This window comes from Nostoc sp. DedQUE04 (assembly GCF_034530995.1).
In the GTDB taxonomy this organism is placed as follows: domain Bacteria; phylum Cyanobacteriota; class Cyanobacteriia; order Cyanobacteriales; family Nostocaceae; genus Nostoc.
In genome coordinates this window covers 1-40,489 of sequence record NZ_JAVRCA010000079.1, presented here as the reverse complement: position 1 = coordinate 40,489, position 40,489 = coordinate 1, and the positions used below count along the sequence as shown (strand labels likewise).

General features: G+C 41.9%; 39 protein-coding genes. 25 read left to right on the top strand and 14 right to left on the bottom strand.

Going from position 1 to position 40,489, the window contains the following annotated elements:
- The 10 genes from RM049_RS34235 to RM049_RS34190 form a co-directional block, all read left to right on the top strand.
- On the top strand, positions 1 to 239 hold a 239-nt coding region (locus tag RM049_RS34235; RefSeq protein WP_322707365.1), incomplete at its 5' end, for a hypothetical protein.
- Positions 240 to 826: 587 nt separating this feature from the next.
- Positions 827 to 1,567, top strand: a complete 741-nt coding sequence (gene cysE / locus RM049_RS34230) for a serine O-acetyltransferase (RefSeq protein WP_322707364.1) — start codon at positions 827 to 829, stop codon at positions 1,565 to 1,567.
- Positions 1,568 to 1,696: 129 nt separating this feature from the next.
- Entirely contained in the window at positions 1,697 to 1,927 is a 231-nt protein-coding gene (locus RM049_RS34225) for an Asr1405/Asl0597 family protein (RefSeq protein ID WP_322673844.1), read from the top strand.
- Between the two features lie 302 nt (positions 1,928 to 2,229).
- Positions 2,230 to 2,427 (top strand): DUF2949 domain-containing protein, encoded by a 198-nt coding sequence (locus RM049_RS34220; protein WP_094349915.1) that lies wholly within the window; start codon positions 2,230 to 2,232, stop codon positions 2,425 to 2,427.
- Between the two features lie 371 nt (positions 2,428 to 2,798).
- Positions 2,799 to 3,929 (top strand): homocitrate synthase, encoded by a 1,131-nt coding sequence (gene nifV / locus RM049_RS34215; RefSeq protein ID WP_322673845.1) that lies wholly within the window; start codon positions 2,799 to 2,801, stop codon positions 3,927 to 3,929.
- On the top strand, positions 3,919 to 4,206 hold the full coding sequence (locus RM049_RS34210) for a nitrogen fixation protein NifZ (protein ID WP_069070441.1): 288 nt from the start codon (positions 3,919 to 3,921) through the stop codon (positions 4,204 to 4,206). Before nifV ends, RM049_RS34210 begins: the two co-directional genes overlap by 11 nt.
- Positions 4,181 to 4,384: a putative nitrogen fixation protein NifT gene (gene nifT, locus RM049_RS34205; RefSeq protein ID WP_069070440.1), complete on the top strand. Its 204-nt coding sequence runs from the start codon at positions 4,181 to 4,183 to the stop codon at positions 4,382 to 4,384. The genes RM049_RS34210 and nifT overlap by 26 nt, the downstream gene beginning before the upstream one ends.
- Positions 4,385 to 4,542: 158 nt before the next feature.
- Positions 4,543 to 5,085, top strand: coding sequence for a (2Fe-2S) ferredoxin domain-containing protein (locus tag RM049_RS34200; protein ID WP_322707363.1), 543 nt, complete (start codon positions 4,543 to 4,545; stop codon positions 5,083 to 5,085).
- 253 nt (positions 5,086 to 5,338) lie between these two features.
- Positions 5,339 to 6,529 (top strand): PD-(D/E)XK nuclease family protein, encoded by a 1,191-nt coding sequence (locus RM049_RS34195; protein ID WP_322707362.1) that lies wholly within the window; start codon positions 5,339 to 5,341, stop codon positions 6,527 to 6,529.
- Between the two features lie 57 nt (positions 6,530 to 6,586).
- Positions 6,587 to 7,162, top strand: coding sequence for a Uma2 family endonuclease (locus RM049_RS34190; protein ID WP_322707361.1), 576 nt, complete (start codon positions 6,587 to 6,589; stop codon positions 7,160 to 7,162).
- Positions 7,163 to 7,500: 338 nt separating this feature from the next.
- Here the strand turns inward: RM049_RS34190 and RM049_RS34185 are convergent, their stop codons facing one another.
- The 3 genes from RM049_RS34185 to RM049_RS34175 form a co-directional block, all read right to left on the bottom strand.
- Positions 7,501 to 8,427 carry an XDD3 family exosortase-dependent surface protein gene (locus RM049_RS34185; RefSeq protein WP_322707360.1) on the bottom strand — a complete coding sequence of 309 codons (927 nt, stop codon included), beginning with the start codon at positions 8,425 to 8,427 and terminating at the stop codon, positions 7,501 to 7,503.
- A gap of 498 nt (positions 8,428 to 8,925) precedes the next feature.
- A complete protein-coding gene (locus RM049_RS34180) occupies positions 8,926 to 10,308 on the bottom strand; it encodes a 1-acyl-sn-glycerol-3-phosphate acyltransferase (RefSeq protein WP_322707359.1) in 1,383 nt (460 codons plus the stop codon).
- Between the two features lie 273 nt (positions 10,309 to 10,581).
- Complete coding sequence (locus RM049_RS34175) at positions 10,582 to 11,163, bottom strand: Uma2 family endonuclease (protein ID WP_322707358.1); 582 nt, start codon at positions 11,161 to 11,163, stop codon at positions 10,582 to 10,584.
- A 200-nt stretch (positions 11,164 to 11,363) separates the two neighbouring features.
- On the opposite strand from RM049_RS34175, the gene RM049_RS34170 reads away from it, so the two are divergent.
- The gene (locus RM049_RS34170) at positions 11,364 to 13,169 is read left to right on the top strand and encodes a proline--tRNA ligase (protein ID WP_322707357.1); all 1,806 of its coding nucleotides are present in this window, start codon (positions 11,364 to 11,366) and stop codon (positions 13,167 to 13,169) included.
- Between the two features lie 391 nt (positions 13,170 to 13,560).
- Positions 13,561 to 14,172 (top strand): GerMN domain-containing protein, encoded by a 612-nt coding sequence (locus tag RM049_RS34165; RefSeq protein ID WP_322690802.1) that lies wholly within the window; start codon positions 13,561 to 13,563, stop codon positions 14,170 to 14,172.
- 106 nt (positions 14,173 to 14,278) lie between these two features.
- Here the strand turns inward: RM049_RS34165 and RM049_RS34160 are convergent, their stop codons facing one another.
- The 3 genes from RM049_RS34160 to efp form a co-directional block, all read right to left on the bottom strand.
- Positions 14,279 to 14,626 (bottom strand): ArsR/SmtB family transcription factor, encoded by a 348-nt coding sequence (locus RM049_RS34160; RefSeq protein WP_094349905.1) that lies wholly within the window; start codon positions 14,624 to 14,626, stop codon positions 14,279 to 14,281.
- Positions 14,627 to 14,688: 62 nt separating this feature from the next.
- The gene (accB, locus tag RM049_RS34155) at positions 14,689 to 15,246 is read right to left on the bottom strand and encodes an acetyl-CoA carboxylase biotin carboxyl carrier protein (protein WP_322673854.1); all 558 of its coding nucleotides are present in this window, start codon (positions 15,244 to 15,246) and stop codon (positions 14,689 to 14,691) included.
- Between the two features lie 109 nt (positions 15,247 to 15,355).
- Positions 15,356 to 15,913, bottom strand: a complete 558-nt coding sequence (gene efp / locus RM049_RS34150) for an elongation factor P (RefSeq protein ID WP_109012189.1) — start codon at positions 15,911 to 15,913, stop codon at positions 15,356 to 15,358.
- 351 nt (positions 15,914 to 16,264) lie between these two features.
- On the opposite strand from efp, the gene RM049_RS34145 reads away from it, so the two are divergent.
- On the top strand, positions 16,265 to 17,371 hold the full coding sequence (locus RM049_RS34145) for a peptidylprolyl isomerase (RefSeq protein ID WP_322707356.1): 1,107 nt from the start codon (positions 16,265 to 16,267) through the stop codon (positions 17,369 to 17,371).
- Between the two features lie 45 nt (positions 17,372 to 17,416).
- On the opposite strand, the gene RM049_RS34140 is transcribed toward RM049_RS34145, so the two are convergent.
- Entirely contained in the window at positions 17,417 to 18,004 is a 588-nt protein-coding gene (locus tag RM049_RS34140) for a Uma2 family endonuclease (RefSeq protein ID WP_322700997.1), read from the bottom strand.
- Positions 18,005 to 18,093: 89 nt separating this feature from the next.
- On the opposite strand from RM049_RS34140, the gene thiL reads away from it, so the two are divergent.
- A complete protein-coding gene (gene thiL / locus RM049_RS34135; RefSeq protein WP_322707355.1) occupies positions 18,094 to 19,116 on the top strand; it encodes a thiamine-phosphate kinase in 1,023 nt (340 codons plus the stop codon).
- Between the two features lie 79 nt (positions 19,117 to 19,195).
- Here the strand turns inward: thiL and RM049_RS34130 are convergent, their stop codons facing one another.
- Entirely contained in the window at positions 19,196 to 20,209 is a 1,014-nt protein-coding gene (locus tag RM049_RS34130) for a type I glyceraldehyde-3-phosphate dehydrogenase (RefSeq protein ID WP_322673858.1), read from the bottom strand.
- 117 nt (positions 20,210 to 20,326) lie between these two features.
- Positions 20,327 to 20,953: a nicotinate (nicotinamide) nucleotide adenylyltransferase gene (nadD, locus tag RM049_RS34125; RefSeq protein WP_322707354.1), complete on the bottom strand. Its 627-nt coding sequence runs from the start codon at positions 20,951 to 20,953 to the stop codon at positions 20,327 to 20,329.
- Positions 20,954 to 21,356: 403 nt separating this feature from the next.
- Here nadD and murC point away from each other — a divergent pair, with 403 nt between their 5' ends.
- The 4 genes from murC (at position 21,357) to RM049_RS34105 (ending at position 25,042) form a co-directional block, all read left to right on the top strand.
- Positions 21,357 to 22,820: a UDP-N-acetylmuramate--L-alanine ligase gene (gene murC, locus RM049_RS34120; RefSeq protein WP_322707353.1), complete on the top strand. Its 1,464-nt coding sequence runs from the start codon at positions 21,357 to 21,359 to the stop codon at positions 22,818 to 22,820.
- 124 nt (positions 22,821 to 22,944) lie between these two features.
- The gene (gene murB / locus RM049_RS34115; protein WP_322707352.1) at positions 22,945 to 23,946 is read left to right on the top strand and encodes a UDP-N-acetylmuramate dehydrogenase; all 1,002 of its coding nucleotides are present in this window, start codon (positions 22,945 to 22,947) and stop codon (positions 23,944 to 23,946) included.
- Positions 23,947 to 24,131: 185 nt separating this feature from the next.
- Positions 24,132 to 24,479 carry a YbaB/EbfC family nucleoid-associated protein gene (locus RM049_RS34110; protein ID WP_322673862.1) on the top strand — a complete coding sequence of 116 codons (348 nt, stop codon included), beginning with the start codon at positions 24,132 to 24,134 and terminating at the stop codon, positions 24,477 to 24,479.
- Positions 24,480 to 24,562: 83 nt separating this feature from the next.
- Positions 24,563 to 25,042 carry a low molecular weight protein-tyrosine-phosphatase gene (locus RM049_RS34105; protein ID WP_322707351.1) on the top strand — a complete coding sequence of 160 codons (480 nt, stop codon included), beginning with the start codon at positions 24,563 to 24,565 and terminating at the stop codon, positions 25,040 to 25,042.
- Positions 25,043 to 25,201: 159 nt separating this feature from the next.
- On the opposite strand, the gene RM049_RS34100 is transcribed toward RM049_RS34105, so the two are convergent.
- Positions 25,202 to 25,885 (bottom strand): response regulator transcription factor, encoded by a 684-nt coding sequence (locus RM049_RS34100; RefSeq protein ID WP_322673863.1) that lies wholly within the window; start codon positions 25,883 to 25,885, stop codon positions 25,202 to 25,204.
- Between the two features lie 652 nt (positions 25,886 to 26,537).
- Between RM049_RS34100 and smpB the strand changes: the two genes are divergently transcribed.
- Together smpB and RM049_RS34090 are read left to right on the top strand one after the other, a co-directional pair.
- Positions 26,538 to 27,005, top strand: a complete 468-nt coding sequence (gene smpB, locus RM049_RS34095) for an SsrA-binding protein SmpB (protein WP_094349892.1) — start codon at positions 26,538 to 26,540, stop codon at positions 27,003 to 27,005.
- Positions 27,006 to 27,187: 182 nt separating this feature from the next.
- Entirely contained in the window at positions 27,188 to 27,478 is a 291-nt protein-coding gene (locus RM049_RS34090) for a WGxxGxxG family protein (protein ID WP_322673864.1), read from the top strand.
- Between the two features lie 55 nt (positions 27,479 to 27,533).
- On the opposite strand, the gene RM049_RS34085 is transcribed toward RM049_RS34090, so the two are convergent.
- The gene (locus RM049_RS34085; protein ID WP_322707350.1) at positions 27,534 to 28,955 is read right to left on the bottom strand and encodes an IctB family putative bicarbonate transporter; all 1,422 of its coding nucleotides are present in this window, start codon (positions 28,953 to 28,955) and stop codon (positions 27,534 to 27,536) included.
- 329 nt (positions 28,956 to 29,284) lie between these two features.
- Positions 29,285 to 30,838: a GAF domain-containing sensor histidine kinase gene (locus RM049_RS34080; protein WP_322707349.1), complete on the bottom strand. Its 1,554-nt coding sequence runs from the start codon at positions 30,836 to 30,838 to the stop codon at positions 29,285 to 29,287.
- Between the two features lie 726 nt (positions 30,839 to 31,564).
- Here RM049_RS34080 and RM049_RS34075 point away from each other — a divergent pair.
- From RM049_RS34075 to RM049_RS34055, 5 genes are all read left to right on the top strand, one after another.
- Positions 31,565 to 32,749 carry a DegT/DnrJ/EryC1/StrS aminotransferase family protein gene (locus RM049_RS34075; RefSeq protein WP_322707348.1) on the top strand — a complete coding sequence of 395 codons (1,185 nt, stop codon included), beginning with the start codon at positions 31,565 to 31,567 and terminating at the stop codon, positions 32,747 to 32,749.
- A 134-nt stretch (positions 32,750 to 32,883) separates the two neighbouring features.
- The gene (gene crtB, locus RM049_RS34070) at positions 32,884 to 33,777 is read left to right on the top strand and encodes a cyanoexosortase B (protein WP_322690795.1); all 894 of its coding nucleotides are present in this window, start codon (positions 32,884 to 32,886) and stop codon (positions 33,775 to 33,777) included.
- Positions 33,778 to 33,986: 209 nt separating this feature from the next.
- Positions 33,987 to 34,709 (top strand): cyanoexosortase B system-associated protein, encoded by a 723-nt coding sequence (locus RM049_RS34065; RefSeq protein WP_322690794.1) that lies wholly within the window; start codon positions 33,987 to 33,989, stop codon positions 34,707 to 34,709.
- Positions 34,710 to 34,941: 232 nt separating this feature from the next.
- Entirely contained in the window at positions 34,942 to 36,300 is a 1,359-nt protein-coding gene (locus tag RM049_RS34060) for a polysaccharide biosynthesis/export family protein (protein WP_322707347.1), read from the top strand.
- Positions 36,301 to 36,519: 219 nt separating this feature from the next.
- Positions 36,520 to 38,694, top strand: coding sequence for a polysaccharide biosynthesis tyrosine autokinase (locus RM049_RS34055; RefSeq protein ID WP_322690792.1), 2,175 nt, complete (start codon positions 36,520 to 36,522; stop codon positions 38,692 to 38,694).
- A gap of 138 nt (positions 38,695 to 38,832) precedes the next feature.
- Here RM049_RS34055 and RM049_RS34050 read toward each other — a convergent pair whose 3' ends face one another.
- Together RM049_RS34050 and RM049_RS34045 are read right to left on the bottom strand one after the other, a co-directional pair.
- Positions 38,833 to 39,504, bottom strand: coding sequence for a rhomboid family intramembrane serine protease (locus tag RM049_RS34050; RefSeq protein ID WP_322707346.1), 672 nt, complete (start codon positions 39,502 to 39,504; stop codon positions 38,833 to 38,835).
- Between the two features lie 126 nt (positions 39,505 to 39,630).
- The gene (locus RM049_RS34045; protein ID WP_322673872.1) at positions 39,631 to 40,350 is read right to left on the bottom strand and encodes a rhomboid family intramembrane serine protease; all 720 of its coding nucleotides are present in this window, start codon (positions 40,348 to 40,350) and stop codon (positions 39,631 to 39,633) included.
- Positions 40,351 to 40,489 lie beyond the last annotated feature (139 nt).

The window sequence follows — 40,489 nt, the reverse complement described above, 5'->3', positions numbered from 1 at the left end:
TGAATCCACCTTTGATCTCCGTTAACGAGTATTTGAACCGGATGAATCCACCTTTGATCTCCGTTAACGAGTATTTGAACCGGATGAATCCACCTTTTATCTCCGTTAACGAGTATTTGAACTGGATGAATCCACTTTTGATCTCCGTTAACGAGTATTTGAACTGGATGAATCCACCTTTGATCTCCGTTAACGAGTATTTGAACTGGATGAATCCACCTCTACAGGTTTCGTGGTGAGAGTAGCATAGCTGTGCTGCTCTACAACAATGAGAACATTTACTTATTCTGCTGTTCTAAGATTTTGTGTTGGCTATTCCCACACATCTATATAATAAGAAAACAGTCGCGATGAGCGATAACTATATTTTGAAACGTATATGTGCATACAGACAGCAAATCCTAAAAGAAAATAAAGAAACCTGTTTTTCGCCTATCCAACTAATAAGATACTAATAGTAATAGGATATACAGAAAATAGATTTGTAGCCTTATTAAATTCTTGCTTGAGTACATCTGAGTACAGCTTAATATATTGCAAAATATCTTGATAAAATCTTAGCAAAGACTTACGGGTAAAGTTTCTTGTAGCGCGAACATAAATTCTTAACCCCCGCCCCAAAAATACTAGTACCCCCATCATTAAATACTAGCGCCCCTAACCCCAGACAAATTTTAACGTTATGTTAAGTCGGGGTTTCGGCGTTTGAGTACAACTTTAATCAATCCAATAAATCCAATCAGCATTGGGTTTGGTATCGAGTTGGATGTTACCTGATATAAGCATAAAAATAGCAGATGACTCAATTACCAGATAGACATTACCGATGCAACAGTCTTTAGACAGTATTAGCGATCGCCCAAGTACCAAAACGCAGGATTCTGCCCGTACATCCATGTTGAAAAATTTACTCTCTGGCGTTTTTTTAGAGCCATTATTGAGTGATTTTCGCATTATCTTTGAGCGCGATCCAGCAGCACGGAATTGGCTAGAGGTGGTGTTTTGCTACCCCGGATTGCACGCACTCTGTTTGCATCGTCTTGCTCACTGGTTACATGGTCGAGGAGTGAGTTTTATCCCCCGTTTAATTTCTCATTTGGGGCGATTTTTGACCGGAATTGAAATTCACCCAGGTGCAGAGATTGGCGAGGGCGTGTTTATCGACCACGGAATGGGTGTAGTCATTGGCGAAACTGCGATCGTCGGCGACTATACACTGATTTACCAGGGCGTAACCCTTGGCGGAACTGGTAAAGAAACTGGTAAGCGTCATCCCACAGTCGGCAAAAATGCAGTGATTGGGGCGGGTGCGAAAGTTTTAGGTAATCTGCAAATTGGCGATCGCGTCCGTATTGGCGCAGGTTCCGTTGTCTTGCAGAATGTCCCTAGCGATCGCACTGTTGTCGGAATTCCTGGCAGAATTATTTCTCGCAACGAAAACGCCAGCCTTTCTCCTTTAGAACATGGAAAGCTACCCGATGTGGAAGCAACTGTGATTCGTTCTTTGCTCTCGCGCATTGAAGAACTCGAAAAACAACTGCAAACTTTACAAGTCAAGAGTCATTAGTCATTGGGCATTGGGCATTGGGCATTGGGCATTGGGCATTGGTCATTGGTCATTGGTCATTGGTCATTAGCAAAGGACAAAGGACAACTGACAAATGACAACTGACAACTGACAAAGGACAAAGGACAAATGACAAATCACGTTTTGCAGATTCCTTTGAGCGATCGCTGGCGAATCTATTACCGTTTGCAAGAGTTAAAAATTAATTGCTCTTGTCCCCCTGATGGTTCTTTACGAGTGCAAGTGAACAATTTGCTTGAAGTAATTCTAATTCGTAGTACAGTTATGCAACTTCTCGCTTCTCGTCACGAATTATTAGAATGGCTAGAGCGTTGCTGGCATTACAGTGATGAGTCATGATTATTTCAAAAAGACCTAATTTAGGCACGATTAATCTTGAATTCATGACGCAAGTACTGGACTTCATCCTTTTTGTTCATAGATGCACAAAGCTCAAATAGGTTTAGAGTTTGAAGCTACTGTCCGCTAGCAGAATTTGTTGCAGACTGAGATGGATTAGATGAGGTTTAGATTTTGTTGGGTCTACTTAATCTAAAATTCCCCTGACATATAGCAACAATTAAAAAGGTGAAATTCCCAAATATAAATTGGAATTCCTAATTTTTAACCTTTTCCCAAATTAAGAAATTGAAAGTTCAATTATGGCGACTCGGAACAGAGATATAAAACTCCTCAATTTTTTGCACAATGAACTTGAACTTTCAAATGCCGATATTGCTGTAGCTCTGCGACACCGTGAATTAGAAAATGGCCCGTTACCGATGCTCCTCTGGCAGTATGGTTTCGTTGACTTGGAGCAGCTAGGAAAAATTTTTGATTGGCTAGCAGACCAAAGTTAGCGAATTTGCACCTCTTAACGTTGAGTACCATTACCTGCCTAAATTACACCAAAATGCACTAGAAAAGATGAGGTTACGAAGATGATTACATCCTTAATTGCTGGATTCTGTGTATTACTTTGTTCGGGATTTGCTAATAGTTATATTAGTTCATTGCTACTCGAAGACATTTCAACTGACATCGGTGAAAACGATTAGTAATTTATACATTGTTTTAGTTCCCTGTCATACAGATGTGATGCTAATAATGGGGCAATAATTAAGGATCATGTATCCTACATTATGAATTGTGATATTTTTAGCATTTACCATCACGAGGGATTGTAGAGGGAAAGGATATTAAGAATACTTCCAAGAGAGGGATATTTGCAATGAATCAAATCATAATTAATGACACTACATTACGTGATGGCGAACAAGCAGCAGGTGTTGCCTTTACTCTACAAGAAAAAGTAGCGATCGCGAAGTTTCTCGATGCTATTGGTATACCGGAATTAGAAGTGGGTATACCGGCAATGGGTGACGAAGAAACGCGTGCGATCGTCGCAATTTCTAACTTGGGTTTACAAGCAAAACTCTTGGGCTGGAACCGTGCTGTCATCTCAGATATCAAGGCTTCCATCGCCTGTGGTTTGAACCGGGTGCATATTGCCATTCCCGTCTCTGGTATCCAAATTGCCACTAAATTTCATGGTCAGTGGCGAGTAAGTTTGCAAAAACTCAAAGACTCAATCCACTTCGCCCTCGACCAAGGTCTTTGGGTAGCAGTCGGCGGAGAAGATTCTTCCAGGGCTGATGAAAACTTCCTCTTAGATGTAGCACTTTATGCCCAAGAATGGGGTGCATCACGCTTCCGCTTCTGCGACACTGTAGGAGTTCTCGACCCCTTCACCACCTATACTAAAGTCCAAAGGCTGGTTTCAGCGTTGACGATTCCCCTAGAAATCCACACGCATAATGATTTTGGTCTGGCAACTGCCAACGCTCTTGCAGGTATCAAAGCCGGAGCATCATCAGTAAATACCACAGTTAACGGATTGGGTGAACGGGCAGGAAATGCAGCATTAGAAGAAGTTGTCATGGCGATTAAACGCATCTACGGCGTTAATTTGGGCATTGATACACCCAGTTTGCTGGAACTTTCTCAACTAGTCGCAGCCGCATCAGGTGCTAGCGTACCACCTTGGAAAGCGATCGTTGGCGAAAATACCTTTGCTCACGAATCTGGCATCCATGCTCACGGGGTACTACAAAATCCCATCACCTACGAACCATTTGCACCCGAAGAGGTGGGTTGGGAACGGCGTTTAGTAGTAGGAAAACATTCTGGACGGCATTTAGTTGCTAACTTACTAGAACAGCATGGAATTTTCTTAAACCCCCAAGAAACCCAATCTGTTTTAGACGCAGTGCGCCATCAATCGGTACAGAAAAAACGCAGTTTGACGACAGAAGAATTGTTGAATTTGGTCAGAGAACAGAGGTACTCTCATGCAACGTGATGAATTAGAACTGAACTTGCCACCCGCTTTTGAAATTGGTGAAAAAGTCAGAGTTCGGAAACTGCTAAAAAACGATGGTACCTTTCCCGGTAAGGAAGTCGGCCAAGTTTTAGTTAATAAGGGAGATATCGGTTACATAGCGAGTATAGGCACATATTTGCAGACTTCCTATATATATGCTGTGCATTTCTTAGAAACAGGGTTTGTCGTCGGCTGCAAGAAAAAAGAACTAGAATCGGTTGAGGAGTCTCATGAAAGTAATGCTACGGATGAATGATGCCGGCACTTTAGTAGTTTACGTTGCTAAAAAAGACCTTGAAGAAGAAGTCGTCAAACAAACCGATGGAAATGATGGCAAGATTCTCACCCTAGCAAATGGTTGGGAATTAGAATTTCGTGAATTGCCAGACACAGCAAATTTACCTCAAACAGTAGAAGCTAAACGCCTCGCTTAAAAACAGTTAGGAGTTAAGAGTTATGAGTTGGAAGTTAAGAGTTATCAGTTAAGAGTTATGAATTATTAACTCTTAGCTCCTCATTTTTAACTCCTCACTCCTAACTCCTCACTCCTAACTCTTCGCTTTAACTCCCCACTCCTAACTTTTTATCAATCATGGGTAACAAATATTTGACGTTATCAGAATTGAACCTTGAGGGACAGTTACTAGGTTTTGTTGGTGGTGAACCAGGAAAATATAAATACTTGCAATTGGCAGTTCCATCTGGAAATGTAGACATTAAACTGCCTAAAGAGTTGCGCTGTTTACTAAGTTCATCCTTAGTTCCTGGTCAGCAACTTCGGATTTGTGGTCATAGTAAGATAGACTCGCGCACAAGTAAAATTAAAATTAAAGCCTATAAGGTGACACCAATTGATGCGTGTCCAAAACAAGATTTACCACCTCAAACCAAAGCGAGGATTATGGTATGTCAAAAGGGCGGTTGCTTGAAACGTGGTGGTAAAGGGTTATTATCAGAATTAGAAAAAACTTTGTGCGATCGCGGTTTATTAGACAAAGTTACCATTGAACATACTAGTTGCCAAAAATGCTGTGGCAGCGCTCCCAACTGTGTTTTACAGCTTGGTAAAAAGAAATACAAGAATATTCATCCTGAAGCGATCGCAACTTTGCTAGAAAGTCACTTAACAGAGTAATAATCTTTTTTAGCTATTCTTCAAATAATACGCAAGTTTGTAGGGGTAAAATATTTACCCCTATTTGTTGTAAGTATCGTCTATATAGCACCCTTGTCAAACTGCGATCGGCTAAGTTATAACTGCTGCACTGCTAGTAGTACCCAATACAAACAGAACTTATAAAAATTTTCAGTAGTCATGTTCCATCAGGACTACAAGCTTAATTATTGTGTGTAACTTTTTTGGAATTACCTTAAATACTTAAAAATAAATGTCTTTGTTCACGAATTTACTCAATCTGCATTCAGGAAACAAACCGCGTGAAGATTTTTTTACTGAGATTGTTGCTTATTTTTTATCCTTGAATAAGGATATTTTAATTGATTGGCTAAAACATCACTCAATCATTAGTGATGATAATTATTTCAGCATCAAGATTTCAACCCAACAAGAACATCAAGCACTGGCGAACCATACTGAGGATAGTAGACTTGATATTGTGGTTGAGCTTTCAACTGGTTTAAATACAGATGTAATATTTATTGAATCAAAAATTGGCTCTACAGAAATACCAGGACAATTAAAAAAATATGCTGAAATTTTGAGTAAATTACCAAATGTCAGACATCGAATTTTAATTTACATCACCCGTGATTATGATCCAAAAGAAGAAATAAAACAATATGATTGTGATCCAAAATCAGCAATTAAAGAGTATTGCCTTGAGTTATCACCCAATATTAATTTCTTCCAACTGAGGTGGTATCAGTTTTATAGATTCTTGAAAGAACGCACGTCTGATATCTTAGCTCAAGAAATACTAATTTTTATGAGGAATAACAGAATGTCTCACACTAATCAATTTTCATCCGTTGACTTATTGACAATGGTGAATTTTAACAAAACTCTCAATCTTATGGAATCAACTCTCAGTGATGAAATACAGCAGGAATTCAAGCTAGCTTTTGGAGGTGTTATCAAAGGTGCGGCAAGTAGGACTCAATGGAAATGGGACGAGAGATATATTATCTACACTCACTTTTCTCCCTCGACATGGGACTTATGGTGTGGTCTTGGATACTTCGGTTTAAATCCAAGTAATTTAACTGATTATCCATATTTAGGTATATTTTTGCAGGTTTCTCCTAAGTTTGGACAACGCCCAAAAATTATTGAATCTATGCAAAAAATAATTAACGATAAACCCAATATATGGACTCCTAATAATTTAAAAGTTTTGCCAGCATGGTCAGGTATATTTTATCGAAAAAGCTTACAAGATTTTTTATCTGAAGAAAACCACGTATCTGCTATTAAATTATTTTTCCAAGAGTCAATAAAGGAATTAAAAACGGTTCAGGAACAATATTTTGATTTTCCTTGGAAGGGTGTAAGTATAGAAGCAACTATAGAAGGTGATAAAGAAGAATACCCAGACACCTCATTATCTTCTATCGCATAACTTTAATCAGCTATAGCTATATTAAGATAAAAATAACTCTGCATTCTCGTAGTTGTTATGAGCCTTACCACTGCTAAACGCTTTACTATAGCTGAATATCACCGTCTAGCTGAACTCGGCTTCTTTGAGGAGAACGACCGAGTTGAGCTAATTAAGGGTGAAATAATCCAGATAGCAGCAAAAGGTACATCGCACTCTGTTTGTGAAACACGCCTAGAGCAAGAATTATATAAACTAGTAGGCGATCGCGCAACGCTGCGAGGACAACAACCAATTACTTTGTCTAACAACAGTGAGCCTGAACCAGATAGAGTAATTGCAAAAAATAGAGATGATGACTATCTAGCGAATCATCCCAGCCCATCTGATATTTTACTCTTAATTGAGATTGCCGATTCCTCCTTAAAATATGACCAAGAGGAAAAGCTACCTATTTATGCAGAAGCAGGTATTTATGATTATTGGATATTTAATTTAGTAGATAATTATTTAGAGTGCTACAGCGAACCTTATCAAACTTTGCAAAGTAAATTTGGTTATCGTCGCAAATTTATTTATCTGCCAAATGAATCAGTTAATCTGCCCTGTTTTTCTGATTTAGTTGTGGATTTATCTAAGGTGTTTCCAGGTTAAGGTGTAAGGAGCGATGTCAGACAACAAGCAGCTGCAAGCCTTATAGCGAGTATAGGTGTCATGAGCATTACCGAGATTCTTTAGAGCATTGCCTAAGTAGTTTTGTATTTGATAACTATATTAGAAAAAAATGCCCTTGCTAGAAAGTAAGGGCATTAAAATTTACCTATTTAATATTTAACGATTAAATCTATACGGTTTGGGATACTTTTCGCTTAAGCTTCATCCAAAATTCCATTACTCCAGCGATCATTTACATGAGAGAAAATAGTCTTTTATCTTGTCTATAATCACTGAAGAGAAATCAAGCCGTGTTGCGAATAGTCCTTACCCAATTGTTATGCTAATTTCTTGCGTAGCTTGCTACCAGCCAAAGCCAGACCGATAATTCCTAAACCAGCGAGACTAGCAGGCTCAGGAGTCGATTGGACAATACCAGATTTCTTGAATTCAAATGCAATGGTTTGTGTGCCATTAAATTTGCTGGCATCATAACCAGTGGTTAGCAACTGCTGGGTTATATTACCCTGTGCTAAAAACGAGATTCCACTCAGATAATTTCCAGAGTTGATGACATTGAGATTAAATGTATTGTCCTTGCCATTATTGGTAAAGTAACTATTGGTCAAATCACCATAACCGACAATACCACCACCTTGTTTTACCTGACTTTCGTAAGAATTCCCTCCTCCTGCTAAACCACCATATGTAGCAACGCTGTAGCCTTCTTTGATATTAGTAACTGTTTTTGCCTGGACATTACTATAAACGCCTAGTTGTTGTACCCCTGAAGCATTCGCTGAAGCGAAATGAATCCCAAACAAATCCCCGTTGCTCATAGCATTGTCAAAGGTCTTACCCGCCATATTGAAGAACAAATCACCATATCCAATTTGACCGCCGGCAGCACCCTGTTCAGCCTCTCCTGTTAACTTCATATTGCCATTGATTGCCACAATGATGCTGGTAGCAGTTTCTTTGATAGCCATACCGGAGATATCGTAGGGGTTTACTTTTCCTGGCGCGGCACCAACCCAGTAATTCCCGTTCATCCCATCTTTGTTTGAATCAAATGCATACTGCCACCCGTTAGCAGTGGAATTTTGACCCACCAAAAGACCGGTAGTGTCGTTCAGACACTCCAAAGAGATGCTAAATGCTGTTCCCTTTAAGTCTGAGGCATAGGCTCCTTGACCAGCCACAAAGAAGATTCCAAAAGTAGCAATACCAACCTTCAGTAAATTGAATAAGTTTTGAGTTTTCATTATTTATAAATTGATTGATTTAGAGAATCACAATTTTTTGGACTCCTCTATTTGTAATTGGAATTACAAAAATATAAAAGCGTGATTTTTCGGAAAATATAATTTGGATAACTTAACGTTAATTTTATAAAACTCAAATAAAGAATGACATATTTAGTTACAATTGCCTTTATTTAACCCAATTGTATTAAAGTGAAATAGCAGCAAAACCAAGTAGATGTAGTAGCCTACGATTATCTGCACCCATTTAATTAGATAATTTTAAAAAACTTTTGGGTTTGTGTAAGCTTAATAAATCATATCCTGCCAGCATCCCCGTACAGGGTATCTAAACCCGCGATCTACTTTAGAAAGTAATATCCGATTTGGATGAACACTTGGGCATTTACATTGCACCTTGCTATTTAAGGGAGTCAGGAGGCAGGGGTCGAAATCAATAAGCCTCCTGACGACTGACACCTTTATTCTGGTTCCTAGCAAAAAATGCAACCTTTCTAATCAAATCAAACCTTCCAATGCGTGTTGTAAATCGTTCGTTACATCAGCAACAGCCTGTCTAGCACCCAACCGATTTTCCTTATATACCGGGTAACGCTCAGAGATGGATATAGGTTCACCCACAGTTATTTTTACTTTTTGCTTACCCAATTGCGGACGCTGTACAGTTTTATTGCCTTTGATTTTAGCAATCATCTGCCATAAAATTAAAGTCGTCTCAGCAAATCTTTCTGCTGTTGGATTTTCCCGAATATAATTACCAGAAACAGCCACAAAACTTTCTACTAAACGCATATGCCACATCCGTGCATTCGCTTCTTCTGCAATGCGATCGCCTAAAGCTCTTTCAACCGCAGATACTCCTTTGACATCCTTAAATTCTTCTCTAAATATATAATTCCAACCCGCTTGCTCGACTCGCCGACAACGATCGCTCAAACTACCTTTTGACTGCAAATTAAAATACTGTTCTGAGATTAGCAGCGCTGCATTCAACAACGCTTGTAAACGAACTGCTAATGCTTCATTTCTATCGGAAATTTGCCCGTTGACAATCTTGGGATCTGGCAGTTTTTGATGATAAAACCGGGTGTAAAATTCCTCCATAAGCAAAAGTAAATGTTCTGCCAAAGCCAACAACCGGGGATAAAGTGACTCTATAGAAGCGTTTTCTGCTGGATTCACAGGTAAACCACTAGCCGCTTCCAATTCACTTAAAAGATTTGCGATCGCATCCCAAGGAGCATCAACGTAACTATATTTAATCCCAACTGGTACAATTAAAACCTGTTCGGGGCGTTCAGCTTTGTGCAAATCTTCAGCACACCAAAAGCCTAATTGGGCAATACCAGGTTCCAAGGGGCTAATATTCTCCGATAAACCATTGGTAGCACCCTCTGGTGCAGCCGCCATCGGGAATTTCCCATTGGCGAACAAGTCACGCGCCGAACGTAACCCCGTCCAGTCAGCCTTACCTCGCTGAATCGGAGTACCACCTAAATGAGAAGCAATCCAGCCAACGTGGGAACCTGCCCAGAGAGGAATACCGCGATCGTAGATAAAATGAGCGTGAATGGGATGTTGTAGTTTTGTACCTTGCGATCGCGCTGTCTTTGGTACGAGTTGAGACAGCAAGTAACCCAAACAAAACGGATCGTCTGTTTTGGGATGGCGAAATGCCAGCATAAAACGGATTTTACCCTCCTGAAACTGGCGATAAAGATCCACTAGAACCTCTACGTTATCTGCTTCAATTTGGCTAATAGGTATTTGCCAGTTTATCCAACTGGGTAGTAATAGATGGACAACTCGTAGTAATAAAGGGTTAAACGCGGGAGGAATAAATTCTAAGGGTGCCTGTGCTTGATAAATTACATCTGCCAAAGTAGTTTCTCCTAAAGATTCCCTGATTCTAATCGCCTGATGGTTATTTCTTTTAAGATATCCTAACGGCTGTAATATGCCCTGAGTAATGAAGTCAAAGTAAAACTGGCCTATTGTGCTGTGCTTGGCACATTACTCAGGTTAGAAAACTAGGATACCTTCTTAGTCTACGCAGATTATTTTAATGAAGCGTACTTATGCAGATTTATAAAGTATTTTCTGCTGCAATGAAAAGTCTTGGCAGATAGTGGAGTTTAGCAGCACTTGCAAATCTTAATAACAAGAAAGACTCAAGCTAAATCCTGGCAATACATCTTCACCCGATAATTGTGTGGGTAGATTTCGCACTTCTACATCTTGTTTTTGACGATAAATTTCTACTTGCTGCTGTTGGGGGTGCTGTTGGGGGTTAATTAACCATGCTAACTGCACCCCTGCATCCATATAGTCTTGCATTTTGGAACGCAACATTTCCAAATCATCTGTTGCTGACCTTAATTCAATGACAAAATCGGGTGCAATGGGGGGAAATTTGCGTCTTTGTTCAGGTGTAAGTGCTTGCCAACGTTCTCCTTGAATCCAAGCGGCATCTGGAGAACGGTCAGCACCATTGGGTAATTTGAATATAGTAGAAGAACTGAAAGTGTAACCAAGGCCAGTTTGCCGATTCCAGATTCCCAGATCGATAATTAAATCTGCTTCTCGATTGCCGCTTTCACCTCCAACGGGGGACAGAATGATTAATTCGCCCTTGGCAGTGCGTTCAAATTTCAATTCGCGGTTATTTTGACATAAGTGATAAAATTGTTCGTCACTCAAGTGAACGGTGTCTAGTTTTAATGTCAAAGGACTCATAACCTAGACCTAGATTAAATAGTTGCAAAGATTATATCATGCCATATCTTAAGGGCTGTAAGATGCCGATCGCACACCACGCAGATTCAAACTAGGATGCCTTCTTAATTCGCTCAAGCGGACAAGAATTTGTGTAGCCGCGATTTCTAATCGCCAGTTGGTTTATAAACAAATTAGAGATTCTGGAAAGGGATTAAACGATGCGACTTTCACAAATGTTATTTGTTACACTGCGGGACGATCCGGCTGATGCTGAGATTCCTAGCCATAAATTATTACTCCGTGCAGGTTACATTCGTCGCATCGGTAGTGGTATCTATGCTTATTTGCCGCTAATGTGGCGGGTACTGCAAAAAGTTTCCCAAATTGTGCGGGAAGAAATGAACGCTACAGGCGCACAAGAATGTCTTTTACCACAATTACAACCGGCTGATTTATGGAAAGAATCGGGACGCTGGGACACTTACACCAAAGCTGAGGGGATTATGTTTTCCCTAATTGACCGCCGCGAGCAACAATTAGGATTAGGCCCAACTCATGAAGAAGTAATTACAGCGATCGCTCGTGATATGATTCGCTCTTATCGCCAGCTACCACTAAATCTCTACCAAATTCAAACCAAATTCCGCGATGAAATTCGTCCCCGCTTTGGTTTAATGCGCGGACGGGAGTTTATCATGAAGGACGCTTATTCCTTCCATACGGATGAAGCCAGCCTCAAAGAAACTTACCAGGATATGTATCAAGCCTACAGTAATATTCTGCGACGTTCTGGTTTAGCTTTTCGGGCAGTGGAAGCCGATTCTGGTGCAATTGGTGGTTCTGGTTCTACAGAATTTATGATTTTGGCGGAAGCTGGCGAAGACGAAGTTCTTTACACTGAGGATGGTAAATATGCCGCTAACGTAGAAAAGGCTGTTTCTTTACCAATTGACGCTGAAACCTCACGGTTTACAACCTATGAGAAACGCGATACACCTGGAACAGAAACGATTGAAAAGGTGTGTCAACTCCTCAACTGTTCTCCTACTCAATTGGTGAAAAATGTCCTTTATCAGACAGTTTATGATAATGGCACAACAGTGTTAGTTCTGGTAAGCATTCGAGGCGATCAGGAAGTTAATGAGGTCAAATTGCAAAATGAACTGACTAAATTAGCTTCTGAATATGGCGCTAAAACTATTATTAGTTTGAATGTACCAAATGTAGAAGCCCAGCAAGCATGGACAACTAAATCTCTGCCTTTAGGCTACATTGCACCAGATATTGCAGATGAGTATATTACTGCTAATAAACAGATCCATTCCAAGTTTTTACGCTTGGTGGATCGAACAGCCGTTGATTTAAAAAACTTTGTTACAGGCGCGAATGAAGCAGGTTATCACGTAGTTGGTGCTAATTGGGGTGAGCAATTTAAGTTACCAGAACGAGTAGTAGATATTCGTAAGTCAAGACCAGGCGATCGCGCCACCCACAATCCAGAACAAATCCTACAAAGCGCCCGTGGAGTTGAAGCAGGTCATATCTTCCAATTAGGTACGAAATACTCTCAAGCGATGGGTGCAACTTATACCAACGAACAGGGTGAAGAGAAGCCGCTAGTTATGGGTTGTTTTGGTGTAGGCGTGTCACGATTAGCACAAGCTGCCGTCGAGCAATCTTACGATAAAGATGGGATTATTTGGCCAGTTGCGATCGCACCTTATCACGCGATCGTCACAATTCCCAACATTAAGGATGCTCAACAAATCGAAATCGCCCAAAAACTTTACACAGAACTCAATCAAGCAGGAATTGAAACTTTACTAGATGACCGCGACGAACGCGCAGGAGTCAAATTTAAAGATGCTGACTTGATAGGCATACCTTATAGAATTGTAACCGGACGCGCGATCGCTAATGGCAAAGTTGAAGTTGTAGAAAGAGCCACCCGTAAATCTCAAGAAATTGCCATTGATGAAGTGACAACCACGCTCAAACAGTGGATTACACAAGCAATAGAGTGAAGTAGAGAGTAGACAATTTTCCATTCAACCTAACTTTTCACTTGATCTGGAAAGACCTACGAAAAACCTAATCCCCTTCCCACGAGTGTAAAACGGAAAATTCAAAGTCTCTCTCCTCGAAGGAGAGAGATTTAGAGAGAGGTTTTTCAGAACCGATAAAAAGTCAGATTCCCCAGAGACGCAATTAATTGCGTCTCTCCAAAATTTACATAATTTGGTAGGTGACGGATTAGAAATAAAAATTCTAAAATTGAATTAGGGGCTTACAGAATTAAGAAGCATTTAAGTCTCCTCTAGATTGTGGGAAACTCTCTACTTATAAGTATCGTCTTTAACCAGGCTGCTCCTCACATAACTACCATATCAGCCCTCAGTTAGGAAGGTTTTGAACATGAAAGACCAACAAGGATCTAATCGTATTTCTTCAGGCGTAATTGCAGCGGTGTCAGCAGCGGTTGTAGCGGTGGGTGGCGGTGTAGCTTGGTTTACCACACAATCTGGCAATACTCCCACACCGTCAAACCCTTCTGGCCGCATTGAACAGCCAGCACAGCCATCAACTAGGCAGCCAGCTAATGAGCAAACTCCCAACGTTTATTGGCTAAGACCAAAAGACAAAAATGTTGCTTTGGTTCCCCAGCCTGTTAAAGTAGCTTCTGTACTACCCAACCAGGCTTTAGAAGCAGCTTTCCAAAGTTTGTTAGCAGGCCCAACAGAAGGAACAGATTCTACAACCATCCCCAAAGGAACCAAACTGTTGGGGCTGAAGGCGGAAAAAGATGAAGTTCGTGTTAATTTATCTGAAGATTTTACTAGCGGTGGTGGTAGCACTTCAATGATGGGCCGCATTGGACAAGTTGTTTACACTGCAACAACTTTAAATCCCAAAGCCAAAGTTTACATTGACGTAAACGGCAAACCGTTAGATATTTTAGGCGGTGAGGGTCTAGAGTTACAACAACCGCTAACTCGCGAACAGTTTCAGAAAGATTATCCGCTTTAGTCATTGGTCATTAGTCATTAGTCATTAGTCATTGGTCGTTGGTAATTAGTTTTTCACAAATGACAAAGGACAAATGACGAAGGACAAAGGACAAAGGACAACTGACCTAACGTTTGCTATTTAATACGCGAAAATTACGGGCTTGCTGCTCCAACCTTGTGGCGAGGCGATCGCAAACCCGATTACACAACTCAAAAATCATTTGATCTTCCACCCGGTAATAGGCGCAAGTTCCTTCACTGCGGCGGCTAAGGATACCTGCTTGCCACATTACCTTCAGGTGTTTTGACACATTTGCCTGAGAAGTCTGTGTTGCCTCTACCAACTCTTGCACGCATTTTTCTTCATCCCGTAATAAGTGTAGCAGCCGTAGGCGCATTGGCTCACTTAATAGGCTGAAGTATTCAGCTACTTGTTGCACCACTTCAGGTGGTAAAGGCAACGTTTGTTTCATCAGGGTTGACCCGCAAGGACTGAAAGTTTTAACAATGACTCACATCATATATACATTAATACTTAATCAGGGTTAATTCGCATCAAAGGTTGACCATATTCTACAGCGTCGCCATTTTGGAGGAGAATTTCCATCACCTGTCCAGAGACTTCGGCTTCGATTTCATTCATCAGCTTCATGGCTTCAATGATACAGACTGTTTGACCCTTGCGGACGCGATCGCCCACTTCCACAAATGCCGCTTCCCCAGGCGCAGGAGCGCGATAAAACGTTCCTACCATTGGGGAAGGCACTTCTACTAATCTCTGGTCAATGGTTGAGGGAGAATTTACAGATAACTGCATTTGTGTGCTAGTTCCAGTATTCTCAAATACACGAGATGTGGACACCTCCGTTACCTGACTTCCGCTCATCTGGTTTCCCCCAGATGAACCTGATGTCAAGCCTGAACCTACCACACCGCCTAAAGTCCCTTGACCTACCGACAACATCTGATTGCTAATGCTCACAGCCTTACGGACTGTTAGCTCAAAATCATCGCTTTTGAGCGTGACTTCTGCAATATCTGTTTGTGCGATAGTTGCCAGAAGTTGGCGGATTTCATTAAAGTCCAATGGCACAGTTTTTATTACCTCGACCTATCCGTAAATGAGCATCTTAAGTGTGGCAGGGAATTAATCCCTATGTAGGGATTTAAATCGAGACTTGCATCTTTAGTAGAGATGAAAGTTATTCCCTGCTGATATATTTATCTTCCTGAGTATCAACCTTGATGCGTTCTCCTTGAGAAATAAACAAAGGAACCATCACAACTGCACCAGTTTCTAAAGTTGCTGGTTTTGAGCCACCTGTGGCAGTGTCACCTTTTAAACCTGGATCTGTTTGGACAATTTCCAGAACCACAGACTTAGGCAATTCGACTCCTAGCACCTGGTCGCCCCACTTAATAACTTCAGCTTCCATACCTTCCTTCAGGTACTTGACGCGATCGCCAATTTGTTCGCGGGTCAATCTGCCTTCTTCGTAGGTTTCCATATCCATAAAGACAAACTCATCGCCTTCTTTATAGGTATGTTGCATCGTACTTTTTTCTAGAGTAGCTTGCGGCACTGTTTCCCCTGCGCGGAACGTTTTTTCCATCACGCTCCCACTCTGGACATTTTTTAGCTTAGTTCGTACAAAGGCAGAACCTTTACCTGGCTTGACGTGTAAGAATTCAAGCACTCGCCATACAGACCCATCCAATACAATTGAAACACCGGGTCGAAAGTCGTTACTGGAGATCATGAAACTTTCAAATTTTGGAAGACAATCGGCATTTATTGTACCCTTCTAGGGTCGTCATTGGGCATTTGTCATTAGTCATTAATCATTTGTCATTAGTCATTAGTCATTTATCCTCCGCCCTTAACGTGGGAAGATTATTGATGGGTTACGTCCCAATACCGTTTGGTTAAGGAATATTCTTGGTTGAGGCAGGCAGGGGGGCAGAGGGAGAACAGAAGCAAGGGGAGAGAAGAATTACTAAAAACCCTCTTTCCTCAAGAGCCTCCCCTGCTTCCCCTGCCTCCCCTGCTTATCCGAACCGTATTGGGTTACGTCCAGTCAACATATTCAATGCTGCATTTGAGTTATCCCATGCTTAACTTATTAAAATCCTGGCTGAAGAACAGCCTAATGGCAATACTGCTGGTAACAATATTTTTAGGCATAACTACAGCTGGGTGGACTCCCTCCAGTAGCGCCGCACTGCCAGCCGGCAATGCAATTACCGACGGAAAGGCTTTGTTGCGGTATGCACTCCCGATAGATAACAAACCTGTGCAGCAACTACAAGGCAGCTTAGAGGACATCTCTGCCCAACTGCGGGCGAATCGGCGTTGGGGTGCTATTTCCAAAGACATCAGCCAAGCATCCCGCATTCTCGATAAACCTTCCCAAATCTTAACAAGCGTTCCCGCAGAACGCCAACCCCAAGCCGAAGCTTGGATTACCGAGTTGAAATCTGGGGTGGGTAAATTGCAAGAATTGGCGAACAGCAAAGATAAAGAACAAATACTGCAAGAGAGAAGCAAACTTTTGAATCTCGTGACTCAGCTAGAAGAGTCAATGGTGAAACAATTCCCCTTTGAAGTGCCTGCCCAGTACAGTAATCTGCCGCAACTTAAAGGTCGTGCCACTGTAGAAATTAAAACTAACAAAGGCGATTTGGCCCTTGTTGTAGACGGTTACAGCGCTCCTGTGACTGCTGGGAATTTTGTAGATTTGGTACAGAGGGGTTTTTATAATGGCTTAGAATTTACCCGTTCTGAAGAGTCTTACTTTCTGCAAACTGGAGATCCTGCTGGAAAAGATGTAGGTTTTATTGACCCAAAAACGGGCAAATATCGCGCTATTCCTTTAGAAATCTTAGTTAAAGGCGATAAAGCACCTACTTATGGCATTACTTTAGAAGAAGCTGGACGTTACGTTGATATGCCAGTTCTACCTTTTTCTGCCTTTGGTGCAGTAGTGATGGCTCGTCCCGAAAGTGAAGTAAATGGTGGTTCATCACAATTTTTCTTCTTTTTGTTTGAACCAGAACTCACCCCCGCCGGACGCAACCTATTGGATGGTCGTTATGCCGTTTTTGGCTATCTTACCGAAGGTAAAGAAGTTTTGGATAAACTGAAGGCTGGTGACAAAATTGAATCGGCAAAAGTGGTGCAGGGGATAGAAAATCTGGTTGAACCGCAAGCTGCATAAGAAGACACAGGGGGCAGGAGAAGAATAATTCTTGTACAGACGCGATTAATCGCGTCTCTCCTGATTCAGATTTGCGGCGGTGAATATCTGCTCAACTACGATCCTTAATTCTGGAAAAGTCCGCGATCCAATTTGCTGAGTAGCAGTAAAAACTGTTTCTTCGTAAAATCCATCTTCCAGTAGTAACACTGAAACTTTTGTTGCCAGTGGGTCTACAATCCAATATTCAGGAACCTCTAAGGCCGCATATTCAGATCGCTTATGGCGATAGTCCCGTTTAACCGATTCTGGACTAACCAGCTCAACAATTAATAACGGGGGTGACTCAAATACTGCTGAAGCATTCAACAATTCTCTAGCTTGCTCCAGTGTCACTACACACAGATCGGTCAACCTAGATTTATTTCTACCCGTTCTCACCCCACTTTCCCGAAAACACAGCCAAGTATAGTTACAACGTTTGATTTCTGCTTTCAAGGCAGTATCCAAAAAATCGACAATCAGAAAATGTTCAATAGTAGGTGGGTTCATTAGCTCTAGCTTGCCATCCACCAGTTCATAATGGAAACCGTTGCCATCATCATAGGTTAAGTACTCCTCAAATGTGATGCTGGTTACTGGTGTTGTTACCATTCCAACTGACTCCTAGACGATACCTTTATCTTAAACAGTAAAGTAAATCATCAGTTTTCTTCGTAATTTTGCAACACGGAAAACCGATTGTGAACAGTGAGTTATCTTCTCAACAAGTAAAAGACATTGGTGAACAAGGTCTTTTAGAAAGATTACAGCGTTTTTGTCCTCCAGAAATTATCGGCGATGATGCAGCAGTACTTGAGACTGCATCAGGGCAATCTTTGGTAGTGACTACAGATGTACTGGTTGATGGCGTGCATTTTAGCAACCTCACCACTTCCCCAGAAGATGCTGGTTGGCGAGCTGCTGCTGCAAATTTATCAGATTTAGCAGCAATGGGTGCTTCTCCATTGGGAATCACTATTGGGTTGGGACTACCCGGTGAACTTAGGGTGAGTTGGGTAGAACGCTTGTACCAGGGAATGACAGAATGCCTGCAAAAATACAATACCCCAATTGTTGGGGGTGATGTGGTGCGATCGCCTGTTACTACTCTGGCAATCACCGCTTTTGGTCAAGTTAACCCTAGTCAAATTATTCGCCGTTCTGCTGCTGTTGCCGGAGATGCGATCGTCGTTACAGGCGTTCATGGAGCCTCCCACGCTGGCTTAGAACTCCTCTTACATCCCGAATTAGGACAAAACCTCAAAGATGTAGAACGCACGGCTCTAATCCGCGCACATCAACGTCCACAACCACGATTAGATGTCTTACCAATCCTCTGGAAAATCTTAACTCCTAACTCCCAACTCTCCATTGCTGGTATGGATAGCAGCGATGGTTTGGCAGATGCGATTATCCAAATTTGCCGCGCGAGTGGCGTTGGCGCTGTTTTAGAACACAGACAAATTCCCCTAGCAAAAACTTTTAACCATTGGCTGACACCAGACCAAGCGCTAAGATATGCTCTATATGGTGGCGAAGACTTTGAATTAGTACTGTGCTTACCACAAGAATTAGCATCAGCCTTAGTGCAACATCTTGGAGAAGGTGCTGCGATCGCAGGCAGGATTACAGCCGGATCGACAGTAATATTGCACGACGAGCAAAAAAAATTCCCTGACCAAGTTCTGAATCTTAGCCAGGGATTTCAACATTTTAGTCAATAGTGCTTTGTCCTTTGTCCTTTGTCCTTTTTCTAATGACCAATGACCAATGACCAATGACTAATGACTAATGACAAATTAATTATTGCCACTTCTGGGCTACCAACTCTGCCAAATCCAAAACTCGTTGGCTGTAACCCCACTCGTTGTCATACCACGCCATAACTTTTACTAAGTCATTGCCCATAACCAAAGTCAAGCTGGAATCGACAATCGAAGAAGCGTCAGTGCCTTGATAATCAGAAGATACTAGTTCTAGTTCGCTGTAGTCCAAAATCCCTTTAAGTGGACCTTCGGCAGCATCCTTAAGAGCTTGGTTAACTTCTTCAGTAATAGTACGCTTCTCAACCTGAACTACGAAATCTACCATTGAGACGTTCGGGGTTGGTACGCGCAAGGCAACGCCATTTAGCTTGCCTTTGAGGTCTGGGATAACCAGCGCCACTGCTTTTGCTGCACCAGTAGAAGTGGGTACAATGTTTATCGCAGCGGCCCTCGCCCGTCGCAAATCCCGGTGAGAAGCGTCTAGCAAGCGCTGATCGCCTGTATAGCTGTGGGTGGTGGTCATCGTGCCTTTGATGATGCCGAACTTATCGTTCAACACCTTGGCGATTGGTGCCAAGCAGTTGGTAGTACAGCTAGCGTTACTGATAATGTGGTGTTTGTTGTGGTCATAGTCATGATGATTCACACCAACCACAAAAGTACCATCCTCGTTTTTACCAGGAGCGGTAATCAGAACTTTCTTGGCTCCAGCATTTACGTGCTTGAGCGCTCCTTCTTTGCTAGTAAATACCCCGGTTGCTTCGATAATTAGGTCAATTCCCCAATCTTTCCAGGGCAAGTTTTCGGGATTGCGATCGGACACGCACTTAATGGTCTTACCGTTAACGATGATAGAGTTATCATCGGCACTAATCTCAGCACCCTTGATCTTCCCTAGCATGGAGTCATACTTCAGCAGGTGAGCATTAGTTCTAGGGTCTGAAGTGTCATTAATAGCGACAAGATCGATTTTACTATTCTCTCTACCCACCCAGCAACGCGCAAAGTTACGTCCAATCCGCCCGAAACCGTTGATTGCAACTCTAATCACAGTGTCTTGCCCTCTGTATTAATGCTTATTATGTTGATATCGTTGACCCCAATCATATCGCAAAGGGGGGGGGCACTTTTAACCATAAAGTGTTAGATCAATAAAAAAACACATAATTTATTCAGATTTGTAAGAGTAGAGATTGTTGTTAGTGATATATGATCTGACCGATTCTGGGACTAAATAACGAATTGACTGGCGTTCGCGGCAAAATTTGCGAATTAGACTTGACGAAACTCCTACTAAAGGTATATTCAAGAGTTGCCAGTGAATGAGCAAAGACTGCTTTTTGAGTTGTTGCTCCACTTGCTTGCAGATTAATTTGCTTTGAGTTATAGTCTCACCACCTAGCTGTCGGGGTGCGATTAACCAATCACACATTTGTGCTAATTCGTGTCCCCGGTACCAACTGGGTAAGCTTTGGAAAGTATCCAAGCCCACAATCCAGTACCAATGAGTATTGGGGTAACAAGCAGATAAGTCAATTAGGGTGTTAATGGCATAAGAAGTCCCAGAGCGATTAGTTTCCACTAGTGAGACAGTAAATGCTGGGTTATCTTTGATGGCTAATTGCAGCATTTGCAGGCGATGCTCAAACAAAGCTGCTTCTTTGTGAGGAGGGTTTAGGGATGGCACCCAAATTACTTTTTCAAGGGATACTTGATGCAAAGCTGTCTCGGCTACGAGCAGGTGTCCCCAATGAATTGGATCGAATGTGCCACCAAAAATTGCTAGTTGCTGCATCCAGATAAGCCTGGGTTATATGCAATTGAAAAATAGTTTCATTACCAATGTACTATTGTACTCAATTCACGCCTAAACTTGATGCAATTTCAAATTAGTTTCACTAAACAATGTATTATGTAGCCAATTCCAGTAAGGTAGCCAAAAATATGTATTTGACATTACAAGAATTTCTTTCCCGATGCAGCCAAAATTTTCAGAATAATCTTAAGAACAGTTCCGAAATAGCAAAAACCTCCAACCAAGGTAAAATCATTCTCAACCAGGAAAGCCAGAGCAGAAACATCATTTGGGCATCAAATATGAACATGATACAGAAGTAGTTACGGTAAAAATCAAAATCCTGTTATGATACGCGTGTCATTTGTGATTATTGTGTGGTGTGGTGTAAAAGGAGTAATAAATGACTAATTCTGTAGATTTTAGTGGTAGACCATTTCATTTCATTGGCATCGGTGGCATAGGTATGTCTGCTCTGGCATACGTTCTTGCAAAGCGTCAATTTCCAGTATCAGGTTCGGATCTTCGTCCCAACCACATTACGCACAAATTGGAATCTATCGGTGCTCATATTTTTGGTAAACAAGAGGCAAGCAATCTCGAATTCTTTCAACCTCAGGTATTAGCTAATCCAGTAGTATTAAATTCACCAGAAGAATTACCTACTGTTACTAAGTCAAAACTGCCTCAAGTCATTTGTTCAACAGCAATTAACACTAATAATTTAGAATACAAAGCAGCGCTGGAATTAGGTTGTCCAGTTTTTCATCGTTCAGATGTCCTAGCAGCTTTAATTGCAGATTACTACAGTATTGCAGTGGCAGGAACACACGGCAAAACTACAACCAGTAGTATGATTGGCTATATGCTTCTGGAAGCAGGCCTAGATCCAACAATTTTAGTCGGTGGCGAAGTCAATGCATGGTCCGGCAATGCTCGATTGGGACACAGCCAATATTTGGTAGCCGAAGCAGATGAATCAGATGGTTCTTTAGTAAAACACGCTCCTGAAATTGGCATCATCACCAATATTGAACTCGATCATCCTGACCACTACGATACATTAGAAGAAGTTATTGACACCTTCCAGACATTTGCTAAGGGTTGTAAAACTTTAATAGGTAGCATTGACTGTGCGACAGTGCGCGATCGCTTGCAACCCACAATAACCTACAGCTTACACTCAGATACCAACGCTGATTACACCGTCACTAATATTGATTATCGTGCTGATGGTACCACGGCTTTGGTTTGGGAAAAAGGCAGAGCTTTGGGTGTGTTGACGTTGCGGTTGCTCAGTCGGCACAATCTCAGCAATGCTCTAGCCGCAGTAGCTGTTGGTCGCGTTTTGGGTTTAGAATTTGGAGCAATTGCCAAAGGTATCGCTACTTTTGAAGGAGCAAGACGACGCTTTGAGTTTCGAGGTGAAGTCAATGGTATTACCTTCATTGATGACTATGCTCACCACCCTAGCGAGCTTCGCGTTACTCTCGCCGCAGCACGTTTACAGGCAAGACCAGGGCAAAGAGTGGTTGCCATCTTCCAACCTCATCGCTATAGTCGTACACTGACCTTTTTAAATGAATTTGCCGAGTCATTTACTCATGCTGATTTGGTGGTGCTGACTGATATTTACAGTGCAGGCGAACCTAATTTAGGGCAAATTAGTGGTGAACGTCTAACGGCAGAGATTGCTAAACAGCATTCGCAGGTAGTTTATCAACCAACTTTACCCGCAGTGTGTGAGTACTTGCTACAAACACTACGCCCAGGAGACTTGGCGCTGTTTTTGGGGGCTGGAAATTTGAATCAGGTGATTCCGGAAGTAATTACGACACTTTGTGAGCCTGCTAAAGCCACATCCTAAGTCGAGACTTTGCGAAGTTTTATTTCTGAGCAAAGCGCTCCTCTCGCAACGGTTTCATCTGTGAACTCTATTACCGTATCTTTGCGGTAAATAAATGTAAAAATTTTACCAAAAAAAAGTAAAGATGACCATTTCCCAGGCAGCTGGAAACGTCTGCACAGTTTCTGCTTTGAATACAAAGAAACCCCAAATAATTAATTCGGTGGAGAGTGAAGTAATCTACTTACCCAATACTGATTGTGCGATCAAGTCCCAGGCTTCTTTGTCAGCGTTTACTTCCTATAGAGTTGGGGGAGCCGCTGATTTATACGTTGCCCCCCGAAACTTAGAAGCACTGCAAGCAAGTCTTAAATACGCCAAAGAACGCGATTTAAAGGTAACAACACTGGGAGCAGGTTCTAACTTGCTGGTGAGTGATGGTGGTATATCAGGCTTAGTCATTGCTACTCGTCATCTCCGCTTCAGCAACTTTGACCCTAAAACCGGTCAATTAACCGTTGCTGCCGGAGAATCAATTCCTAGCTTGGCATGGGCGGCAGCAGAGTTAGGGTGGCAAGGATTGGAGTGGGCTGTTGGTATCCCTGGAACAGCCGGAGGTGCAGTGGTAATGAATGCAGGGGCACATAATAGCTGTATCGCAGATATGTTAGTTAGTGCCGAGGTACTTTCACCCGATGGTACGCTGGAAACTCTAACCCCGGAACAGTTAGGTTATAGCTACCGGACTTCATTATTGCAAGGTGGCGATCGCATAGTCACCCAAGCCACCTTACAACTCGCGCCAGGTGCAGACCCAGCAAAAGTTGTGGCAATTACCAAAGAACACAAAAAGCATCGGTTAAGCACTCAACCATACAACTTTCCCAGTTGTGGTAGTGTGTTTCGCAATCCCAAACCTTACAGTGCTGGCTGGTTAATTGAACAAACTGGTCTCAAAGGCTACCAAATTGGTGGAGCACAAGTAGCATTACTACATGCTAATTTTATCGTTAATCGTGGTGGAGCAAAAGCTAGTGATATCTTCTGTCTCATTCGCCACATCCAACATCAAGTACAAGAACGTTGGTCTATTAATTTAGAGCCAGAAGTCAAAATGCTCGGAGAGTTTCAAGGTGCTTGTGGATAAAAATGGGGAATGGGGAATGGGGAGATGAGGGAGAAGAATTAATAACCAATGTCCTACTCCCTACTCTCTATTCCATACTCCCCACTCTATGACGCATTAATTATTGGTAAAAAAAGAGTCAAATTACTTACCGCATCTATAATTGAATTTGATTTGTTATTCAACGCATACGCGTACAAATAATTATGACAGGAAAAGGACAGGGATTCGGCTTTGGTTTAGGAAAAATGAAAGAATTAGCCGAAGCTTTTAAGAAAGCGCAGCAAGTTCAAGAAGGCGCAAAGCGACTCCAAGAAGAATTGGAGCAAATGGAGATTCAAGGAGAATCTGGCGGTGGTCTTGTAAGGGTGATTGTCAGTGGAAACCAAGAACCCAAGCGGGTAGAAATTTCTCCAGATGCTTTAGCAGAAGGTGCAGAAGTACTTTCCGATCTTGTAACAGTGGCAATGAAAGAAGCCTACAACAAGTCCACAGCAACAATGCGGGAACGCATGGAAGAATTAACCAGTGGGTTGGAGTTACCTGGATTTTAATCATTGGTCATTGGTCATTAGTCATTAGTCATTAGTCATTGGACAAAGGACAAATGACTATTGACAAATGACAAAGTATATCTATGCCTTACAAGTTGCTGTTTGTCTGCTTAGGTAATATCTGCCGATCGCCATCGGCAGAAAATATTATGAATCATCTAATTGAGCAGGCTGGCTTGAGCGAACATATCCTCTGTGACTCTGCTGGTACATCTAGCTATCACGTTGGTAGTCCACCTGACAGACGTATGAGTGCTGCGGCTGGTACTAAGTTGGGAATTAAACTGCGTGGTCGAGCACGCCAGTTTGAAAAGTCAGACTTTCAAGACTTTGATTTGATTTTGGCTATGGATCGAGAAAATTATGAGAACATCCTCACTCTCGATCGAACTAAGCAATATCAGCATAAAGTGTGTTTGATGTGCGAGTTTTGCTCTCGACACACTCTAAAGGAAGTTCCAGATCCCTATTACGGTGGTCAAGAGGGATTTAATCAGGTTATTGATTTACTGATCGATGCTTGTGAAGGTCTGCTGACAAAAGTTAAAAGTGAAGAGTTATGAGTTAGAAGTCAGGAGTTTTAATTCCTCACTCCTGTACAGACGCGACGCCAGTCGCTACAACGGGGAGGCAGCGCGGTCTTGGGGGTTCCCCCCATGAGCGACTGCCGTGGGAACCCCCGCAACGCGCTGGCTCATTAATCGCGTCTCTCCTCCTAACTTTTATTCCACCAAACCATGCTTCATCGCATAACGGACTAATTCCGCGCGGTTGCTGGTTGAGGTTTTTCTTAATAAACTGCTAACGTACTTTTCCACAGTTCGAGGACTCAGGTGTAACTGAAGACCCATATCGGCATTAGAAAGACCATGAGTTAATAACTCTAAGACTTCCTGTTCTCTATGAGTTAGGGATGAGTGCAGATGGGATTTCTGAATTTGAGTGGACAGAGAATTATGGGCATCCGTCGCTTTTATCGAGCCGGAGATGCCCAAACTGTCTTTATGAGAAAAACGATACTCTGATTGGATAATTTGCGATCGCTCCAAAAGATTGCGGATTGCTGCTGCTAACTCTTCCAGTTCAAAAGGTTTGGGTAAATATAAATCGCACCCTGACTGGTAGCCGAGAATTCTTTCTTGGGTCTTAATGCGTGCCGTTAATAAAATTACAGGCAATAAACGAAACACTGGTTGTTGACGCACCCGGCGCACCAGTTCATAGCCATTCATCCGTGGCATAACAATATCCGTGACAATCAAATCAGGATGATACTCATCCACCATAAACAAAGCCTCTTGACCGTCATTAGCCACGATCACTGAGTAGCCAGACAGTTCAAGATAGTCGCTAACAGACAGACGAGTGCCCAAATCATCATCCACTACAAGGATCGTCAAGGGCATGGATAATACACCCCTAGCATTTTTTTACTCAGAAATTTGCTTTTATGTACTCCGTTAATGAACACAGACAATAATAGTGTTCTTATGTTTCATACTATGACAGGATTACCAGCTAATGACTGCTCTCAGGGTTTATTTATAAAGGAAATCTTAAATCATTAGGAAGGTTAACGAAATGTAACCACCTTAGACTCCCTGTGCTTAGGAGGCATAGAGAGCTTTGTAATTTGTAACAACTCATCATTAGCGTCATACCAATTCTTTGTCAGGACTTATGCAAAAGAGAAGTGAAAATCTTGATTTTCTGTAGAGACAATTCATGTAAAGGCCAAGAAGCAAGTTACACGGAGTTTTTCCTAGAGAATCGGCTTACCACAAGGTATTGCCTTTACTTGATGTGTAAGTCTTATTTGTGAAACTGCACAAAATCAGGCTTAGTGAGACAAGTTGCTCAAGCAACTTGTTCTATGAAATCTTAGAGGTAATCGGTATCAGCTAACTTAAAATTGCCAGAAAACCTTAATTGTGAACTTATAAAAGCTAAATTAGTGATATACAGTTCACCATTTATAGCGGTTCTAAGATACACCGTATAATTCACAAGCCAATCCAAATAATTTTTTAGGTACATTTAAAGCACACAAAATTATCAATGAGCGACAAGAACGAAGGTTACAAAGTTATTTGCGACAACCGTCAAGCCCGTTATTTGTATGAAATTCTAGAAACTTACGAAGCTGGAATTGAGTTGACAGGAACAGAGGTAAAGTCGATTCGTGCGGGTAAAGTCAATCTCCAAGATGGCTATGCTTTGCTTCGCAATGGTGAAGCATGGTTGATCAATGTGCATATCTCGCCTTACAACGCTAGTGGACAATATTTTAATCATGAACCACGGCGTACACGCAAGCTTCTATTGCATCGTCAAGAACTCCGTAAGCTAATTGGCAAAGTTGAACAGCAGGGTTTAACTTTAATCCCTTTGAAAATGTATCTCAAACGAGGCTGGCTAAAAGTCAGTATAGCTCTTGGCAAAGGTAAAAAGCTCCACGATAAACGAGAAGACCTGAAACGACGCCAAGACCAGCGTGACATTCAACGGGCCATGAAAAGTTATTGAGGATTCAATGTTGCTAAACTACCACAGCAAGAATGAGAAACAGACTGCTGTGAAAACCATGCTGTATGTCTACAGCGTGAGTTATGAAAATGCCGAGTTTATAGCCGCAGATTGATTTTGTTAAAGTTAAGACTCGATACAGTGGTGAGTGACTTCAAATAGCATCAGGAACTTTCACAACTATGAAAAGTAATTTCATTACCGCTGTTGGCGCTGGCGTTCTCACCTTGAGTATGGGAATTTTACCTTTAACTTTATCTGCACAAGCTCAGACAACTAATGACACTGGAGCTAGTACTACTACTACTACTGCTCCAACAACGACTACTGACAATCGCAACGATTTTGATTGGGGTTGGCTAGGATTGCTTGGTTTACTCGGTCTAGGCGGGTTGGCTGGCAAAAAGAACGATCGCGAATCTGTAGCTTATCGCGACCCTAATGCTCCAAGTGCTACTACTTACAGAGATTAAACAATTCAAAAGTTGTCAGTTGTCCGGTAAGAAAACAACTGACAATTTATTTATGTTAATTTATTGCTGGATCTGAGTTAGTTGTATTTGTCTGGTTTTGAGCTAAAGGTGTCCAGTAGCTGGCAATTAAGGCAACGATCAGCCACCAGAGGGTATTTACTTCAGGACGATACCAGACAGTATCTACGGTGCCATGAGCTAGCATACCCAACAAAATAGCGATCGCCCCAATTAACCAAAATCCCTCTACACTTCTGATTTGTCGCAATCGTTGCACTTGTAAAAATGCGGTATTAAATGTGACAATTAACAGCCAGAGAAAACAAGCTAAACCAACAAAGCCAGTTTCTACAGTCACTTCAAATAATATCGAATAGGCGCTCAAAGCAGTGTAACGAGGGCGTTGGTAAAGGGGATAAACTTTATTAAAAGAGTTGTGACCAGGCCCAATGCCGAAAATCGGGCGATCGCGAATCATTTCAAATACAGCATCCCACACATTTCGGCGAAAATTATTACTGCTATCCTTACGGTCGGCAAAAATACTAAACACTCGCAGCCGCACCGGCTCTACAAATATCACTGCTAGAACCAATACGCCGATCAAACCTCCTAAAACAATCGGTATTGACCAAGTACGCCAAAAACGAGGCATTTCCACGCTTTTCCAAAAAACTAGCAATGCCATCACAGCTAAAACTGCTACCACTAGTCCAATCCAACCACCACGACTAAAAGTCAGAATTAGGCAAGAACTATTGACAATTAGCATAGTTAATGCAAGGGCTTTTTTAGGCCAGCTTTGCCATGCAAAAATTGCCACTAAGCTAAAAATTACTGCTGGTAATAGATATCCAGCCAATAAGTTGGGATTGCCTAAATAACTGTAGACTCTTGTAGTCTTAGACATAGGAGATTCTGGATCGACCCAAGTTGCCAATGCTGTGGCTCCAAAAAACCATTGCCGCAACCCGTATACACTAACAATTAACGATACGTGCAGATAAAGGATGATAATCCAAGAACGGAGGCGAGGCGACCTTAAGACCCTGGCACAAAGGGTAAATAGTAGCAAATACAAGGTCAAGGTTCCCAAATCGTTAAGTGCCGCCTTTTTCACTGGTGATAATGCTGTAGCGACTGCGGCAACTCCCCAGTAGAGCAATACCAGTAAGTGAATGGGAGTGACTGACGACGAGACATTTGCTGGTGTTACTTCATCAGATATAGTCAACAACAGCCAAAATCCGACACAAGCCACCAGCAAAAAACCCACCAATGTACTCGAAGCAAAAGGTGCTAGAGCATATATTAAGCTGAGTAAAGCCGCTGCGATCGCATCTCCCCATTGAAGCAAGACGCTAGTTTGCCGCCAAGAACTTAGCAATCCCACCAGAGAGCGGTGTACATAACTGGTAGCAAGATATTCTTTGAGCGGTAAAGTTGATAGAGTAAATCGTTGCCAGACTAAATTCATAAAAAACATTGCGATCGATTAGCCTGCCGACGCAGAACTTGGAATCGATCATAATGCCTATAGCTATAAAAAGGTAATAACAGAAATTGCACATCACGCGATAGCGCTCTTATTCCTAGCCATCAGCCAATAGAAAGTTAAGAATAGTTCTTCATATACTGAGTACAGCTTGATGTAAAATAGTGGCGAATTGAGGGTTGAAATTAAAAGGCATAGGTAAGCGCAGAAGCACACAGAGAATTAATCAAATCTAAATAGAAAATACGTCTTTCCCAATCTCCATTACCCCTTATCCCCAGAGGGGGGCCCACCTTCTTCAATCCCCACAATTAGACATCGCTAATTGCTTGTGAGGAAGTCGCTAGTTGCAGTGGCAAAGAAAGCACATAACGATATCCTGATTCTGGTGAACCTTGAATCAAAATATGTCCACCGTGCAATTCTGCCAGTTGACAACTTAGTAATAGGCCTAAACTTTCACGAGAAAGACTTCCATGTGATTTAGCTAAATTTATACCTGAACTATTAGCAAAGAAGTTTGAGTGGGAATCACTCAAGTTTTTGGAATTTTCCACTGCTACTGATGAAGTATCTAGTTGTTCTTGTCTTTCTGTATGAGTATTGTAAGTTGCGATCTCACCTGTAAGCTCCAGCAGCGACAAAGAATTGAGACGGAAGTAAGGATCGACCTCTGTTATGCCATCCCCTAACCAGGGATGAGAAACCCAAATAGTAATGTTGAGCGTATCTTCTTTATAAGAAACATGAATGCGAACAATGCTACCTGTAGCCGAAAGTTGAATCACACTGAAAACCAGATGATAAAGCATTTGCCGCACCTTGTCTTTATCTAAAGGCCAAATGCGATTGCGGCCTGGTTCTATAGACAGGCGAATATCTTGCTCGCGGCGATTAGCTACTTCTTCTAGGGTATTGATAGCTTGTTGGCATAGCATTTCAATATCCACGGGAGCTAGATTTAGTACAGTTGAGTTTTCGTCCATCGCTCCTAGTTCGGTAATTTCGTTTACTAAGGAAAGTAAGTACCGACCACTGTGTTGGATAATTTCCAAATATTCTCTCTGCTTAGTCGTCAAAGGCCCATAAATCTCACGTCCTAAAACACTAGCCATACCGAGTACAGACGTTAGGGGCGTGCGTAATTCCTGAGTTAGCTGACTCAAAAGTTCTAGCTTCAGTTGCTTAGTAGAAACAGAGTCGTTATCTTGAGCGGATGCAGTGATTTTAATATCAGTGTTACGTTCCTCATTCAGTGAAAATATCGGAACGTTCTTGGCAGCGGTTGATTCGAGTTTCCCTTGCAGGAGTCTATTACGTTCAAATTCACTCATACTCCAACGAGCAATGATTTGTAAAAACTCAATATCTCGGGTTGTAAAATTGCGCGGGACTAAATCCATCACCGCTAATGCACCTAAACAATGTCCCTCAGCATCAATTAATGGCGCTCCTAAGTAAGCACGAATACCATAATCTTGCACTAACTTGCTGCCAGCAAGTACTGGATCGGTAAGTTTATGCGTATCATTAATTACAAATACTTGAAAGCTGTCTACTACCTGAGTGCAAAATGATTCCCGGCGTAGTAGTTGGCGGCTTTGTGCCAAATGATTCATTAGTCCTAGTCTAGATAAGCCTATCGCCGATTTGAACCAATGGCGTTCTTGATCCACAAATCCCAATATCGAAATTGGTGCTTCCAAAAAGTGGGCAGCAGTCTGTGTGGCTTCTTCAAAAACCGGAATCGTTTCTGGTTGCCGCAAACCTAAATCGGACAAAGCTTTGAGGCGTTGCTGTTCTCTTGATTCATGAGAATCCCAACCATCCTTTAGGGCAAATAATTTGTTTTCAGGCTCTATCATTGCCACTGCTACCTTAATAATTTCTCTATCGTGTTAATTGATCCAAGTCCTATTTCTAGGTTATCAATTGCTATTTTTAAGCATTCCCTAATTTTGCCTCTGACAAACAAATTTAGGGCAAAAATTTTTTCTCCCTTGCATTAAGCCAAGATGTGGTGTCTGCTAGTTACTAGTTACTGGTGCTGAATGTTCTTTATTTAGCACTGATGTAGTCTTTATCGCTTGAGATTTTCCAATCAGACTGCGTTAGATTTGAATTCAGCCAGGGTAAGCTAATGCTAAGGATACAATACAAAGGGGCTATCATTCTTTATCTATATAAGGGAAAATTTTGACTGGAATATTCAAGGTAAATTTACTTAAAAAAATAGATGTTGATGTAATAAAATATAGACATTTTACTGATAACAACTAGCACCCAGAGATGATAATCCTAGTGCAAGATGACCTAAATAGGCTAACCATATCCCTACGGATTAGCAAACTACCAAATTATTGAAAAGCCCAGTTTCTGAACTTTTTGAATTTTGAGAGAAGTCCGATGGCAACTTCGGGCACTCAAATTAAGAGGGCGTGATTTTGAAAACCATAACCGACTAAATAATCGATCTAAGCCTTTATCCAAATAGATTAAATCTACGACAATTTCATGCCGAAAATTGTACAAGGTTTTCTATTTTTTCCATGTGAAGAAACATTTTTTGAGGACGACTGATAATGAATAAAATGACTATTAGAGTTCCTTTTGTAGACCTAAAGTTACAACATGAACCAATTCAAACGCAATTGCAAGATGCAATCCAATCTGTATTGGAACGGGGAGATTTTATTTTAGGACAAGCACTTTCAGATTTTGAAGCAGCATTTGCGGCAGTATCTGGTACGGCTTATGGAGTTGGTGTGGCATCAGGAACAGATGCGATCGCTCTGGGATTACAAGCGTGTAATATTGGTGCTGGCGATGAAGTGATTTTACCCGCAAATACTTTTGTCGCCACCTTAATTGGGGTGCTACGTGCTGGCGCCAAGCCAATTTTGGTAGATTGCGATCGCCAAACTGCTTTAATTGATTTAGAAGCCGCAGTAAAGGCAATTACGCCTCAGACTAAAGCAATTATCCCTGTGCATCTCTATGGTCAGATGGTATCACCACGCGATCTAGTGAACTTTGCTGATACCTACAAACTACTAATTTTTGAAGATGCCGCCCAAGCACATCTGGCCCAAAGAGACGGATATTACGCTGGTTCAATAGGAATAGCAGCAGCTTTTAGTTTCTATCCCAGCAAAAATTTGGGAGCATTTGGGGATGGGGGAATGCTGCTGACACGAGATTCAGATGTAGCCCAGAAGATGGTACGCTTGCGAAATTATGGTGCATCGCAAAAGTATTTTCATACTGAACCAGGTACGAATAGCCGCTTGGATACTTTGCAAGCAGCAATTTTGCACAAAAAACTTCCATATTTGCCGCAGTGGAATCGCGATCGCCTAAATATTGCCCAGCAGTATGATAATGAACTAGCACCTTTGGCAACTGCTGGGATTATCCCTATAGAAAATCAAAGTGATACAGGACACGTTTATCATCTTTATGTGATTAAAGTAGATGATTCATGCCCAATAGAACGCCAGCAACTCCAGGAAAAACTCACAGCAGCGGGGATTCAAACTGGTATTCACTACCCAATTCCTTGTCATCTTCAGCCAGCATTCACCAACTTAGGCTATCAACTGGGAGATTTTCCCCAAGCAGAAAAGTTGTCAAAGCAAATATTATCATTACCGATGTATCCTGGTTTAAGTAGTAGCCAAGTCAAAGAAGTTGTAGCAGCGATCGCCAATGCAGTCTCAACAAGTTATCAGGCAGATAATCTATCTACTGCCGACCTGGGCAGCGTGGTAGCCTGAAGTTAATTCATACTTAATTTGTTCTTTGTCCTTTGTCCTTTGTCATTTGTCTTTTCTCATTTATCCTTTGCAAATGACCAATGACTAATGACCAATGACTAATGACCAATGACCAATGACTAATACTGAAAATCATGGCACTCCAGCAACAGGTTAAAAATATAAACGCATCAGGCTTGTTAAATATAGCTATTTTAGGCGTTTTGCTGCTGCTTTATGCTCCAATATTGCTACACTGGTTGGATGGTTGGCTGCACAAAAATATCAGTACAGAACACGAATATTTCAGCCACGGAATTATTGGTCTACCATTTGCGGCTTATCTGGGTTGGATGAACCGGAAAAAGTGGAAACGTTTGCCAGATACGATCAATCCTTTGGGCGCTGTTTTATTGTTATTAGGGGCAATTTTTTATCTTAGCGGTGTTACAGAGTGGGTTAACCTTTCTTTGCCCGTGATATTAATCGGATTATGCCTGTGGTTTAAGGGAATAGCAGGTTTGCGATTACAAGGATTCCCTCTACTACTAGTATTTTTAGCAACCCCAACAGCATTACCTTATCTCATTGCTCCCTATACTTTGCCTCTCCAAAGCTTCATCGCTGGCACAGCAGGCTTCATACTAAATCAATTTGGGATGGAAGTAACCGTAGATGAGATCAATCTTTACGTGGGAGGACGGATTGTAGAAGTTGCTCCCTATTGTGCAGGGCTGAAAATGTTGTTTACGACTCTCTACGTGGGCTTGATGCTGCTTTATTGGACAGATGCTTTGTCTTCACGGCGGACAACTATATCGTTTTTATCTCTTGCTGCGATCGTTAGTGTTACTGCCAACATCATTCGTAATACTTTACTGACTTTCTTTCACGGCACGGGTCAAGAAGCGGCTTTTAAATGGCTGCATGAAGGTTGGGGTGGCGATCTCTACTCTGCTTGTATGTTGGTGTCACTAGTGCCCTTACTGAATTGGATTAATACCTATTTTTCAGCATCTCTAGAAACTGAGCAAGAGGCAGAAACTTAGAACTATTGGGCATTGGGCATTGGGCATTGGGCATTGGGCATTGGCACAGGAGCAGAGGGGAAAATTTTCTGCAACTTCTCCCCTGTTCTTCACTCTCCCCTCCTAACTCTTTTAATCTTTCATCATTTATACGTAAGTCCTAAATATTACTGAACTCACAATGTGATTTTATAAAGTAAGATTTTGCCTAAGTATTGCAAATTTTACTGATGATTTCCTTCTCTAAATTTTTCAAGGAAAACCAATTGACTCAGGTAGCAGCACTTTTATTATTGCTACTGCTGCTAGCAATGGCGGGGGTTCCCGGATATCTGACAGGACACTGGCAATGGAAACAGCCGCCCCCTGTTCCTACCCTCCACGAATTAAAACAGATTCGCAAGACTGGGTTAACCCTTCCTGGTTGGCAAACCATTGAACAAGCAGAACAGCAAATTGGTGAACATAATTGGTCTTTGCAGGTAGTTAAAAAAGAAGGTTCCGAATCCCAGGCAATCCTGCTTTTATTGCCACAAAATGGGCCTATGGATCAACCAGAGGTAGAGTGGACAGATGTTAACGGCTGGGGAAGGTCACGCTGGGGAAAGTGGGATATAGCTCAATCTCGTTCTGCCAAATTTACTGTGAAACCATCTGCAAAGTTGGCTTCTAATGTCGAAACTAAAGTAGAAGCTAGATTCTTTCGCGCCTCCACACCACAGCAAACCTTCGCTGTTTTGCAATGGTATGCGATGCCAGACGGGGGAAATCCATCACCTTTTCACTGGTTCTTGGCAGATCAACTAGCACAATGGCGCAAGCAACGCACTCCTTGGGTTGGCGTGAGCATTCTGATTCCAATGGAACCTTTGGGGCAGGTAGAAACATCTTGGTCTTTAGCTCAGTCTATTGGGGAAACAGTTCAAGCTGCATTAATGGCAGGCCCTTTGTAGGGTCTGTTTTGATGCCCTTGCGCAGAGATTTATCAAGAGTATCTCTATAAATTGTGTTCAGGCTGAAACTCATCTAAAATGATGTTAACAACATCAAGTTAGAAATTAAATTTAGCAAAATTATTCTCTTTTTCTTGGTAAATACTTGTAGGTAAAAGAGACATTGAAGGCATTTTTAGAGTAAAATAACCACTCGGCGCGACTAATTTCTATCTAAATATTTTCTGCACCAATGTTCATAGATGCTAGTTATTATATGCGTGGATTCAGCGCCTTGTGTTTTGTCAGTCTTCAAGTAGGAGTTTTCTTAACAACACCTATCCAACTTGTTGTCGCCCAGCCTTTTCCATCTCAAGGACAATCACCAAACCTATTCCCCTCGCCTGTGCCAGTTAATGAAGTTGCACCTAGTGGTGTAAATGAAGAAATTTCTCCGCAACTCAGTCGCTACCTCTTGGGGCCAGGAGATGCAATTGGTGTTGTGCTTCAGCGTCCTCCCGGCCCGTACCGCTTAGGCATAGGGGATGGAATTAGCGTTTCGGTTCAGCGCTTTCCAGATTTAAGCTTTCAAGCTTTAATCAACCCAGAAGGTAATATTGCGGTGCCGTTATTGGGAACAGTTTCTTTACAAGGTTTAACCCTAGAAGAAGCTCAAGAAAAAATTCGCTTGGGTTTAAATCGTTATGTCGTCGATCCAATCATAGTTTTAGCCTTAGTAACGCAGCGTCCAGACCTCAGTTTTCAGGCTGTAATTAGTCCAGAAGGCAACATCATCGTGCCACAAGTGGGAACGGTGTCATTAAAAGGTTTAACTCTAGAAGAAGCTCAAGAAAAAATTCGCCTGGGCTTGAGTCGCTTTTTCCCAGATCCAATCGTGGTAGTATCCTTGGCAGGAACGCGACCAGTTCAAGTTACCATTAGTGGGGAAATATTTCGACCAGGAATTTATCCAATTAATTCACCAACACCTCGTGTTGCTGATGCTTTGCTAGTATCTGGTGGTTCAACGTTGAATGCAGACCTGCGACAAGTGCAAGTACGCCGAAAGTTAATCGATGGTTCTGTGATTTCACAAACGATTGATTTATACGTAGCACTGCAAAATGGCGGTTCAATCCCGAATTTACGCTTACAAGACGGAGATGCGATACTCGTACCCCGTCGTGAAGTTGGTAGTGAGGATGGTTATGACCGCAATTTAGTAGCACGTTCATCCTTGGCTACACCACAGATTAGAGTCCGAGTTTTAAATTACGCTGCGGGTGGTCTTTCCATTCAAGCACTGCCTAACGGTAGTACATTTGTAGATGCTTTGGGAGGTGTAAATCTAGACACTGCTAATCTAAGAGATATCGCTTTGGTTCGCTTTGATTCGGAACGAGGCAAAGCTGTTACCCAAAAACTTGATGCTAAAAAAGCTCTAGGCGGTGATGCGTCGCAAAATGTAGCACTTCAAGATAACGATGTTATTGTTGTTGGTCGGAACCTCATTGGTAGAATTACTAATTTCTTGACCACCATTACCCAACCTTTCTTCAATGTTCAATCTTTTCTCCGGTTTTTTGACAACATCGGTGGTGGCTCGAATTAGTAACATTAAAGAAGGATACAACCTAGAAATAGTTTGGAGTGTAAAAAACCACATCTCTAACTGAATATTTGAATTTATTAATGGAAAAGTCTTAAAGATATCAACCGATATATACAGTAGGAAGTTGATAGCATACTTGTATCAAAGCCACTATCTTTGTTTGGTGCTTCCTAAATTTTGAATTTTGTATTTTAAATTTTGAATTGGAGCGAAGCGACCATGACCCCACCAATTGTTAAACGCTATCTGATTGCTTTTGATAAATATAAATGGATTGGACTAGCTAGTTTTGGTTTAGTTGTTGCTGGCTCAACTGTGGTAGCTATGCAACCAGAGCCACCTACTAGCTATATAGCATCTGGGGCACTTACTTATAGTGGGCCACCAGTTTCTTTCTCTGCAACTGGTAATGAAATCCAACAGCAAGGGAAGGAACTAAATGAGGAAGTTTTACTATCAAACCAGATAATTGCAGGTGTGGCTGAGAAAGTCGGTGTCAAACCGAAACAACTCGGTGCAAGTCTTGCTCTTGCTCTACCTAAAAAAAATGCTAAGAGTGGAGAATTAGAATCTTCTACCTTTGAACTTAAATATGTAGATAGTGACGCCAAACGAGGCATACAAGTATTGACAGAATTGATGCAAGCAATGATCAAGTTGAGCAGTGACATCAATACTGGGCGCTTACAAGCAATTATTCAAAAGATTAACGATCGCACACCACAAGCTAAACGGGAATTGCAAATTGCTGAAAAGAAGCTGGAACAGTACGATCGCGTCGAGCGAACAGCAATCTTAGCCGCAGAGAATGGCAGCTTATTAAGCGCCATTACTGCCAGCCAAAATCTCCAACGGCAAATTCAATTAACTATTTCTGGGGTTGATGGTCAAGTTCGCAGTTTACAAAATAAGTTAGGCTTAACAGTCGGACAAGCTTATGTTTCTTCTGCTTTGAGTGCCGATCCAATTATTGGGAACTTACGAGCGCAAATTTATCAAAGTGAATCGCAAATCGCTGTACTTAGAAAAGATTTGCGGCCGGAACATCCAACGATGGTGCAGTTAATGCGTCAGAAACAAGCTGCTGAGGAATTACTCCAACAACGTGCTGCTGAAGTTTTAGGTGGTGGTGGAACGGCGGCTCCGCTTCAGGGTAGCGTTGCAGGTATTCGCACTCAAAGCAGCTTAGATCCAACACGCCAGCAATTGGCAAACCAAATGGTGTCTTTACAAACCCAACGGGAGACACTACAACAACAACTAGCTCAAGAAATCCAACTAGAAGCGCGGCTCCGGCGAGAGTATGCTCTGATACCCAATAAGCAATTAGAGCGATCGCGTTTAGAACAGGAGGTTGGACTCAAAAAAGCCATCTATGACCAAATGCAGGTGAAGCTAACCGATGCGAAAACCGCAGAGGCAGAAACTACTAGCAGCCTCAGTATTGCCAGACGCCCCGCAGTCACTGTCGATCCCAAACCTCCGAAGAGTGTGCCTATTACCCTGGCTGTGGGTGGTTTCTTAGGTGTATTGATTGGTGGCGGAGTGATATTTTTGTTGGGAGCGCTGGAAGGGACTTTCAAAACCAGGGAGGATATTCGCGAGAGCCTCAAGCAACGAGAAGTGGCACTGTTGGGAGAATTGCCTTTAATGCCAGTTGATGATTTGGAGCCAGATGCAGTACCGGTAGTATTTTCCCAAGATTCTCCTTATTTAGAATTTTATGAGAAATTCCGTAGTAATATGCGCCGGATTGGTGGTAAAAACTTAAAGGTAGTATTGATTACTAGCACCAGTAGCCTAGAGGGGAAAACGGCAAGTGCTTATAATTTGGGTGTTGCTTCCGCTCGTGCTGGTAAAAGAACCTTAATTATCGAAACAGATTTGCGATCGCCTTCCCGTTGTACATCTTTAAAAGTAATTCCTGACCCTGAAGCCACTATTGAACCCCTACGTTATTACGCTAATTTGAGTGAATGTATTCGTTTAGTTCCTGATGTAGAAAATTTATACATTCTTCCCAGCCCAGGCCCAGTACGGCAATCCGCTGCTATTCTTGAATCCAGCGAAATGCGGCGGCTGATAGAAGATGTCCGCGAACGGTTTGATTTAGTCATTTTAGATACTAGTCCCCTCAGCATATCCAATGACCCATTGTTAATTCAACCCTACAGCGATGGGATCGTACTGGTGGCGCGACCAAACTATACGCAAGAGAATATGCTCGGTGAAGCTATCGATCAATTGGTTGAATCTGAACTAGGGTTATTGGGAGCAATTATCAATGGTGCTGATATCATCGTTTCTGTACCTGAAGAAGTTGCAAAATCACCAACATTTACATCTGAGGTAGAACAGTCAGAAGAAGTTTCCGCGAGTGCCAACAAAAACTAATAGTTTCAAATGTGTAAATTTTAACGCAGACTATCGCATTGGCGTTGGCGTTCGCTTTAGCGTCTCTGAAAGAGAATCGTCTCGCAGAGAATTGAAAGGTAACAATTTTTGTGCTACGAGTTTCAGCAAATGCTGTATTTAGTCGCGTCGAAACAAGCCAAATAAGGGAGCAAGAATTACCCCAAATACAAAACCACCGATGTGCGCCCAATAGGCAACTCCACCAGTTTCCACGCTCATGTTAGCGGCTGTTTGCAGGGTAGCAAGACCGGAAATTACATTTTGCACAATGAAAAGTCCAATTATTACTAGTGCTGGGACTCTGATTGTGGTGATGAAAAACCCCAAAAATATTAAAGTCATGACTTGAGCGTGGGGAAAGCGGATAATGTACGCACCTAGAATCCCAGAAATTGCACCACTTGCCCCCAAAGAAGGAATCTCAGAATTCATCCCAATAAACCATTGGCACAAGGCAGCTAAAGCACCACACGCCAAATAAAAAATCAGATATTTGGCATGACCCAATCGATCTTCAATATTGTTGCCAAAAACCCAGAGAAACACCATATTTGAGATTAAGTGCCACCAACCACCATGTAAAAATTGCGACGTAAATAACGTTATCCACTCTCCATTCAAATTGGTGGTTAACTCTTGAGGTACTACTGCATACTCACTTAAAAACTGACTCAATTGTGCATGTGACAGGCTCACCTCGTGAATAAAAACTAAAACATTCATGCCAATTAACCCATAGGTGAAATACGGGGTAATTCGCGTCGGATTTTCATCGTAAAGGGGAAACACAGGTGTTTTTCCTAAATTATTGACTAACTGCAATATAGCTTGTAAGGCTAGCAGTTGCGAAGGTTAAACAATTTCACCTATTTAATCAATCAGCATAATTGAGGGTAAAAACGATACTATTAAAAATTACTTGTACCAAGATTCTTCCTGGGATTTATCACTAAATAAACCCAACAGTGGGCCGAGAATTGCCCCGAAGATAAACCCGCCGGCATGGGCCCAGTAGGCAATACCGCCACTTTCCATACCGATGTTAGTACGTGCTTCGAGGCTAGTAAGTCCGTAAAAGGCTTGTTCGAGAAACCAGAATCCTAAAAAGAAATATGCGGGGACACGGAAAGTTGGGAAGAAAAACCCTAAAGGTACAACCCCAAGGACTTCGGCGTTGGGAAAGCGGAGAATGTATGCACCCATAACACCTGCGATCGCACCACTTGCACCCAAAGAAGGAATGCTAGAATCTTGAGCGAAGAACCACTGGGTCAAAGATGCCAAAACACCGCAAGATAAATAAAACAGTAAATATTTGGCATGACCTAACTTATCTTCAACGTTGTTGCCAAAAATCCAGAGAAACAACATATTGCCAGCTAAGTGTAAGAAACCACCGTGCAAAAATTGTGAGGTAATTAAAGTTGCCCACTCTGGTACTGGTTGATGTACAGAGATACCCGCAAAACTTAAAGTCAGTTCTCGTGGAACTACAGCCGCAAGGCGTAAAAATCCATTTAATGCTTGTGGGGGAAGATTTGCTTCATAAAGAAAAGCGAGGACATTGACAGCAATCAACCCATAAGTTACATAAGGGGTGATTTTTGTCGGATTATTATCTCTAATGGGAACCACGAGCGTTTTTTCCTGATTTTAAGACAGCAATTCTACAATACGGAATTTTGTAAGTAGTTTCTTCTGCCTCGTGGATAGATATCAGTGTGATTTGAAACAAAAAATGAGATTTTAACTCATGATATGCTTCAGAAATGAG

Coding starts and splice junctions, on each gene's coding strand:
- RM049_RS34105 (WP_322707351.1), top strand. CDS start 24,563: ATGCCTTACAAGTTGCTGTTTGTCTGCTTAGGTAATATCTGCCGATCG.
- RM049_RS34165 (WP_322690802.1), top strand. CDS start 13,561: ATGAAAGACCAACAAGGATCTAATCGTATTTCTTCAGGCGTAATTGCA.
- RM049_RS34100 (WP_322673863.1), bottom strand. CDS start 25,885: ATGCCCTTGACGATCCTTGTAGTGGATGATGATTTGGGCACTCGTCTG.
- smpB (WP_094349892.1), top strand. CDS start 26,538: ATGAGCGACAAGAACGAAGGTTACAAAGTTATTTGCGACAACCGTCAA.
- RM049_RS34085 (WP_322707350.1), bottom strand. CDS start 28,955: ATGAATTTAGTCTGGCAACGATTTACTCTATCAACTTTACCGCTCAAA.
- murB (WP_322707352.1), top strand. CDS start 22,945: ATGACCATTTCCCAGGCAGCTGGAAACGTCTGCACAGTTTCTGCTTTG.
- RM049_RS34075 (WP_322707348.1), top strand. CDS start 31,565: ATGACTATTAGAGTTCCTTTTGTAGACCTAAAGTTACAACATGAACCA.
- RM049_RS34160 (WP_094349905.1), bottom strand. CDS start 14,626: ATGAAACAAACGTTGCCTTTACCACCTGAAGTGGTGCAACAAGTAGCT.
- RM049_RS34210 (WP_069070441.1), top strand. CDS start 3,919: ATGCAACGTGATGAATTAGAACTGAACTTGCCACCCGCTTTTGAAATT.
- RM049_RS34060 (WP_322707347.1), top strand. CDS start 34,942: ATGTTCATAGATGCTAGTTATTATATGCGTGGATTCAGCGCCTTGTGT.
- cysE (WP_322707364.1), top strand. CDS start 827: ATGCAACAGTCTTTAGACAGTATTAGCGATCGCCCAAGTACCAAAACG.
- RM049_RS34220 (WP_094349915.1), top strand. CDS start 2,230: ATGGCGACTCGGAACAGAGATATAAAACTCCTCAATTTTTTGCACAAT.
- RM049_RS34195 (WP_322707362.1), top strand. CDS start 5,339: ATGTCTTTGTTCACGAATTTACTCAATCTGCATTCAGGAAACAAACCG.
- RM049_RS34080 (WP_322707349.1), bottom strand. CDS start 30,838: ATGATAGAGCCTGAAAACAAATTATTTGCCCTAAAGGATGGTTGGGAT.
- RM049_RS34110 (WP_322673862.1), top strand. CDS start 24,132: ATGACAGGAAAAGGACAGGGATTCGGCTTTGGTTTAGGAAAAATGAAA.
- RM049_RS34065 (WP_322690794.1), top strand. CDS start 33,987: ATGATTTCCTTCTCTAAATTTTTCAAGGAAAACCAATTGACTCAGGTA.
- RM049_RS34200 (WP_322707363.1), top strand. CDS start 4,543: ATGGGTAACAAATATTTGACGTTATCAGAATTGAACCTTGAGGGACAG.
- RM049_RS34225 (WP_322673844.1), top strand. CDS start 1,697: ATGACAAATCACGTTTTGCAGATTCCTTTGAGCGATCGCTGGCGAATC.
- efp (WP_109012189.1), bottom strand. CDS start 15,913: ATGATCTCCAGTAACGACTTTCGACCCGGTGTTTCAATTGTATTGGAT.
- nadD (WP_322707354.1), bottom strand. CDS start 20,953: ATGCAGCAACTAGCAATTTTTGGTGGCACATTCGATCCAATTCATTGG.
- RM049_RS34185 (WP_322707360.1), bottom strand. CDS start 8,427: ATGAAAACTCAAAACTTATTCAATTTACTGAAGGTTGGTATTGCTACT.
- RM049_RS34190 (WP_322707361.1), top strand. CDS start 6,587: ATGAGCCTTACCACTGCTAAACGCTTTACTATAGCTGAATATCACCGT.
- RM049_RS34090 (WP_322673864.1), top strand. CDS start 27,188: ATGAAAAGTAATTTCATTACCGCTGTTGGCGCTGGCGTTCTCACCTTG.
- RM049_RS34145 (WP_322707356.1), top strand. CDS start 16,265: ATGCTTAACTTATTAAAATCCTGGCTGAAGAACAGCCTAATGGCAATA.
- RM049_RS34140 (WP_322700997.1), bottom strand. CDS start 18,004: ATGGTAACAACACCAGTAACCAGCATCACATTTGAGGAGTACTTAACC.
- crtB (WP_322690795.1), top strand. CDS start 32,884: ATGGCACTCCAGCAACAGGTTAAAAATATAAACGCATCAGGCTTGTTA.
- nifT (WP_069070440.1), top strand. CDS start 4,181: ATGAAAGTAATGCTACGGATGAATGATGCCGGCACTTTAGTAGTTTAC.
- RM049_RS34170 (WP_322707357.1), top strand. CDS start 11,364: ATGCGACTTTCACAAATGTTATTTGTTACACTGCGGGACGATCCGGCT.
- RM049_RS34175 (WP_322707358.1), bottom strand. CDS start 11,163: ATGAGTCCTTTGACATTAAAACTAGACACCGTTCACTTGAGTGACGAA.
- RM049_RS34055 (WP_322690792.1), top strand. CDS start 36,520: ATGACCCCACCAATTGTTAAACGCTATCTGATTGCTTTTGATAAATAT.
- nifV (WP_322673845.1), top strand. CDS start 2,799: ATGAATCAAATCATAATTAATGACACTACATTACGTGATGGCGAACAA.
- murC (WP_322707353.1), top strand. CDS start 21,357: ATGACTAATTCTGTAGATTTTAGTGGTAGACCATTTCATTTCATTGGC.